This is a genomic window from Rhizobium etli CFN 42, from assembly GCF_000092045.1.
Lineage (GTDB): Bacteria > Pseudomonadota > Alphaproteobacteria > Rhizobiales > Rhizobiaceae > Rhizobium > Rhizobium etli.
The window spans coordinates 861559-917381 of sequence record NC_007761.1 but is presented as its reverse complement, the minus strand read 5'-3'; the positions used below and the strand labels follow the sequence as shown (position 1 = coordinate 917381).

55 protein-coding genes (2 of these 55 only partly in view) are annotated in these 55823 nt (G+C 62.8%); 21 read left to right on the top strand and 34 right to left on the bottom strand.

What is annotated here, in order from left to right; all coding sequences use genetic code 11:
* Positions 1–156, bottom strand: partial view of a putative signal transducing protein gene (locus RHE_RS04410; RefSeq protein ID WP_011424224.1) — the 5' portion only. Its footprint begins 72 nt before the window's first position; the window shows 156 of its 228 coding nt (coding positions 1–156); the start codon lies at positions 154–156; the stop codon falls past the left edge of the window.
* A gap of 108 nt (positions 157–264) precedes the next feature.
* Here RHE_RS04410 and RHE_RS04405 point away from each other — a divergent pair, with 108 nt between their 5' ends.
* The 4 genes from RHE_RS04405 to moaB all read left to right on the top strand — a co-directional run bounded on the left by RHE_RS04405 (position 265) and on the right by moaB (position 4693).
* Positions 265–1281: a polyprenyl synthetase family protein gene (locus tag RHE_RS04405; RefSeq protein ID WP_041678571.1), complete on the top strand. Its 1017-nt coding sequence runs from the start codon at positions 265–267 to the stop codon at positions 1279–1281.
* Between the two features lie 131 nt (positions 1282–1412).
* Positions 1413–3245, top strand: coding sequence for a tetratricopeptide repeat protein (locus tag RHE_RS04400; protein WP_011424222.1), 1833 nt, complete (start codon positions 1413–1415; stop codon positions 3243–3245).
* A gap of 12 nt (positions 3246–3257) precedes the next feature.
* Positions 3258–4142, top strand: coding sequence for a 4-(cytidine 5'-diphospho)-2-C-methyl-D-erythritol kinase (locus RHE_RS04395; protein WP_011424221.1), 885 nt, complete (start codon positions 3258–3260; stop codon positions 4140–4142).
* The gene (gene moaB / locus RHE_RS04390; protein ID WP_011424220.1) at positions 4142–4693 is read left to right on the top strand and encodes a molybdenum cofactor biosynthesis protein B; all 552 of its coding nucleotides are present in this window, start codon (positions 4142–4144) and stop codon (positions 4691–4693) included. Before RHE_RS04395 ends, moaB begins: the two co-directional genes overlap by 1 nt.
* 80 nt (positions 4694–4773) lie before the next feature.
* Here the strand turns inward: moaB and RHE_RS04385 are convergent, their stop codons facing one another.
* Complete coding sequence (locus RHE_RS04385; protein WP_011424219.1) at positions 4774–5109, bottom strand: hypothetical protein; 336 nt, start codon at positions 5107–5109, stop codon at positions 4774–4776.
* 399 nt (positions 5110–5508) lie between these two features.
* Positions 5509–6027, bottom strand: a complete 519-nt coding sequence (locus RHE_RS04380) for a glycosyl transferase (RefSeq protein WP_011424218.1) — start codon at positions 6025–6027, stop codon at positions 5509–5511.
* Between the two features lie 139 nt (positions 6028–6166).
* Between RHE_RS04380 and RHE_RS04375 the strand changes: the two genes are divergently transcribed.
* Complete coding sequence (locus tag RHE_RS04375; protein WP_011424217.1) at positions 6167–7324, top strand: PA0069 family radical SAM protein; 1158 nt, start codon at positions 6167–6169, stop codon at positions 7322–7324.
* 167 nt (positions 7325–7491) lie between these two features.
* Positions 7492–8181 carry a ribonuclease HII gene (locus RHE_RS04370; RefSeq protein ID WP_011424216.1) on the top strand — a complete coding sequence of 230 codons (690 nt, stop codon included), beginning with the start codon at positions 7492–7494 and terminating at the stop codon, positions 8179–8181.
* Positions 8182–8619: 438 nt separating this feature from the next.
* Here RHE_RS04370 and RHE_RS04365 read toward each other — a convergent pair whose 3' ends face one another.
* From RHE_RS04365 to RHE_RS04310, 11 genes are all read right to left on the bottom strand, one after another.
* Positions 8620–9111: a F0F1 ATP synthase subunit B gene (locus RHE_RS04365; protein ID WP_011424215.1), complete on the bottom strand. Its 492-nt coding sequence runs from the start codon at positions 9109–9111 to the stop codon at positions 8620–8622.
* 3 nt (positions 9112–9114) lie between these two features.
* Complete coding sequence (locus RHE_RS04360) at positions 9115–9738, bottom strand: F0F1 ATP synthase subunit B (RefSeq protein WP_011424214.1); 624 nt, start codon at positions 9736–9738, stop codon at positions 9115–9117.
* A 77-nt stretch (positions 9739–9815) separates the two neighbouring features.
* A complete protein-coding gene (locus tag RHE_RS04355) occupies positions 9816–10043 on the bottom strand; it encodes a F0F1 ATP synthase subunit C (protein ID WP_003588243.1) in 228 nt (75 codons plus the stop codon).
* A 68-nt stretch (positions 10044–10111) separates the two neighbouring features.
* Positions 10112–10864 (bottom strand): F0F1 ATP synthase subunit A, encoded by a 753-nt coding sequence (locus tag RHE_RS04350; RefSeq protein ID WP_011424213.1) that lies wholly within the window; start codon positions 10862–10864, stop codon positions 10112–10114.
* 62 nt (positions 10865–10926) lie between these two features.
* Entirely contained in the window at positions 10927–11265 is a 339-nt protein-coding gene (locus RHE_RS04345; RefSeq protein ID WP_011424212.1) for an AtpZ/AtpI family protein, read from the bottom strand.
* A gap of 270 nt (positions 11266–11535) precedes the next feature.
* On the bottom strand, positions 11536–12747 hold the full coding sequence (locus RHE_RS04340; protein ID WP_042117984.1) for a cell wall hydrolase: 1212 nt from the start codon (positions 12745–12747) through the stop codon (positions 11536–11538).
* 264 nt (positions 12748–13011) lie between these two features.
* Positions 13012–14910, bottom strand: a complete 1899-nt coding sequence (locus tag RHE_RS04335; RefSeq protein ID WP_011424210.1) for a potassium transporter Kup — start codon at positions 14908–14910, stop codon at positions 13012–13014.
* Positions 14911–14928: 18 nt separating this feature from the next.
* Entirely contained in the window at positions 14929–15906 is a 978-nt protein-coding gene (locus RHE_RS04330) for a magnesium transporter CorA family protein (RefSeq protein ID WP_041678828.1), read from the bottom strand.
* A 448-nt stretch (positions 15907–16354) separates the two neighbouring features.
* A complete protein-coding gene (locus tag RHE_RS04320) occupies positions 16355–17524 on the bottom strand; it encodes an Mrp/NBP35 family ATP-binding protein (RefSeq protein ID WP_011424208.1) in 1170 nt (389 codons plus the stop codon).
* A 614-nt stretch (positions 17525–18138) separates the two neighbouring features.
* Positions 18139–18873 carry a LuxR family transcriptional regulator gene (locus RHE_RS04315; protein ID WP_042117980.1) on the bottom strand — a complete coding sequence of 245 codons (735 nt, stop codon included), beginning with the start codon at positions 18871–18873 and terminating at the stop codon, positions 18139–18141.
* A 221-nt stretch (positions 18874–19094) separates the two neighbouring features.
* A complete protein-coding gene (locus tag RHE_RS04310) occupies positions 19095–19889 on the bottom strand; it encodes an IclR family transcriptional regulator (protein WP_011424205.1) in 795 nt (264 codons plus the stop codon).
* Positions 19890–19992: 103 nt separating this feature from the next.
* On the opposite strand from RHE_RS04310, the gene RHE_RS04305 reads away from it, so the two are divergent.
* The 5 genes from RHE_RS04305 (at position 19993) to RHE_RS04285 (ending at position 24071) form a co-directional block, all read left to right on the top strand.
* Positions 19993–20790 (top strand): SDR family NAD(P)-dependent oxidoreductase, encoded by a 798-nt coding sequence (locus tag RHE_RS04305; protein ID WP_187331716.1) that lies wholly within the window; start codon positions 19993–19995, stop codon positions 20788–20790.
* On the top strand, positions 20790–21707 hold the full coding sequence (locus RHE_RS04300) for a 2-dehydro-3-deoxygalactonokinase (protein WP_011424203.1): 918 nt from the start codon (positions 20790–20792) through the stop codon (positions 21705–21707). Before RHE_RS04305 ends, RHE_RS04300 begins: the two co-directional genes overlap by 1 nt.
* A 13-nt stretch (positions 21708–21720) precedes the next feature.
* The gene (locus RHE_RS04295) at positions 21721–22353 is read left to right on the top strand and encodes a 2-dehydro-3-deoxy-6-phosphogalactonate aldolase (protein ID WP_011424202.1); all 633 of its coding nucleotides are present in this window, start codon (positions 21721–21723) and stop codon (positions 22351–22353) included.
* 4 nt (positions 22354–22357) lie between these two features.
* Positions 22358–23245 (top strand): SMP-30/gluconolactonase/LRE family protein, encoded by an 888-nt coding sequence (locus tag RHE_RS04290; protein ID WP_011424201.1) that lies wholly within the window; start codon positions 22358–22360, stop codon positions 23243–23245.
* A 220-nt stretch (positions 23246–23465) separates the two neighbouring features.
* Positions 23466–24071, top strand: coding sequence for a PRC-barrel domain-containing protein (locus RHE_RS04285; RefSeq protein WP_011424200.1), 606 nt, complete (start codon positions 23466–23468; stop codon positions 24069–24071).
* A gap of 160 nt (positions 24072–24231) precedes the next feature.
* Here the strand turns inward: RHE_RS04285 and RHE_RS04280 are convergent, their stop codons facing one another.
* Positions 24232–25596 (bottom strand): putative bifunctional diguanylate cyclase/phosphodiesterase, encoded by a 1365-nt coding sequence (locus tag RHE_RS04280; protein ID WP_020920527.1) that lies wholly within the window; start codon positions 25594–25596, stop codon positions 24232–24234.
* 166 nt (positions 25597–25762) lie between these two features.
* Positions 25763–27493, bottom strand: coding sequence for a response regulator (locus RHE_RS04275; protein ID WP_011424198.1), 1731 nt, complete (start codon positions 27491–27493; stop codon positions 25763–25765).
* Positions 27494–27675: 182 nt separating this feature from the next.
* Between RHE_RS04275 and mutL the strand changes: the two genes are divergently transcribed.
* Together mutL and RHE_RS04265 are read left to right on the top strand one after the other, a co-directional pair.
* On the top strand, positions 27676–29508 hold the full coding sequence (mutL, locus tag RHE_RS04270) for a DNA mismatch repair endonuclease MutL (protein ID WP_011424197.1): 1833 nt from the start codon (positions 27676–27678) through the stop codon (positions 29506–29508).
* Positions 29509–29575: 67 nt separating this feature from the next.
* Positions 29576–29806: a DUF2093 domain-containing protein gene (locus tag RHE_RS04265; protein WP_011424196.1), complete on the top strand. Its 231-nt coding sequence runs from the start codon at positions 29576–29578 to the stop codon at positions 29804–29806.
* Here RHE_RS04265 and lpxK read toward each other — a convergent pair.
* The 6 genes from lpxK to RHE_RS04235 all read right to left on the bottom strand — a co-directional run bounded on the left by lpxK (position 29803) and on the right by RHE_RS04235 (position 35639).
* Positions 29803–30843: a tetraacyldisaccharide 4'-kinase gene (gene lpxK / locus RHE_RS04260; protein WP_011424195.1), complete on the bottom strand. Its 1041-nt coding sequence runs from the start codon at positions 30841–30843 to the stop codon at positions 29803–29805. The two genes, RHE_RS04265 and lpxK, sit on opposite strands and share 4 nt — an antisense overlap.
* Before the next feature lie 90 nt (positions 30844–30933).
* A complete protein-coding gene (locus RHE_RS04255) occupies positions 30934–31656 on the bottom strand; it encodes an HAD family hydrolase (RefSeq protein WP_011424194.1) in 723 nt (240 codons plus the stop codon).
* 9 nt (positions 31657–31665) lie between these two features.
* Positions 31666–32985 carry a lipid IV(A) 3-deoxy-D-manno-octulosonic acid transferase gene (gene waaA, locus RHE_RS04250; protein ID WP_011424193.1) on the bottom strand — a complete coding sequence of 440 codons (1320 nt, stop codon included), beginning with the start codon at positions 32983–32985 and terminating at the stop codon, positions 31666–31668.
* 157 nt (positions 32986–33142) lie between these two features.
* Positions 33143–33391 (bottom strand): DUF4170 domain-containing protein, encoded by a 249-nt coding sequence (locus tag RHE_RS04245; protein WP_011424192.1) that lies wholly within the window; start codon positions 33389–33391, stop codon positions 33143–33145.
* Between the two features lie 62 nt (positions 33392–33453).
* Positions 33454–34263, bottom strand: a complete 810-nt coding sequence (locus tag RHE_RS04240; RefSeq protein WP_011424191.1) for a 3'(2'),5'-bisphosphate nucleotidase CysQ — start codon at positions 34261–34263, stop codon at positions 33454–33456.
* Positions 34264–34292: 29 nt separating this feature from the next.
* The gene (locus RHE_RS04235) at positions 34293–35639 is read right to left on the bottom strand and encodes a TldD/PmbA family protein (RefSeq protein WP_011424190.1); all 1347 of its coding nucleotides are present in this window, start codon (positions 35637–35639) and stop codon (positions 34293–34295) included.
* Between the two features lie 119 nt (positions 35640–35758).
* Here RHE_RS04235 and RHE_RS04230 point away from each other — a divergent pair, with 119 nt between their 5' ends.
* The 3 genes from RHE_RS04230 to RHE_RS04220 all read left to right on the top strand — a co-directional run bounded on the left by RHE_RS04230 (position 35759) and on the right by RHE_RS04220 (position 38548).
* Complete coding sequence (locus RHE_RS04230; RefSeq protein ID WP_042117976.1) at positions 35759–37573, top strand: monovalent cation:proton antiporter-2 (CPA2) family protein; 1815 nt, start codon at positions 35759–35761, stop codon at positions 37571–37573.
* Positions 37574–37684: 111 nt separating this feature from the next.
* Positions 37685–38056, top strand: a complete 372-nt coding sequence (locus tag RHE_RS04225) for a VOC family protein (RefSeq protein ID WP_011424188.1) — start codon at positions 37685–37687, stop codon at positions 38054–38056.
* A 3-nt stretch (positions 38057–38059) separates the two neighbouring features.
* A complete protein-coding gene (locus tag RHE_RS04220; protein WP_011424187.1) occupies positions 38060–38548 on the top strand; it encodes an EVE domain-containing protein in 489 nt (162 codons plus the stop codon).
* On the opposite strand, the gene RHE_RS04215 is transcribed toward RHE_RS04220, so the two are convergent.
* The 3 genes from RHE_RS04215 to RHE_RS04205 are packed head-to-tail and all read right to left on the bottom strand — an operon-like array spanning position 38537 to position 41859.
* Positions 38537–39418 (bottom strand): patatin-like phospholipase family protein, encoded by an 882-nt coding sequence (locus RHE_RS04215; protein ID WP_011424186.1) that lies wholly within the window; start codon positions 39416–39418, stop codon positions 38537–38539. The two genes, RHE_RS04220 and RHE_RS04215, sit on opposite strands and share 12 nt — an antisense overlap.
* A gap of 13 nt (positions 39419–39431) precedes the next feature.
* Positions 39432–39992, bottom strand: a complete 561-nt coding sequence (gene rsmD, locus RHE_RS04210; RefSeq protein WP_011424185.1) for a 16S rRNA (guanine(966)-N(2))-methyltransferase RsmD — start codon at positions 39990–39992, stop codon at positions 39432–39434.
* Positions 39973–41859 carry a pseudouridine synthase gene (locus RHE_RS04205; protein ID WP_011424184.1) on the bottom strand — a complete coding sequence of 629 codons (1887 nt, stop codon included), beginning with the start codon at positions 41857–41859 and terminating at the stop codon, positions 39973–39975. Before RHE_RS04205 ends, rsmD begins: the two co-directional genes overlap by 20 nt.
* 90 nt (positions 41860–41949) lie before the next feature.
* Between RHE_RS04205 and RHE_RS04200 the strand changes: the two genes are divergently transcribed.
* Positions 41950–42387 (top strand): nucleoside deaminase, encoded by a 438-nt coding sequence (locus RHE_RS04200; RefSeq protein ID WP_042117973.1) that lies wholly within the window; start codon positions 41950–41952, stop codon positions 42385–42387.
* A gap of 109 nt (positions 42388–42496) precedes the next feature.
* On the opposite strand, the gene RHE_RS04195 is transcribed toward RHE_RS04200, so the two are convergent.
* The 4 genes from RHE_RS04195 to RHE_RS04180 form a co-directional block, all read right to left on the bottom strand.
* On the bottom strand, positions 42497–43126 hold the full coding sequence (locus tag RHE_RS04195) for a hypothetical protein (RefSeq protein ID WP_011424182.1): 630 nt from the start codon (positions 43124–43126) through the stop codon (positions 42497–42499).
* Positions 43127–43257: 131 nt separating this feature from the next.
* On the bottom strand, positions 43258–46164 hold the full coding sequence (gene ileS / locus RHE_RS04190) for an isoleucine--tRNA ligase (protein WP_011424181.1): 2907 nt from the start codon (positions 46162–46164) through the stop codon (positions 43258–43260).
* A gap of 283 nt (positions 46165–46447) precedes the next feature.
* A complete protein-coding gene (locus RHE_RS04185; protein WP_011424180.1) occupies positions 46448–47431 on the bottom strand; it encodes a bifunctional riboflavin kinase/FAD synthetase in 984 nt (327 codons plus the stop codon).
* Between the two features lie 14 nt (positions 47432–47445).
* On the bottom strand, positions 47446–48294 hold the full coding sequence (locus RHE_RS04180) for a TIGR01459 family HAD-type hydrolase (protein WP_011424179.1): 849 nt from the start codon (positions 48292–48294) through the stop codon (positions 47446–47448).
* A gap of 322 nt (positions 48295–48616) precedes the next feature.
* Here RHE_RS04180 and groES point away from each other — a divergent pair, with 322 nt between their 5' ends.
* Both groES and groL read left to right on the top strand, forming a co-directional pair.
* Complete coding sequence (groES, locus tag RHE_RS04175; protein ID WP_004675403.1) at positions 48617–48913, top strand: co-chaperone GroES; 297 nt, start codon at positions 48617–48619, stop codon at positions 48911–48913.
* 70 nt (positions 48914–48983) lie between these two features.
* On the top strand, positions 48984–50621 hold the full coding sequence (gene groL, locus RHE_RS04170) for a chaperonin GroEL (protein WP_011424178.1): 1638 nt from the start codon (positions 48984–48986) through the stop codon (positions 50619–50621).
* Between the two features lie 477 nt (positions 50622–51098).
* Here the strand turns inward: groL and RHE_RS04165 are convergent, their stop codons facing one another.
* Positions 51099–51293: a hypothetical protein gene (locus RHE_RS04165; protein WP_155249401.1), complete on the bottom strand. Its 195-nt coding sequence runs from the start codon at positions 51291–51293 to the stop codon at positions 51099–51101.
* A gap of 36 nt (positions 51294–51329) precedes the next feature.
* Here RHE_RS04165 and RHE_RS04160 point away from each other — a divergent pair, with 36 nt between their 5' ends.
* A complete protein-coding gene (locus tag RHE_RS04160; RefSeq protein ID WP_042117970.1) occupies positions 51330–51773 on the top strand; it encodes a hypothetical protein in 444 nt (147 codons plus the stop codon).
* 278 nt (positions 51774–52051) lie between these two features.
* Here RHE_RS04160 and RHE_RS04155 read toward each other — a convergent pair whose 3' ends face one another.
* A complete protein-coding gene (locus tag RHE_RS04155) occupies positions 52052–52762 on the bottom strand; it encodes a glutathione binding-like protein (protein WP_011424175.1) in 711 nt (236 codons plus the stop codon).
* 212 nt (positions 52763–52974) lie between these two features.
* On the opposite strand from RHE_RS04155, the gene RHE_RS04150 reads away from it, so the two are divergent.
* Positions 52975–53412 carry a DoxX family protein gene (locus RHE_RS04150; protein ID WP_011424174.1) on the top strand — a complete coding sequence of 146 codons (438 nt, stop codon included), beginning with the start codon at positions 52975–52977 and terminating at the stop codon, positions 53410–53412.
* A gap of 78 nt (positions 53413–53490) precedes the next feature.
* On the opposite strand, the gene hisG is transcribed toward RHE_RS04150, so the two are convergent.
* The 3 genes from hisG to hisS all read right to left on the bottom strand — a co-directional run.
* Positions 53491–54186, bottom strand: coding sequence for an ATP phosphoribosyltransferase (gene hisG, locus RHE_RS04145; protein WP_011424173.1), 696 nt, complete (start codon positions 54184–54186; stop codon positions 53491–53493).
* A complete protein-coding gene (locus tag RHE_RS04140) occupies positions 54183–55304 on the bottom strand; it encodes an ATP phosphoribosyltransferase regulatory subunit (protein WP_011424172.1) in 1122 nt (373 codons plus the stop codon). The genes hisG and RHE_RS04140 overlap by 4 nt, the downstream gene beginning before the upstream one ends.
* Before the next feature lie 231 nt (positions 55305–55535).
* Positions 55536–55823, bottom strand: the end of a protein-coding gene (gene hisS, locus RHE_RS04135; RefSeq protein ID WP_042117966.1) for a histidine--tRNA ligase. 1236 nt of this gene lie beyond the right edge of the window; 288 of the gene's 1524 nt are visible here — the last part of the coding sequence; the start codon falls outside the window, past its right edge — the gene reads right to left on this strand; it ends in the stop codon at positions 55536–55538.

Below are 55823 nucleotides of genomic sequence, written 5' to 3'. Positions count from 1 at the left end.
CTCATCCACCAGCAGACGGCGCGGCAGCATGCCGAGCGAGCCTTCCAGCACGCTCATGCCCTGATCGGCGATGAAGCAGTGAATGCCGGCATCCTTCATCAGGCTCTCGGCATAGGAGAGCAGAACGGGGTCGTTGGCGCGGATAAGCTCATGCATTTGCCGTCATTTTCCTTCCAATTTCGCCCTGCGCGACAATTCACCTCTTGCCGCGTCCATCGCCCCTTTCTATTGTCAGCTGCAATGAATGAACAGGAGTCCGGGTCGTTGGGCGTGGTCATACCGCTTGAAGAAAGCAAAAACAAACTGGCATCCATCAAGCCGTTGGTCGATCTCACCCGGGCTGACATGGAGCGGGTGAACCAGCTCATTCTGTCCAAGGCCGGCTCCGACGTGCAGATGATCCCCGAAGTGGCTAACCATCTGATCTCGTCCGGCGGCAAGCGGCTGCGGCCGATGCTGACGCTGGCGGCGGCCTCGCTGTTCGACTACCGCGGCGACAACCACATTAAGCTCGCGACCTCGGTCGAATTCATGCACACCGCGACACTGCTGCATGACGACGTCGTCGACGAAAGCGACCTGCGCCGCGGCAAATCGACGGCGCGGATGATCTGGGGCAACCAGGCAAGCGTGCTGGTCGGAGACTTCCTGCTCGGCCAGGCCTTCCGCATGATGGTCGACGTCGGCTCGCTCGACGCGCTCGACGTGCTGTCTTCCGCCGCCTGCGTGATCGCCGAGGGCGAGGTGCTGCAGCTTTCCGTCGCCAAGAACATGGAGACGACGGAGGACGATTACCTCTCCGTCATCCGCGCCAAGACGGCGGCTCTCTTTGCCGCCGCCGCCGAAGTCGGGCCGATCGTTGCCGAAGCCGGCCGGTCCGGCCGCAATGCCCTGAAATCCTATGGCATGAATCTCGGCCTCGCCTTCCAGCTCGTCGACGATGCGCTCGACTATGGCGGCAAGGCCGCCGATCTCGGCAAGAATGTCGGTGACGATTTCCGCGAAGGCAAGATCACGCTGCCCGTCATCCTAGCCTATCGCCGCGGCACCGAGGACGAGCGGGCCTTCTGGCGCGATGCGATCGAGGCCGGCAACAGCAGCGACGCCAATTTGGAAAAGGCCCTCGGGCTGATCACCAAATACGGCACGCTCGCCGACACGATCGGGCGCGCAATCCATTACGGCACGATCGCACGGGACGCGCTGGCGCCGCTTCCCGATACGGTATGGAAATCCGCCCTGATGGAAGTAATCGATTTCTGCATCGAGCGCGTCAACTGATCAAACGTTCTCGATCGCGGGCTGATTTTCTTGCGGCGCCGCTTCAAAAAAGCCATCCTGTTATGAATCAGTGATCGCAACTGATTTGCGACCGGCATCATGGCCGGACGCTCTCGAAGAAAGGTTTCCTCATGCGGCAGAGACTTGCCATCCGTCTTCTTACGAGCGCAGCATTGGCGGCTGTTCTTTCGCTCGGCGTCGTCGCCGGCGTGAACGCCGAGGATGCGGCCAAGACGGCGGCCGATGCCGGCAAGACCGACAGCTTCGATGCCGACAGCGTCACCACCTTCTCCGGCGCCTTCCTCGCCGCCCGCACCGCCGATGTCGATCATGATTACGAGACGGCGATCGAACTCTACAAGAAGGCGCTGCAGATCGAGCCCGGCAATCCGGAGATTCGCCAGCGGCTGATGATCTCGCTGCTGCTCAACGGCGACATCAAGGAGGGCGTCAAATATGCCAACGACCTGAAGGGCGATCCCTCGGTCGAGCGCATCACCACCATCGTGCGCGGCATGGATGCCGTGCGCCGCGATGACTACAAGGCCGCCGAATCGATCCTGAAATATACAGGGCCGAATGATCTCGACCGGATGATGAACGACCTGCTGCTCGCCTGGGCCCGGGTCGGCGCCGGCCGCGGCAAGGAAGCGCTTGCCATGGTCGAGAAGATGAAGGGGCCGGATTGGGTCCGCATCTTCCAGAATTACAATGCCGGCGCGATCGCCGTCGTCACAGGCGACGTGAAATCGGCCCGCCAGCATCTGAACGATGCCGTGCTCGACAAGGAAGGCGGTGCGACGGCGCCCGACACGTTCATGCGCGCGGTGATGGCGCTTGCCCGCCTGGAGGCGGCGCAGGGCAACAAGCAGAAGGCGCTCGACGCTGTTTCGGTCGGCGACAACCTGCTGCCGAATTACGCGCCGCTGAATGCGCTGCGCGACAGCATCGAGAAGGGCGAGAAGCAGGAACAGCAGGTCAAGACCGCCGAAGAAGGGGCCGCCGGCGTGCTGTTTTCGGTCGGCGGCGCGCTGAACCGCGACGGCGCCGAGGACATCGTCTCGCTCTACCTGCAGACCGCCAATGCACTGGATCCGAACAGTGCCGATACGCTGGTGCTGCTCGGCGGTATTGCCGAAAAGCAGAACCAGATGGACCGCGCCATCGCGCTCTATAAGAAGGTGCCGGAAAATTCGCCGATGCGGCGCATCTCCGAGCTGCAGCTCGGGCTAGCCCTTGCCCAGGGCGGCAAGGTCGACGAGGCGCGCAAGCATCTGCAGGCGCTGATCGCCTCCGACCCGAAGGACATCCGCAGCTACCTTGCCTATGGCAGCGTGCTCTCCGACGCCAAGGATTACGAGGCGATGGCCGCCAATTACGACAAGGCGGTCGAAGCGATCGGCCCGATCCCCGGCCGCGCCAACTGGAGCGTCTTCTTCCAGCGCGGCATCGCCTATGAGCGGCTGAAGAAGTGGGACCAGGCGGAGCCGAATTTCCGCAAGGCACTCGAACTCAATCCCGATCAGCCGCAGGTTCTGAACTATCTCGGCTATTCCTGGATCGACATGAATCGGAACCTCGACGAAGGCCTTGCCATGATCAAGAAGGCCGTCGATCTTCGCCCTGACGACGGTTACATCATCGATTCGCTCGGTTGGGCCTATTTCCGCCTCAACCGCTTCGACGACGCCGTCGACGAGCTGGAGCGGGCCGCACAGATCAAGGCCGGCGACGCGACGATCAACGACCATCTCGGCGATGCCTACTGGCGCGTCGGGCGCAAGCTCGAAGCCGTCTATCAGTGGAACCGGGCGCTCGCCTCCGAGCCTGAAGCGGCCGAAATTCCGAAGATCAAGGAAAAGGTCGCAAACGGCCTGCCCGCCGCCGATGATGCCAAGGCGGCCGACAAGAAGCAGCCGGATCCGGCGCCGGTCACGCCGCCGCCGGTCGACAAGAAGTCCTGACAGGCGCGACCGATGCCTGAGCAGGGCTTGGCCGACGCTTTCGGCGTTACCGAAGAGGCGCGCGCGAAGATCAATCTTGCCTTGCATGTGACTGGCCAGCGGCCGGACGGTTATCACCTGCTCGATATGCTGGTGACCTTCGCAGATTGCGGCGACCGGCTCGGTTTCCTGCCCGCGCAGGCCGACGCCTTCACCCTGTCGGGCCGCTTCGGCGAGACGCTTGCCGGCGACGGCGGCGCCAATCTGGTGATCAGAGCGCGCGATCTCCTGCGCGAGGCGGTCGGCACCCTTGCCTTCCCCGTTCACATCCACCTCCAGAAGAACCTGCCTGTTGCTTCCGGCATCGGCGGCGGCTCGGCCGATGCGGCCGCGGCCTTGCGGGGGCTAATGCGCCTCTGGGGCACGCGGTTGCCGGTCGCGGCGCTGGCAACGCTGGCGCTGAAGCTCGGCGCCGACGTGCCCATGTGCCTCGAGAGCCGGCCGCTGATTGCCCGCGGCATCGGCGAGGAGATCGAAGCCGTGCCCGATCTGCCGGCCTTTGCCATGGTGCTTGCCAACCCGCTGAAGGGCGTTTCGACGCCGGAGGTTTTCCGCCGGCTCAAGGCAAAAAACAATCCGCCCCTGACGCTCGCACAGACCGCCGGCTGGCTCGCGACGATTGGCGCGGCCCGCAACGACCTGGAGCCGCCGGCGCGCGAAGCCGTGCCCGAAATTGCGGCGATCTCGGCGATGCTGCAGGCTGAGGGCGCTCTTCTTGCTCGGATGTCGGGCTCCGGCGCCACCTGCTTCGGGATCTTTGCCGACATGGCCGCCGCGCGAGATGCGGCGGCGGCTCTTCACGAGGCGCGGCCCGACTGGTATTTCCAGGCGACGGAAACGGTTTCGGGAGGCATGTGATGGCAGGTTTGGACGAAAAACGGCCCTTCATCGCCGTCGGGATTGCGATTCTCACCGTCTCGGATACGCGCACGCCCGAGACGGACAAATCCGGCGATACGCTGGCGGCGCGGATCGCCGAGGCGGGCCATAGACTGGTCGAGCGGGCGATCGTGCCCGACGAACGGGAGAAAATCGCCGCTCAGGTCAAAGCCTGGACCGAGCGGGATGAGATCGATGTCGTCATCACCACAGGCGGCACCGGCTTTACCGGCCGAGACGTGACGCCCGAGGCGCTGGAACCGCTGTTCGAAAAGCGCATGGACGGCTTTTCCACCGTCTTCCACCGCATTTCCTACGATAAGATCGGCACGGCGACGATCCAGTCGCGCGCCACCGCGGGCGTTGCCAACTCCACCTTCATCTTCGCCCTGCCCGGCTCGCCCGGCGCCTGCCGGGACGCCTGGGACGGGATCCTGAAAGCACAGCTCGATTATCGCAGCGTACCGTGCAACTTCGTCGAGATCATGCCGCGCTTGGACGAGCATTTGAAACGCGGCGCGAAGAAATAGGACTGGCGCTGCCGTTACAGTGCCGCGGTCGCGCCGTCGACAATCCGATTCAGACTTTTGGGGGTCGACGCGCTGATTTGTTATGTGGCAATGCCAGGCAGAGCCGGCATCGAATCCCAGCTATCACCCGACAGCAGGATGCAGCTTATGCCGTGAACATCCGTGACGACGAGGGTCCAAGTGCCGCTCTTGGCGGCGTAGACCTCAAGAACGGCGTTCTGGTTGACCAGACCGACCGCGGTGAGCTTCTCACCGAAGTTCCTGTCGAGGAAACTGACGACGTCGGATCGGCCTGCGCAACTGAGCATCGTCTGCGATGCTGCCGAATGCGGATGCGCGATCACCAATGTCGGCAATATGACGGCCAGCAGGCCGTAGATCCTACCGCGTACGCCGTAGATCCTACCGAGTGGCATGACGCACCTCCTTTCGCCGGAAACCCGGCAGAAGAGGAGATTTTTCGCCGACCTGTTCTGCCGTTCACCGGCATTCCACGGCATCCGTTGCGAAGCGAGGCGCTTCGACGGCGCCATGGGCGAATTATAGCGCGAAACCCGATTGGGCGCCATCTTTGCGCGATAGCGGGATCGGCGACCGCCTATTATAGAAAACCCCTCCCCACATGGGACCCACAGGGGGAAGGGACTAAGCTGTGTGTCCGGCTGGGACAAAGGGAGAGATCTTTACTGGCTGTTATCTTCCGACGGATGGTCACGATGGAGGTTACGTGCGGCGGTGCGGTTGGGAAGGGGTTTCGGCGGGTCTGCACCGGACAGCCATGAACCACATCCAGATGTCATCAAGCGTAAAACGGCTCAGCGCGCAGCACGCGCCACCCAGGAGGGAATGAGTTCACTTGCGAGCTTTCGCGGTTTCTGGCCCTTGGCGAAGTCAGCAACAGGCATCCCGCTTCTGGCGGCGGCGAGTGCCTGGTTCTTCGACATCAACAGCCCGAGCTCCAGCGGCGGCCGGGCGCGAGCGACGCGCTGGAAGAAGGAGCGTCGATAGCCACGTGAGGCAGTAAAGCGGGCCGGCGTCTTGTTCAGAGCCACATATTCGGCGATCTCATCGATCCAGCCGGCCTGCGGCCTGGCGCCCGGCTCGACGAAGAGCAGCCATTCGCCGCGGGCGGAGCGGACGATGTCCTTGATATCCCATTGTGAATGGAAACGGCAGCCAGCGGCGTCGGCGACCCGCGAGGTGCCGTCGCGCGAGCCGTGATCGAGCACGATCACATCGCTGACGAGCCCTTCCACCGCGCCTGCCACGAGTATCGATAAGGTCTGCGCCAGTTCGGATTCCTGATCCTGGCATTCGAGAACAACAGTCAACATCGATTATTCATAATGCGCCGCACAATTATTTGCCAGCACCCTTTTCCGCATTTTGTTCTTGCATTGTTCTCATTTTGCCGATAGGAATTTAATCATCGAAACGGGCGGAGGCAAAGGCTTTTCGCCGCGGGAGAATCCGATGAGAGAGCAGTCCCTGGCAGGGCAGGCCGCATTCGCGCCTGCCAATACGGCAGATATTGCCGATGCGATGATCGTGTCCTCCGGTCTTAGGGTCGAGGTCGACCGACGGCGCGGGCGCGGGGCGGGACTGAACCCGACAGGGCGGTTCGAAGCGCTGCAGCGGGAGACCTTCGACGATGGCTGGCAGACGCTGGAAGAGCTGCCGCCGTTCAAGACCGAGGTGCAGATCGAAAAGCCGCGCACCGCGATCACCCGCAACGAATCGCCAGATACTTCCTTCGACCGCTCGATCAATCCCTATCGCGGCTGCGAGCACGGCTGCATCTATTGTTTCGCCCGGCCGACGCACGCCTATATGGGGCTTTCGGCAGGGCTCGATTTCGAGACGAAGCTCTTCGCCAAGCCCGATGCGGCGAAGCTGCTAGAGCGCGAGCTCGCCAAGCCGGGCTACAAGGTCCGGGTGATCGCGATCGGCACCAATACCGACCCCTATCAGCCGATCGAGAAGGAATGGCGCATCATGCGCGGCATCCTCGAGGTGCTGAACAAGGCGAACCATCCGGTGTCGATCGTCACCAAGTCGGCAATGATCCTGCGCGATCTCGACATTCTGCAGGAGATGGCCGGCAAGAACCTGGTGCGCGTCGGCATCTCGGTCACCACCCTCGACCGCAAACTTGCCCGGGCAATGGAGCCGCGTGCCGCCACGCCGCCGCGACGGCTGGAGACCATTCATGCGCTCTCGGAGGCAGGCATCCAGACTGCCGTCATGGCCGCTCCGCTCATTCCGGCGCTGAACGATCACGAGCTGGAGCGCATCCTCGAATCGGCAAAGGCCGCCGGCGCCGCCGAGGCGAGTTATGTCATTCTCAGGTTGCCGCTCGAAGTCAGCCCACTCTTTCGCGACTGGCTGCTGCAGCACTATCCCGATCGTTACCGGCACGTGATGTCGTTGGTGCGCTCGATGCGCGGCGGCAAGGATTACGACGCCGAATTCGGCAAGCGGATGAAGGGCGCCGGCCCCTATGCCTGGCAGATCGCCCGGCGCTTCGAAATGGCGGCGAGACGCTTCGAGCTGACGCGGCGCAGCGTGCCTCTGCGCGACGATCTGTTCGTGCCACCGGATGGCAGCGGCGTGCAGTTGTCGCTGCTCTGATTTTTTAAGCTTGCGCATCGGCTGCTCAGAAAAACCGCCCTGTTTTCGAGCCCCGAGCGCAATTCCCGCGGATGGCCCTGACCGCCACCATCCGCCGGACCGTCCCCGGCCGCCGCCCTGACCCGGGGACTTGCGGGAAATCGGGTTGGCGTGCGAGGTTCAGCCGCATGAAACGTCGCACGCCACCCGATTCTCCCCTGCTTTTCGACACGGTCCCCCTCGTGCCGGATTTCAAGCTCGAGCTCAAAGCCCGCAAGGCCGGTCACTGGCCGGTCGCCGGCGCCGACGAGGCAGGCCGCGGGCCGCTGGCGGGGCCTGTGGTGGCCGCTGCCGTCATCCTCGATCCGAAGCGCATCCCTGAAGGCCTCAACGATTCCAAGCAGCTCTCGGCGCAGCGGCGCGAGGAACTCTTCGTGCAAATCCTGGCGACCGCGACGGTTTCCATCGCCTCCTCCAGCTCGACCCGCATCGACGAGACTGACATTCGAAAGGCGAGCCTGGACGCGATGCGCCGCGCCATCTGCAGCCTCGCCATTCCCGCAAGTTACGTGCTGACGGATGGGCTCGACGTGCCTCCCGGCCTCGATTGCCCCGGACAGGCCGTGGTCAAGGGCGATGCCCGATCCGTCTCGATCGCCGCCGCCTCCATCGTCGCCAAGGTGACGCGCGACCGGATGATGGCAAGGGCCCATAATGTGTTCCCGGATTACGGGTTCGCCGCGCATGCGGGCTACGGCACGGCGCAGCACCGCGCCGGCATCGAGAAGCATGGGCCCTGCTCGCTGCACCGGATGAGCTTTAGACCGCTGCGCAAGGGCGAGGACGGTCCTGAGATGGACGAGTTGATACCCGAATAGGCCGGCTCGAAGAAAACCGGGCAATGAGAAGCCGGACGAGCACCGTAAGAGGCGCGTGAGGAAAAGAGAGACCACGGCATATACTCTTCTCCCCGCCGGGGAGAAGGTGGATGGGCCGCACGGCACACGCTCACGGAAAACCTATCCGCCACGCCAGCGGTAACGCCGCGCGCCACCGCCCTGAACACCGTCGATACCAGGCTGGAACGGTCGAAACCCGCATCGGCTTTATTTGGAAAGACCGGCTTCCCCGGCCCCCTCATCCGCCCTACGGGCGCCGACCTGGGTCGAGCCACGGGTCTCGACCCGTCCTTCGGACCCCCGAGGGGAGAAGAGGGAACCGAGAGGGAGCAGTATGCCCGCGACCCGAGATCGAGTATTCAACAACAGAAAAGGCCGGGACATGCCCGGCCTTTTCCTCATTCTATACGCTACCGCTCAGTTGAGCCTTGTCTTGACCTGGCCGACGGCGTTGCCGAAGAGCTCGGACTGGACCTTGCCGTCGGCCTTCTTGGCGAGCACCGTTTCGGCGGCCGCGATGGCCAGGTCGACTGCGGCGGAACGCACCGCCTTCATCGCATCGGCCTCGGCCTGCTTGATCTTCTGCTCGGAGAGCGCCGTGCGGTTGGCGACGAATTCTTCCGTCTTCTTCTTCGCCTCGGCGGTCAGCATCTCGGCTTCGCGCTCGGCAGCGGCAACGATATGGGCGGCTTCCGCTTCCGCTTCCTTGCGCTTGCGCTGGTATTCGGCGAGCAGATGCTGGGCTTCCTCGCGCAGGCGCTTGGCCTCAGCCAGTTCGTTGCGGATCTGGTCGGCGCGATCGTCGAGCGAGCGTGCCATCATCCCGGGAACCTTGAGGTAGACGACCAGTGCCAGGAAGAGGATGAGACCGACAAATGCGAAGAAAGTCGCGTCGAAATGAAATTCCATCGATCAAACCTCCTTCTTGGCGGCCGCGACGGCAGCGGCGACGTCTGCCTGCGCAGCGGTGCTGCCGATCAGTTGTTCGACGACCGCGGCCGCCGTTTCCTCGGCAATGGTGCCGACGTCGGCGAAAGCCTTGGCCTTGATGTCGGCGATCCGGGCTTCGGCAGCCTTGATCTTTTCCGACAGGCTGGCCTCAACGGTGCGGCGATCCTCTTCGGCCTTGACCTTGGCGGCGTCGCGGGCGGCGGAGCCGATCGCGTGGGATTTGGCGCGGGCAGCGGCCAGTTCGCCTTCATAGGTCTGGACGGCCGCGTCGGCTTCCGCCTTCAAGCGGCCTGCTTCTTCCAGGTCCTGGGAGATGCGCTTGTGCCGCTGGTCGAGAATCGCCCCGATGCGCGGCGCGATGACCTTTTGCATAAGGAGGTAGAAGACGCCAAACGTAATCACCAGCCAGAGCAGTTGGGACGCGTAGGTCGTCGAATCGAAAGGCGGGAACGGGCCGCGGGCGTGTTCGCCTTCGGCAACGCCGGTCTCCGTATGGACCTCGCCTGCGGCCGGAGCGGCATGCGCATCCGTGCCGGTCGCTGCCGCCGGTGCTTCTTCAGCGTAAGCCGGGGTCACAAAAAACATGCTCACCTCCAGGTGGACTGCAAATGCAAAGGATCACGGCTTGCGGTCGCAGGCCGTGATCCATCTATCCGCCGATATCAGACAGCGAAGAGGAGGAGGAGAGCGACGAGCAGCGAGAAGATGCCCAGAGCTTCCGTAACGGCGAAGCCGAATACCAGACGGCCGAACTGGCTGTCAGCGGCAGACGGATTGCGCAGAGCGCCGGAGAGGTAGCTGCCGAAGATATTGCCGAGGCCGAGAGCCGTACCGGCCATACCAAAGCAAGCCAGGCCTGCACCGATGAACTTTGCTGCTTCCGCTTCCATGTTGAACTCCTTTGAAATGGTTGTTGCGGCGAATGACTGACGCCCTGGAGACGTCGTTGTCGTTATCCTTAGTGCCCGCCCGGATGGATCGCGTCATTGAGGTACATGCAAGTCAGCACCGCAAAGACGTAAGCCTGGAGGAAGGCGACGAGGAACTCGAGACCGGTCAGGGCGACGGTCATGATGAGGGGAAGAACGGCTCCGCCGACACCGACGGCACCGAGGGCTCCAAGCGAGGCGACGAAGCCTGCGAACACCTTCAGCGTGATGTGACCGGCGAGCATGTTGGCGAAAAGACGAACGGAGAGCGAAATCGGACGGGACAGGAAGGAAATGATTTCGATCGCAACGACCAGAGGCAGCAATATGCCCGGCACGCCCGAGGGCACGAAAACATTCAGGAAGTGGAAACCGTGCTTATAGAAGCCATAGATCAGAACCGTGCTGATGACGAGGATCGCCAGCGCGAAAGTGACGATAATCTGGCTGGTGATCGTGAAAAAATAGGGGAACATGCCGAGCAGGTTCGCCGTCAGCACGAACATGAAGAGCGAGAAGACCAGCGGGAAGAACTTCAGCCCCTGCTTGCCCGCGCCTTCCTTCAGCATGTTGGCGATGAATTCATAGGACATTTCCGCGACCGACTGCGAGCGGCCGGGCACGATGGCGCGGTTCGAGGTCGAGAAATAAAGGAAGCCTGCGGCAACGGCAGCCGAAGCGGCCATGAAGAGCGATGCGTTGGTGAACGAAAAATCAATTCCGCCGATTTCGATCGGCACAATCTTCTGGATCAGGAACTGATGAGTCGGATCGTTAGACACCGCTTGTTCTCTCTCTTTGGCCCGCAGGACGCGGGGTCATTGCACTGGACCGGGACCGGCCCTTATTTTTTGTCATCCTTGTCGTCCAGCGGATGGGCAACCACCCCCGCGGAACGCAGCACGTTCAGAACGCCGGCACAGAATCCGAGAAGCAGAAGAACAATCAACCCCCAAGGCGCCGTGCCAACAGAATAGTCCAGGAACCAGCCAAGGAAAGCACCGACGAGGATTGCGGCAATGAACTCGCTGGAAAGCTTCATCGCCTGGGCATAACCTCTGCGGCTTACCTCGGCTTGGGCCTCGCTTGCATGTTCCACTCCCGCCTCAGCGCGCTTGGTCGCGAGTTCCGCTTCCAGCTGCGCACGGCGCTTCTCAAGACTTTCCTCGCGGTCGTCCGCCATGGGTCTCTCCTCGCCTGCCCGTCGCCCGCACTCCCGATACCCCGGTTATTCGGACCCCGGACGCGAAGGTTGAGACCCTTCCGGCCCGTTCTGAAGTCGCGCGCAACATAGTTTTAGGGATTGGTATAGTCAAGGCGTAGACAGCTTCTGTCCAGCCAGAAAATAAATTCGTGAAATCAATGAGATAAGTCGATTTCCAGCCGAGCGGGCAAATTCGACGGAAAGAATCCGCTTTTAGGGGCGGAAAATAGGCCCGGCCAGCGCTTTCTCTCAGCTCCAGCCGCCGCCATAGGTGCGGTAGAAGACGTGGAGACCGATGCGCCCGACCTTTTCCATGGTCTTTGCCCATTTCGGGCGGACATAAACGGCATGGTAGTGCGTTGCCGACCCCACCTGCGGCAGCCAGATCTTGCCTGATGTCACCGCCATGGCCACGTCACGGGCCACCCGCCAGTGATATTGCGAATTCACCCGGTCCTTGATGCTGTCACAGGCGAAGGAAAACTGGCAGCGGTTGCGCCAATCCTCGTTCTGGTAGACGACGCCGCAGATGCTCTTGGGATAGGCGGGGTTGCGAACGCGGTTGAGGATGACCTGGGCGACGGCCGCCTGGCCCTTCACCGATTCCCCACGCGCCTCGAAATAGATGCCAGAGGCAAGGCATTGCTGCTCGCGGGCGGAAAAGACGCTCGGCGGCAGCACGCTTGCAGCCCAGGCGTGGTCGCCCGGACCGATCTGGGGCACGAAGCGGCCGCTGTCCGGTTCGGTCAGGATCGAATCGAAGGGGGACTGGCGGGCATAATCCGGTGCTGCCGGCGCATAGGCGGTGGCAAGCACGTCGGCCTTGTTGCTGGTGACGAGGGTTGCGAGGATCGCCGGCACGCCGACCTCCGGCATCACCGGCTGTTTCTTATAAAAAGAGGTGGCGATCTCGATTTCCCTGCCCTGGATCTTCGGCTTGACGAAAGCCGACCGGTCCTTGAGATCGAAATTCGGGGTGAAGAGCATTTTGGTGCGCTCGAGAATCGATCCGGCGGAAAAATCCTTCGGCGGCTTCATCTTCTCGACCGCGACGACGCGGCCTTTCTTCGTGCCGCGAATGACACGGTCCTCGTCCGGCGTGTCCTCGTGCCCCTTTTCCTTGGCCGTAAAAGCCACCTTGCGGCCGTCGGGCAGCACCATGCCAGCGCCTGAGGCGATCGAGCCGGTCGCTGCCGGATCGGCGAAGGCGAGCTCGGCCTGATGGATGGAGCCGGCCGGCGAATTGGTCAGCACCATGCGCCAGCTCTCCCCCTCACGGTCGAGACCAGCAAGCATGGTGGCGAGATCGGCGTGGGAGGCAACGCTCGGGAAGATCAGCCAGCCGGCAAGCCCGAAGATGGCGGGCGACACCCAGTTCTCGGGGAGAAGACGCAGCTTGCTACGGGAAGGGCTCTTTCGACGCAACACGAACTCCGGGCATGGAACGCGGGAACATGCCATCGAAAATCTCTCATTAACCTTGACGTCCGGTTAACGAGGTGTGCCGGAATGTGGCTGTGGCGATTTGTATGTTCTAATGTAGCTGGTTTGACGGGACGCATCCCTTACAAAGTCCCCTCCCCAACTCCTCCCCACAAGGGGGAGGGGCTTGGAGAGGCACCGTCGCACTTACGCCCGAAACGCCGAGATATTTACGAAACGGTGCGGCAGGTTAAGCCCCTCCCCCTTGTGAGGAGGGGTTTGGGGCGGGGTCTTTATCCCCCCTCAAATGATCACATGCGATCCCAGTTCCACCACGCGGTTTGCCGGCAGGCGGAAGTAGTCCGAGGGGTTGGCGGCGGCGTTGGCCAGCGCAATGTAGAGCCGGTCCTGCCAGTAGGGCATGCCCGACTTGGCATCCGGCACCAGCTTGCGGCGGCCGAGATAGAAGGAGGTCGACATGATGTCGAACTTCAGTCCGGTCTTGCGCAGCGTTGCCAGCGCCTGCGAGACGTTCTGCGATTCCATGAAGCCGAAGAGCAGCTCGACGCGCGAGAAGCGTTCGGAAATCGGCTCGACCTTGTAGCGGTCGTGGCTCGGCACTCGCGGCTTGTTGACCGTGCGGATCGTCAGGATGACGTTGCGATCGTGAAGCACGTGGTTGTGCTTGAGATTGTGCAGCAGGGCGGCGGGGGCCGATTCCGGATCGCTGGTCAGGAAGATCGCCGTGCCCGGAACCTGCGCCGGCGAATGCTCGCTCTTGCGCTCAATGGAACTGACGAAGGAGGCGAGCGGAATATCGGTGTGCCGGGTCTTCTCCATCAGGATCGCGGTGCCGCGGCGCCAGGTCCACATGACGACGGTAAAGGCGGTGGCGATCAGGATCGGGATATAGCCGCCATCGTGGATCTTCAGAAGGTTGGCGCCGAGGAAGATCATTTCGAGGACGACGAGCGGCGCGAGCGCGATGACCGCGACCGGCAGCGACCAGTTCCAGCGGGCGCGGACGAATTCGAAAGCCATGATCGAGGTGACGACCATGGCGCCGGTGACGGAGATGCCGTAGGCGGTCGCCAAGGCGTCCGAAGTCTTGAAGCTCAGCACCAGGAAGATGACGCCGAAAAACAACACGGCGTTGACCGACGGCAAGAAGATCTGCCCCGTGTTGGTTTCCGAGGTGAAGAGGATTTCCATGCGCGGCAGGAAGCCGAGGTTGATGCCCTGGCGCACCAGCGAAAAGGCGCCCGTTATGACGGCCTGGCTGGCGATGATCGTCGCCGCGGTCGCCAGGATGACGACCGGCAGCAGCGCCCATTGCGGATACATCAGATAGAAGGGATCGGACATCGTCTCCGGCTTGCCGAGCACGAGTGCGCCCTGCCCGAGATAGTTCAGCGTCAGCGCCGGGAAGACCAGCAGGAACCAAGCCCACTGAATCGGGCGGCGGCCGAAATGGCCGAGATCGGCATAAAGCGCCTCGGCTCCCGTCACCGTCAGGAAGACCGCGCCGAGAACGACGACACCGTAAAAACCCTCATGCAGCAGGAAACTGACGGCATAATAGGGATTGAAGGCGGCGAGGATGCCGAAATCGTCCGAGATATGGGAGATGCCGGCGGCGGCCATGACGAGGAACCAGACGGCAGTGATCGGTCCGAAGAACTTGGCGACGGCGCCGGTGCCGCGCGATTGCACGACGAAGAGCAGCGCCAGGATCACCACCGAGATCGGCACGATATATTCCGCCAGGCTGGGCGTGACGAGCTTCAGACCCTCGACGGCCGACAGCACCGAAAGCGCTGGCGTGATCATCGCATCGCCGAGGAACAGGGCAGCGCCCATCAGTCCGAGCAGCATCAGCAGTGCGGTATGGCCGTTGGCGGTCTTCATCAGAAGGGCGAGCAGCGACAGCGTGCCGCCCTCCCCGTCATTGTCAGCGCGCAACAGGAAGAGAACGTATTTGATGGTGACGATGATGGTCAGTGCCCAGATCATCAGCGAAATCAGACTGATAACCTCGAAACGGGTGACGCCGTCATGGGCGACGGGCTTCAGCGCCTCGCGAAAAGCGTAGAGCGGGCTCGTGCCGATATCGCCGTAGACGACACCCACGGAACCGAGCGCGAGATAGAACAGCTTGCGCGGCGTCATGTGGCGTTCGTGCGGATGGCTCTCGTCGGACATCAAATTTCAACAAGCTCCTCAGAGCCAGCCTTTCCAGCGAAAAAAGAAAAAGGGGATGACGGCTGATATTACCATCAAAGCCAGCGAATAGGGATAACCCGCCGTCCAGGCCAGTTCCGGCATGACCTGAAAATTCATACCATAGACGGAGGCGACCAATGTCGGCGGCAGGAACACGACCGAGGCGATCGAGAAAATCTTGATGATCGAGTTCTGCTCGATGTTGATCAGACCGAGCGAGGCGTCGAGCAGGAAGGTGATGTTGGCGGCGATGAAGGACGCGTGTTCCGACAGCGACTGGATATCGCGCGAGACGGTGCGGCAGAGCTCCTTCGCCTCGCGGTCCTGCTGGATCGCCGGGATCGTGTGAAAGAAGGTCAGCAGCCGGGACAGCGAACCGAGACTGTCGCGCAGCTTGCTGATCATGCGGTGATGACCGGCAATATCGCGCAGCTTTTCCTCAAGGTAGTTCGACGGCTTGCGCACCTTTTTCGCCCGGTCGCCGAAGACATGCGTCGACAGGATGTCGATGCGCGAAACGGAGATTTCGAGGATTTCCGCGGTCCGGTCGACGATCGTCTCGAGCAGCTTGGCGAGAAGGGCCGCGCCGCTGCGCCAGTTTTCCGGCAGCCGGTGAAGGGCGGCGATGAACAGCGCGAAGGATTTCGGGTGGGCATAACGGATGGTGACCAGACGGTGTCCGGCCAGGATGAAAGCGACATCGGTCAGGGTCGGCGCGTCGGTATCGGCTTTCCAGACGAGCGAGGCGGTCATGAAGACGGCGTCGTTTTCGACATAGAGGCGGGCGGAAGGCTCGATATCCTTGAGGTCGTCGCGGGTCGGAACCTCGATGCCGAGAACCTTCTCGACATAAAGCTCCTCTTCGCGGGTCGGCTCGACCATGTCGATCCAGACTACATCCTGGGGAAAGGATGCCGGCTGCGCGAGATCGCGGATCTCGACCGACTTACAACTGGAACTGTAAGCGGTGATCACCGGCAGCATCTCCGATGCTCACGACACTTCGTGGTCATCGCCATCATCGAAAGCCTTTCCATGCGGCCGCCATTCGCGGCAATGCGAGGGCGGCTCGTCCCATGTCCAAACGGAAGCGGTTCAAGAAAGTTCATAAAACTCCGGCTGCATCCGGCCTCGAAAGCCAGCATGCCCATTGTGCTCCACCGCATCGCAGTACCCATCCTTCGACCTTGCAGGCGGGCCGGACCCTCGAAACGAAGACGGCCGTTATTGAGCATCTGCAGCAATGCCATCATGGCGCCGCGGCATATGAAGCAAAGCCGTGAAATAATCAAGACATCTTCCGTGAAGCGCGGCTTTTCACCACATTTCCCGCACAATTCGGGGTGATCGCAACGGTGATTCGGCGGCTCAGCGCTTTGCCGTCATACGCGCCCTGGCCCGGAAGTCCTGCCCATAACGGACGTCATTCAAAAACGATCGCCGGCGCCGGGCGCTGGGACTGGCCGGCGAGCTGCTCCCAGACCTTGGCGGCGATGCCGCGATAGATGCCAGCGACGACGCCGTTCGGATCGGAGGCGACGAGCGGCGTGCCGGCGTCGGACGTTTCGCGGATGTTCATCGTCAGCGGCACTTCGCCGAGGAAAGGCACGCCAATGCGCTCCGCCTCCTTGCGGGCGCCGCCGTGGCCGAAGATGTCGTAGCGGGTGCCGGTGTCGGGCGCGATGAAATAGCTCATGTTTTCGACGATGCCGAGCACCGGCACCTCGACCTTGCGGAACATGTTGAGGCCCTTGCGGGCATCGATCAGGGCGAGATCCTGCGGCGTGGAAACGATGACGGCGCCGGCAAGCGGCACCTGCTGGGCCATCGTCAATTGCGCATCGCCGGTGCCGGGTGGCATGTCGACGACGAGGACGTCGAGCTCGCCCCATGCGACTTCGCGCAGCATCTGCATCAAAGCAGACTGAACCATCGGCCCGCGCCAGATCATCGCCGTCTCCTCGTCAACGAGGAAACCCATCGACATGACCTTAAGGCCGTAATTCTCCATCGGATTGATGATGCGGCCATCGATCTGCGTCGGACGGCCGGCGATCTTCAAGAGCCGCGGCATCGAGGGGCCGTAAATATCAGCATCGAGAATGCCGACCCTGAGACCATTAGCGAGCAGGCCGAGCGCCAGGTTGACGGCGGTGGTGGACTTGCCGACCCCGCCCTTGCCGGAGGCGACGGCAATGATGGCGCCGATACCGGGGACACCGATCTTGCCGGCGCGGGGCGGCTGTTGCTGCGGCGCATGCGCGTGATGCCCATGATCATGACCGGCGTGACCGTGGGGCGGATTCGAGGCCGGGCGGGCAGCGGGCGCGGCGGCGGCGGCCTTCTTGTCCGCCGTCAGTGTCACGAGCGCACCCTTGACACCCGGCATCTCCTTGATGACGCGCTCGGCGGCGAGCCGCATCGGCTCCAGCTCCTTGGCGCGCTCGGCCGGAACGGTGATGGAGAAATAGACCTTGCCATCGGAGATGAAGACATCGGAGACCATGCCGAGCGCGACGATGTCGTGTTCGAGATCCGGTCCGCGCACGGTCTTCAGCGTTTCAAGAACCTGTTCCTTCGTCACGTCGGTCATTCCACCCTCATTGCTTCTTCTCGCAGACTTCGGCGCCGCGCGTCTTTCAAGACGCACACATGATTTTTAGCCTTGGCCGATTCCGACCAAGGCATGAAATCATGCGGTAGAGATAGTGGAGCCGCACGCCTTCGCCAAACAAAATCATCGGGAGGAAAATCAATCTGCCGGCCTCGAAAAACCCGGCGGGAATTCAGCGAATCCGTTGCGGCCATCAAGTCCGCCGGGCATTTCGCCCTGATGGCCGCAACGGTCTCTCTCCCCGAGAACCGGCGCAATGCGGGGCGAACTAGCGCAAGCCGAAAAAAAGGCCAGGGAAAAGTGACCGGGAAGAGGAATTCGTAAACAGCTGCGAAAGAAGCGGTGCCAAAAGGCAACAACCGCCACCGACGCCGAAGACCGGGAGAGAAGCGGCTTCGGCGTCGGGCAGCGGTGTGTCGGCCGCGCCATTTCCTGGCGCTGGTCATCAAAGTCCCCTCTGGACCTCTGGCAAAGGGGATGCAGAAAGCGTGCCAGATGAAAAAATCGGGAAAAGCGCGCAGAGGCGCCGGGGAACATCCAGGGCCTGCCTAAGCACTGAGCGGCCGGCCACAGAGCGCCGCAATTTTTGCGACTTATTTGATCAGGCCGATCCGCAGCGCCTTGGCGACCGCCTGAGTGCGATTGACCGTATCGAGCTTCTTGGTGGCGCGGTTGAGGTAATGATTGACCGTATGCTCGGACAGCGCCAGGATTTCCGCGATCTCGGCGCTGGTCTTGCCGGCGGCCGTCCAATTGAGGCAGTCGATCTCGCGGTCGGTCAGCGAGTCGGTCATGCGCGTATCGAGGTTTCTGATTTCGGCAAGCCTGTCGAAGACATGGATGGCGATATAGCAGAGCTCGCGCATCTCGGCGGCGCTGAACGGTTCGCGGTCGCCGGCGAAGGAGACGGCGCCGCGCAGGCCGGAGGCCTCATGTGTTGGGAAATAGGCCCCGCGCATCATCCTGAAACGCTCGAACAACCCCGTGACCAGAACGGACTTGCCGTCGTCGCGCGACCAGGTCTCGCGCGTCATGTCGTAAAAGAAAGGCCGCGTCGATGTTCTCAGCCGTCTCAGAACCGGGCTGTTCACCATCAGCGCTTCCTGGTCGTAGAGCGCCAGAAGCTCGGCCGGCCAACTGGTGATGACGGTGCTGCCCTGAAGGTCGAGAGAGGTGGTCGGCGGCAGGTTGAGAACCATGAAGGCGCGGCTGCGATAGGCTTCCGTGACGCGTTTCAAGAAACGGAAAATATCGAACTGCGTCTTCAGGCCGGCGATTTCGTTGATGTAATCGTCTTCTTCCGTGGATGTTTGCGACAAGGGTACCATCACAGTTTTCATCTTCGGCGCCGCGGCCGGTTCGGTTGCATCGAGGCGTGACGAGCGTGAATTGCATGACGTGAACCGGTCTCAGTAGACAGCCGTCGGCCGATGCCTGGTTGATTTCGCGGGCCATTCCACTTCGCGTGATTCGCCCGTAAATCTCAATATCGCGCTTATCATAAGCATGCTTAGCGAGCAGGTCCAAGCAAAGGGCGTAACGATGACCGTCAGCGGCGCGGGCCGAGGCGGACGCGCATGCCCTCCATAATCCTTGCAGCCGCCAGCTGCACTGGAACGGCCCACTGACGCAGAAGTTCCATCGACAGCCGATAGGCCGGGCCGGTGACCGAAATGCCGCCGATGAAGGTTCGATCCTCCGACCAGACGGGTGCGGCGACGCAGCGGATGCCCGCCTCGTGCTCCTCGCGGTCGAAAGCATAGCCCTGTTCGGCAATCTCGCGGATTTCGGCGGCAAGCGTCTCGGCCGAAGCATGTGTCGAGGCGGTAAAGCTGGTGAAGCTCAGGCCGGCGAGGAGATCGACAAGAGTTTCCGGCGGAAGCAGCGAAAGAGCGGCCTTGCCGACGCCGGTGCAGTAGCAGGGCGAAGCGTTGCCGATCTGCGAATACATGCGCACCGGCTGACGGCCTTCAACCTTGTCGAGATAAATGATCGACTGTCCCCGGAGAACGCCGAGATGCACCGTCTCGCCGGTCGCCTGCTGGAGCTCGCTCAGGTGCGGTTCGGCAACCTGGCGGAATTCGTTGCGCGCCCAGCTGCGTGCGGCAAAATCGAGCAGGCGCAGGCCCGGCGCATAACGGCCGTCGCCATCGAGCTCGAGCAGCCCCTCCTCCACCAGGTGGCTGAGCTGGCGATGCAGCGTGCCGCGCGGCTGGCCGGCGCGCGCCAGGATATCGGTGAAGCGCAATGGCGTATCCGCATGAGTGACGAGATCGAGGAGAACCATTAATTTGCCGAGAGTGCCGGTCTCGCGTGTCTGGGCCATGCCGTCGCTTGAAGTCATTGTCTATGTGCCATTAAATCGGTCCTCACTTGCAAGCGTGCGCCCTTGACAGAAGGGCCAGCATAGCCTGATAATTCCACATAGTCAAATTAAGTTCCAAATAATGGAACAGCTGGCGTCGGAGGAGACGGTGAGCGCAGTGGCAGCACAATTTCCCGAGTTCAAGGATCGCGCCGTGCTCGTGACCGGCGGCGGATCCGGCATCGGCGCGGCGATCGTCGAAGGTTTCGCACGCCAGGGCGCCAAGGTCTCCTTCATCGACATTGCCGAGACGGCCGGCAGGGAACTCGCCGAAAGACTGTCGCGGGAAACGGCGCATCCGGTGCTCTTCTACCATGCCGATCTGCGCGACATCGAGGCGATCCGGCGTACGGTCGATGCCGTCGTTGCGACGTCCGGGCCGATCCGCGTGCTTGTCAACAATGCCGCCTGGGATGACCGCCACGAATTCGACGCGGTGACCGAGGCCTATTGGGACAACAATCAGGCGGTCAATTTGCGGCACGTGTTCTTCACCTCGCAGGCGGCGGCGCCGTCTATGCGGTCGGCCGGCGGCGGCGCGATCGTCAATATGTCGTCGATCGCCTTCAAGCTGAACATGGGCGGATTTCCCGCCTATGCGGCAGCGAAGGCGGCGATCGTCGGACTGACGAAGAGCATGGCCGGCAGGCTCGGGCCGGAGAATATCCGGGTCAACTGCATCCTGCCGGGCATGGTCGTCACCGAACGGCAGAGGCAGCTGTGGCTCACCGAGGAAAGCATCGCACGCTCTGTCGAGCAGCAATGCCTGAAAGTAGCGCTCAAGGCCGATGCGATCGTCGGTCCCTGCCTGTTTCTTGCATCCGACTGCGCGGCGGCGATGACCGCCCAGTCCCTGATCGTCGATGGAGGCATTCTGTAATGGCTAATCCCGCTTATGTCGCGGTGGACTGGGGCACCAGCAGTTTCCGGCTCTGGCTGATCGACCGGGACGGCAGCATCCTTGCCGAACGCCGCAGCGGCGAAGGCATGACGAGCGCGGCAAAGATCGGCTTTTCCACCGTGCTGTCGGGCCATCTCACCGCCGTCGAAGCGCCGGAAGGCCTGCCTGTGATCGTCTGCGGCATGGCCGGCGCAAGGCAGGGCTGGGTCGAAGCCGGCTATATCGACGTGCCCGCGCCGCTCGCCTCGATCCTCACCGCGGCGGTCCGCGTGCCGGGGGAAAGCCGTGACATCCGTATCCTGCCGGGCCTTGCCCAGCGGGACGTGGCGAGGCCCGATGTCATGCGCGGCGAGGAAACCCAGCTTCTCGGCGCGCTCGGCCGCGCGAATTCCGCGGCGCAGGCGGTCTGCATGCCCGGTACGCATTCGAAATGGGTGCATGTCGGGGACGGCAAGGTCACCGGCTTTTCGACCTTCATGACCGGCGAACTTTTCGACGCGATCAGCAAAAACACGATCCTGTCGCATGCCGTGTCAGGTGCCGAACAACAGCCGGCGGATGCGGCTGCCTTCGAGGCGGCCGTATCGGCGGCCTTTGCGCATCCCGCACTTGCCTCCAATCTGCTGTTTACCGCCCGTTCGGGCCTGTTGCTGCACGGGATCTCCGCCGCGGCCGCGCAGGCGCGGCTTTCCGGCACGCTGATCGGCCTCGAAATTGCCGGCGCGCTGCAGGATGCCGCCAACGGCACTGGCATCACCCTCGTCGCCTCCGGACGCCTGCAGGCGCTCTACGAACAGGCCTTCAACACCCTCTCCCTTGCCTTTACCGCCATCGACGCCGATGCGGCCGTGCGCGGCGGGCTATCGGCAGCCGCCGAAGCCATTTGGCCGAATTGAGAAAGCTGACACCATGAACCGTATCCCCTTCCCCGACATGAAGCGTCCGCTGATTGCCATCCTGCGCGGTATCCGGCCGGACGAGACCGAGAGCGTCGTCGGCGCCTTGATCGAAAACGGCCTAACGGCGATCGAGATCCCGCTCAATTCGCCGGAGCCGTTCAAATCCATCGAGATTGCCGCGAAGATGGCGCCGGCCGAGGTGCTGATCGGCGCCGGCACGGTGCTGACGGTCGAGGCTGTCGACAACCTGAATGCGGCCGGCGGCAAGCTGCTGGTGACCCCGAATGTCGAGCCGGAAGTGATCATCCGGGCGCGCGAATATGGTATGGTGACGATGCCGGGCGTCTTCACGCCGACCGAGGCCTTGGCGGCAGCGCGCGCCGGCGCCACCGGTCTCAAATTCTTCCCGGCGAGCGTTCTTGGTCCTTCGGGCATCACGGCGATCCGGGCGATCCTGCCGCCGGAACTGACGATTGCCGCCGTCGGCGGCGTGTCGGACAAGAATTTCGCCGATTACACCAAGGCCGGGATCTTTGCCTTCGGCCTCGGCACCAGCCTCTACAAGCCCGGAATGACCGCGGCAGAGGTTGCCGAGCGCGCCAAGGCGACCATTTACGCCTATGATGCAGCCATGGGAGCGTGAACGGATGACCGAGATTTATGAGTTCGAAGGCAAGACCCTTTGCAACACCAATTCCGTTCTCGGCGAAGGTCCGACCTATGATCCGGACAGCGATACCGTCTGGTGGTTCAACATCCTCGGCAAGGAGCTGCACGAGCTCAACCTTTCGACACGCGCCAAAAAGGTCCATTCGCTGCCGGTCATGGCAAGCGTGCTGGCCCGCATCGACGCCGGACGGCAGCTCATCGCGACCGAAGAAGGGCTTTTCGTGCGCGACTTGGCCAGCGGCAACCTCACCTTCTACGCGGCGCTCGAAAACGACAGACCGGAGAACCGCTCGAACGACGGCCGCACCCATCCGTCGGGGGCGCTCTGGATCGGCACGATGAGCAAGCGGGCGGAGAACCAGGCCGGCGCCATCTATCATGTCGCCGGCGGCAAGGTGACAAAGATCTTCAGCGGCATCAGCATTCCGAATTCGATCTGCTTTTCCCCGGATGGCACGGTCGGCTACTACACGGATTCCCGCATCAATCGGCTGATGCGTGTCATGGTCGATCCGCAGACCGGCCTGCCCTCGGGCGAGCCGATCGTGCTCGTCGACAGCATGAACGAGCCCGGCGGTATCGACGGCTCGGTGGTCGATGCCGACGGCTATATCTGGAATGCCCGCTGGGGCGCCGGCGTCGTCGATCGCTACAATCCCGACGGCCTGCGCATCTCGCGCTACAAGGTTCCCGCCGTCCAGCCCTCCTGCCCGGCCTTCATCGGCGCCAATGCCGACCGGCTGGCGGTAACGACGGCCTGGGAAGGGCTTGACGAGGACGCCCGTTCGGCGCAGCCAAGCGCCGGCGCGCTTCTGGAACTCGGTATCGAAGTCAAGGGCGTGTTCGATCCCGTCTATGTGCTCTGACCGCGGCGTCGGCCAGCCGCCATTCAAGGCGCTCCCGAGCGGGGCGCCTTTTTCCGTTTGGGGCCGTTCGCCAATAAAAGTTCCGTGATAATCGAGAAATTTTCCGTGTTTTCAACCGGAACCAATCGGCGCACCACTCATTTTCCCTTCGAACCGGCGCGGCAAGGATGATGCATTGCCGAGTCAGCGATCACTCTAGGGAAATGAAAGTAGGTTCGAAATGACACGCAAACTTTTGACGACCGTTGCCGCTGGCGCGCTGTTTGCCACGGCTTTCGCACCGGCGGCATTCTCGCAGACGGCGCCGCAGCCTGCCGATCCCGCCGCTCCCAATCAGGCAGCGCCGGCCGATCCGGCTGCACCCAAGCCGGTCACCCCTGATGTCACCAAGCCCGCAGGGGACGCTGCACAGGCTCCGGTTACAAAACCGAGCACGGATGTAGCCCAAGGTACCTATCTGACGGAACAGGCTCCGGATCAGGTCAGCGCCAACACCTATATCGGTCAGTCGGTCTACAACGCCAACAATGAAAGCATCGGTAGCATCAACGACCTGATCATGAAGAAGGATGGCGGCATCGTTGCTGCGATCGTCGGCGTCGGCGGCTTCCTCGGCATCGGCGAAAAGAACGTCGCTGTCCCGATGGAAAAGATCACCATTGCCCAGAACACCCAGGACGGCAGCCTCAAGCTGACGACCAGTGAAACGTCTGAATCGCTGAAGGCTGCGCCCGAGTTCAAGACGCTGGCAATGCAGGCTGCAGAGAAGGCCCCGGCCGCAACCGGTACCGACACGACGGCAACCGGCTCGACCACGCCTAAGTAAACCGCGCGCGGTAGTATAGCGTAGGCGATGGCGCTCCTAGGGGCGCCATTGCTTTTTCTGACCGCACTTTCACGCAATTCACCCCGCAAAACCGCCGCGCACTTTTGCTGGGATTGGTTTTTTTTGCGCAAACCCGGACGCGCACTTTTGCTGGGATTGCTTATGCGCTGACGCGCTCGGCGGGCGCCATATCGTAATAGTTCTCGTGCAGGAAGCGCAGCGTGGCGATGCCATCGGCCGGGCGGCCGAAATGGTAGCCCTGGCCCATGCCGCAGCCGAGCGTGCGCAGCTTCACCGCCTCTGCATAATCCTCGATGCCTTCGGCCACGACTTCCAGCTCCAAGCCTTCGCACAGGGAAAGGATCGCCTTGATGATGTGTTCGGAGGCGCGGTCGGAATTGATGCGCGAGACGAAGGCGCGGTCGATCTTGATCTTGTCGAAGATGAAGTCACGCAGACGCCCGAGGCTCGACTGGCCGGTGCCGAAATCGTCGAGCGAGATGCGAACGCCGGCGGCGCGCAGATCGGCGATGATGCGGTGGGCGGTATCGGCCGACCCCATCACCGCCGTCTCGGTGATCTCTAGTTCCAGGCGGTGCGGATCGAAACCAACCCGGCCGAGAATCGACAGGATGCTGCCGCTCGTGCCGGGATCCATCAGCTGAGCCGAAGAGAGATTGAAGGACAGGAAGAGTTCACGCGGCCATGACAAGGCTGCTTCGGCGGCCTTGCGAAGCAGGGCCTCCGACAGGGCGTCGATGAAACCGCGCTCTTCGGCGAGCGGCACGAAGACGCCGGGGGACACGAAACCGAGATCGGGATCGTTCCAACGGGCGAGCGCTTCGAAACCGACAACCTGATTGTTGGCGAGCGAAACGATCGGCTGGAAATGAACGTCGATCGCGTCGGAAATGATGGCGTTTCTGAGCGCCTGCTCCAGCTGTGTGGCGCGCTTCATCTCCTGGGCGATCTCACGCGAGTAAACGGTGATCTGGCCGCGGCCGCGGCGCTTGGAACGATAGAGGGCGGTTTCGGCGCTCTTCAACAGTTCTTCGCAGTCCTCTCCGGCAAAGGGATAGATGGCGAAGCCGAAGGAGGCAGACAGACGGACATTGCGGTCGCCGAGGTCATAGGGCGCCGACAGCACCTCGCGGATCATCTGGCCGAATTTCTCAGCACTCGCCCGCTCGAAGATCAACGGCAGCACGAAGGCGAATTCGTCCCCATCGTGACGGGTGACCAGCGCCCCGTCCGGAATGCAGGCCCTGAGCCGATGGGCGACCTGGCAAAGGATCTCATCGCCGGCCGAGGAGCCAAAGAGATCGTTGATCGGCTTGAAGCTGTCGAGATTGGCGATGCCGATGGTGAAGGGAGCGGGATCGCTGGCGCGCTCGGCGGAGATCTGCAGCACCTTGTCGCGCATGCGATTGCGGTTTCCCAACCCGGTCAGAGGGTCGGTATAGGCCATCGCCTGAAGCTCATTGTGACTCACGGTCAAGGAAGCCGTTTCCGCCGATTTCATCATCAAACCCGAGCTTTCCTCCGCAGCCGGGCAAAGAATGACCGGCATTTCTTAACAATTCGCTAGTAAATCAGCCGCCTTCGCAGCCCGCCCTGCCCCAAAGTCTTGGGAGTTGGCGCTCTTGCAAGAAAACGACGCCGTCGCGACAGGACGGCCATATTTTGAAACATCATGCGCGCGTTCGAACCCGCGCGCCCTCTTCCAACAGGTATTTCTGAAAAATCGTCTCAAGCATATCAGGACTGACCGGTTTCATGATGACGTCATCCATGCCGGATTTGACGCATTCGGCCCGATCGCGCTCGAATGCCTGGGTGAGCACGCCGATGATCGGCGTGCGGGCGGCGGCACCCGCTTCCTCCATCTGCCGGATCAACCGCGCGGCCTCGAAGCCGTTGAAGCCCGGCAGGGAAATATCCATCAGCACCAGCTGCGGCCTATGTTCGGCCCAAAGACGTACGACCTCGTCGCCCGTCGCAGCAATCAGGTGGCGATAACCGAGGCCTTCGAGGATTTGCGAAAATACGATCTGGTTGATATCATTGTCTTCGGCGACGAGAACCTGCAGGCCGAGCGTTTCGTCGGAAATGCTGATTTCCCAATCCGTATCTGAGCCGGCGCCATTGTTGCGGCTGTTGCGATTGAAATGGCGGGCGATCTGGAAGGTGAGTTCGTTGGCAATCTGGAAGCCGTCCATGACGAGCGCCGGAATGCCGTATTGGTCGGCAAGCTCGAGGCAGCGCATGCCCATCTGGTTGTCGATGATCAAGAGATCGAGCGAAATGCCGGAGGAGGTGGCGATTTCCAGAAACCGCTCCTCTTCATCCTCGCCGCGCACCGAGCAGGATTCGAAACCATATTTCGTCAGCGTCCGCAGAGCGGCGGTCTCGGCGGCGAGGTCGGCGGTGACGACGAGAATCTTGCGGCCGGAGAAATTCTCCGGAACGATCGCCTCCATTGCCGCCGGCTCGCGGCGCTCCACAGCGCTCGGCACCGGCACATAGGCGCGGCGATAACTCTGGTTGGCGGAGGCGGTGATCGCCGAGGCACGGTCGAACTCCTCGAGATCGGCGCCGTCGCGCGGCAGGTCCTGCATGGTCGACACCAGGAAATAGCGGCCGGGCTTGCCGATGCGATGCTTGCGGCTGACAATGTCGCGCTCGATGCCGTCGCGGGAGATCTGCCGCTGGCGGGAGATCGACATCTCGCCGGTTTCCAGCACGTGACGATCGCTTTCTTCGAAGCGCTTGGCGATCTCGGGTGAGAAGAGATCGCCGCTCTTGCGCCCGAGCACCTCATCAGCGCTCCTCTGATATTTCTCACAAAAGGCGAGGTTCACCGCGACATAGGTGAGGTTTCGATCCTTGACGAAAAGCGGGAACGGCAGGTTATCGAGAATGTCTTCGGTGAGCTGCACCCGCTCCATGTCCGAGCGCCACTGTTCCTCGCGCTTCTTGTCCTCGGAGATGTCGGAGACGACGGTGACGCCGTAACCGCCCGGCAGCCTGCGCTTGACGAAGCGGACCCAGCTGTCGGCGCCATGGCGCTCAACGGATTCGAAGCGCTCACGCCAATGCGAGGCGATTTTCTGCGACAGCCAGTCCTCGCGGCTGAGCGGGCCGCTCTGCCTGATATCATATTGCTGGCGAACGCCGGTATCGTAGATCGCGCCCAGAAAATCGCGCAGCCGGATGCCCGGCTTCAGCATCTCGGCCGGCAAGGGAAAGAATTCGAGAATCTGGCGGCTTGTGAAGATCAGATGATCGTTCTTGTCGTAGATGATGAAAGCTGCCGAAAGGCTGTCGCACACCGCATCGAAGAGCGCCGTCTGCAGATCGGCCCCGGCGAGCGTCCCGTCGGTGTCTGATGATGTGTCCGCCTTTTCGAAGCCGGCACTCATTCCATTTCGTCCCACATCTGTTCGATTTCGCGGCTTCCGGAGGTGTGTGATTAGAAATGCCATTTTTCTGTTAAAACCGGCTTAACACTACCGATCCCCGAATTCGGGGAGCCGCGGATCACAGTTTCGCCAAGCGGTCGGAAAGCCCTTCCCTCCAAGCCGCGAATCCCCGAAAATAGCCCATGGCCATCAGACAGCTTTCCGAAACGCTCATCAACCAGATCGCCGCCGGCGAAGTCATCGAACGGCCGGCGAGCGCTGCCAAGGAATTGATCGAAAACGCGCTTGATGCGGGGGCGACGCGCATCGAGATCGCCACGGCAGGCGGCGGCAAGGCGCTGCTGCGGGTCAGCGACAACGGCTCCGGCATGGACGCCGCCGATCTGGAGCTGGCAATCAGGCGCCACTGCACCTCGAAGATCTCCGAGACGCTTGAGGATATTAGAACGCTCGGCTTCCGTGGCGAGGCGCTGCCTTCGATCGGGTCCGTGGCGAGGCTCAGCATCGCAAGCCGCAAGCGCGACAGCGCCGGCGGTCACGAGATCGCCGTTGCCGGCGGCAAGGTCCTGCATCTGAGGCCGGCTGGCGCCAATCCCGGCACGATCGTCGAAGTCCGCGACCTGTTCTTCGCCACGCCGGCGCGGCTCAAATTCCTGAAGACGGAGAAGGCCGAAGCCGGCGCCATTACCGAGATCGTCAAACGTATGGCGATCGCCTTTCCCGCCGTGCGCTTCGTGCTGTCCGGCTCGGACCGCGCGACGCTGGAATTTCCGGCAACGGGCGACGATCATCTGGCGCGCATGGCGCAGGTGCTCGGCAAGGACTTCAGCGACAACGCCATTGCGCTCGACGCCGTGCGCGAGGAGATTTCGTTGACCGGCTTTGCCGGCGTGCCGACCTTCAATCGCGGCAACTCCGCCCATCAATATGCCTTCGTCAACGGCCGACCGGTGCAGGACAAGCTGATCCTCTCGGCGATCCGCGGCGCCTATGCCGAGACGATCCCGTCCGGGCGCTATCCGGTGGCGGTGCTGTCGATCGCTCTCGATCCGGCCCTCGTCGACGTCAACGTGCATCCGGCCAAATCCGACGTGCGCTTCCGCGACCCAGGCCTGGTGCGCGGCCTGATCGTCGGCGCCATTCGCGAGGCGCTCGCGCGAGACGGCAGCCGGGCGGCAACGACCGGCGCGAGCGATATGCTGCGCGCCTTCCGCCCGGGTTTCCAGCCCTATGGGCAGCGGCCACAGGCGCCATGGTCGGCAGAGACCTCCCCTTCCCGCCCCTACCAGCCGGCACCGGCTTTTTCCGAACGGCCGCAGGCATCCTTCGACGGCCTATCGACGCCGACCGCACGGGCTGAGCCGCAATTTTCTCCCGACCCCGTGTCTCCCGGCCTGGCCTCCCCTAGGCCGGTCGCCCCGGAAACCGTTGGGCGTTATCCGCTCGGCGCGGCACGGGCGCAGATCCACGCCAACTATATCGTCGCCCAGACCGAGGACGGGCTCGTCATCGTCGACCAGCACGCGGCGCATGAGCGGCTGGTGTTCGAGGCGATGCGCAAGGCACTGCATTCGAAGCGGTTGGCCTCGCAGGTGCTGCTCATCCCCGAGATCGTCGACATTCCGGAAGAGGATTGCGACCGGCTGATGCTGCATGCGGCCGAGTTTGCCGAACTCGGTCTGGCGATCGAGCGCTTCGGTCCCGGGGCGATCGCCGTGCGCGAAACACCGGCCATGCTCGGCGAGGTCGACGCTCATGGCCTGATCCGCCAGCTTGCCGATGAGATCGCCGAATGGGATACGGCGTCGGGCCTGTCGGCCAAGCTCGAATATGTGGCGGCGACCATGGCCTGCCATGGATCGGTTCGCTCCGGCCGGCGGCTGCGGCCGGAGGAAATGAACGCCCTGCTGAGGGAAATGGAAGTGACGCCCGGTTCCGGCCAGTGCAATCACGGCCGGCCGACCTATATCGAGCTGAAGCTCAGCGATATCGAGCGGCTTTTCGGCAGAAGCTAAAAAAGCTGGCAAAGCCGCCTTTGCGGGAGTATGGCAGACGGATGACAGACTGCAGGGAACGGAGCGCATGAATTTGTTCGAAGGGCACGGAAACCGCGAGGCGAAGATCCGCTATCTCGACGGCGATTTCCAGATTCTCTCGCCCGGCTCCTATGTCGTCTGCGCGATGACCGGAAAAAACATTCCGCTCGACGAGCTGCGCTACTGGAGCGTCGCCCGCCAGGAGCCCTATGCCGACGTGATCTCGGCGATCGAAGCCGACAAACGCGCCGGCATGCTGCCGAACCAGCGGCGTTAACTCGTCTTCAGTTCCTTGAGGCGCCGATCACGGCAGGCAATGATTGCCCTATCGATGATCAGACCCGGGGCAAGATGATCCTCGAAGACTATGTCGACCTCGATCACCCGCGCCTTCTGCGCCAGTTGCTCCGCTTTTCCGTGATGACCGGACAGGCGCACGAAATCCTTTGACGTGGTGACGATCAGGAGATCCTGGCGCTCGGCAGTCGTCAGGATGTCGTCGATCTCCTCCTCGGTCAGGTGCTCGTGGTCGCCGAAGGTCTTGGCGACCGCGATTTCGGCACCGCGCGATTCGACGGTGCGGAAAAATTTGGCGGGGTCGGCAATACCGGCGAAGGCGAGCACCTTGATGCCGGAAAGCCGGTCGTCGCCGCGCACCTTGAGCGAGGCGGTGAAATAGGGCTTTGCCGCGCGTGCCGCCATGCGGACGATCCCGTCGGCAGCATTGCCGCCGCCGACCTTCAGCAGCGCCGTCGCCGAACGCAGCTGCTGGCGGATCGGCGCGCGGACCGGGCCGGCCGGCACGATATGGCCATTGCCAAGGCCGCGCGTCGCGTCGATGACGAGCAGCGCATAGTCGATCGCCAGCCGGGCGCTCTGAAACCCATCATCCATGATGATGAGATCGGCGCCTTCCGCGACCAGACGCCGAGCACCGTCGAGGCGCCGGCGGGAAATTACCGTCAGCGCCTCCTGGGCGAGTAAAAGCGGTTCATCGCCGACGGCGACCGCCCGGTGATGAAGGGGATCGACCACCGTCGTCACGTCGAGCGAGCCGCCGTAACCTCTGCTGAGAAAGCCGGGCTTCAGGCCTTTCGCCTTGGCGGCGCGGGCGAGCGTCAGCGCCGTCGGCGTCTTGCCGGCGCCGCCGACGGTGAAATTGCCGACACAGATGACGGGAACGGAAACCGAGGCGCGGCGCGCATGGGCCATGCGATGGCCGGCAATGCGGCCGTAAAGAAAGGACAGCGGCGCCAGCAGCCAGGCCCGCCAATCGGCTTTCCTCCACCAGAACGGCGGCGCTTCTGAAATCATTTTGCCGTCCCGCTCCCGCCCGGCTAGAGAATTTCGTTTTCCCGGCTGGATTGAGAGGTTAAAATCGATGAAAATGCAAGCCTTTACCGATCAGGCCGGCTGCAGATCGGGCAGCAGCGTCTCAAGGGCGGTGATATCGTCGAGCACATGATCGGCCGCCGCAGCAAGTGAAGCGCGCGAGCCGGTTCCCGTCAACACGGCGATCCTCAGTCCCGTACCGGCATTCAGGCCCATATGCAGATCGTGATTGTTGTCGCCGACCATTGCGACCTCTTCAGGCAAAAGACCGGTCGCAGCGCAGAAGCCGAGCACCATGCCCGGCTCCGGCTTGACGCCGAAGCCGCTGTCGTAGCCGGCGACATAATCGACATAGCGGGCGAAACCAAAGCGCTCCGCCGTCTGGCGGATGGAGCGCTCATTGTCGCTGGAGGCAACACCGAGCTTGAAACCGCGCCGATGCAGCCTTGCGAAAAAGCCGGCGAGGTCGGTCACCGGCACAGAAAATTCAGCGGCGCCAGAAAAGAGGTCGTCGAGACGGATCGTCAATTCCCCGACATCGACCATCGATCCGGCGGCGACGAGCCCCTCGGCGATCTGCCTTGTATTGCCGGCGGCCAGCAGGCTGTCGGGAACGATATGGCCGCTCACCGGATCCATGCCGCAGGCGGACAGCAGCCGGTCGGCCAGAAGCGGGTCGCCCTCAGCGGCGATGCGGGCAAGCTCGCGATTGACCGGCAGCCAGCTCTCATCATAGTCGAGCAGCGTGCCGTCCTTGTCGAAGAGGATGCCTTTGATATGCGCCGGACCCGACATCGTGTCTCCTCAGACCTGGGCCGCGGCCTTGGGCAACAAACGCGCCTTGACCGTCAGCGGATTGATATAGGGTTCGAGCCCCTTCACCGTCGCCGACAGTGCGCCGCGCATTTCGTGCACGGTGGCGACGCCGGCCTCGATCATGTTACGGCGGGCTTCATCGTTGGTCAGCAGGTAATGCACGCCCTTGGCCAGCATTTCGGTATCGCGCACCATGCGCGCGCTGCCGCTGCGGGCGAGCTTCTGATAGGCCTCGCGGAAATTCTGCACATTGCCGCCGGAGAGGATGGCGCAGCCGAGCATGGCAGGCTCCAGCGGGTTCTGACCACCCTCGGCAAAGAGCGAGCGGCCGACGAAAGCGATTTCGGTCAGACGGAGATAGAGCCCCATTTCGCCTATCGTATCGCCGAGAAAGATATCGACATCGGCGGAGAGGACATCGTCGCGAGTGCGGCGGGCAACTTTCAGCCCCTGCTTGACGAGCGCCGCCTCGATCTCGTCGCTGCGCTCGGGATGGCGGGGCACAATGATCGTCAGTTGACGATCGCGCTCCTTCAGGACGCGATGGACGATGCCGGCGGCATTCTCCTCGCCGTCAAAAGTGGAGATCGCCGCCCATGTTTTGCGATCGCCGATCTGCTTCTTATAGCGGGCGAAGACAGCGCTGTCATAAGGCGGCGCGTCGGTATCGACCTTCAGATTGCCCGAGGTGATGACGGGAACGGCACCGAGATCGCGGAACCGCTCGGCATCGACATCGGATTGGGCGATGACGAGGGCGAGGTTCTCGAACAAGGCCTCCGCAATCGACTGGCGGCGGCGCCAGCGGGCAAAGGAGCGGTCCGACATGCGGGCATTGACCAGGATCTGCGGGATGCGGCGACGGCCGAGCTCCAGCACGGTCGCCGGCCAGATCTCGGATTCGGCGATGATGGCGCAATCTGGCTGCCAATAATCGAGGAAGCGGCTGACGGATGGTTTCAGATCCAGCGGCACATATTGATGGATCGCTTCCTGGCCGAGACGCTCGGCGGCGAGCCTTGCGGAGGTGATGGTACCGGTGGTCAGGATGACATGGATGTCGCGGCGGCGAATTTCGCGGATCAGCGGAATCACGGCATTGGTTTCGCCGACACTTGCGGCATGGAACCAGACGAGCGGGCCTTGCGGCCGGTTGGCGCTTGGATAGCCGAAGCGCTCCAGGCGGCGCGCCCGGTCTTCCTTACCCTTGGCCGTGCGGTAGGTCAGATAGAGGCCGACGACCGGAGAGGCCACGGTTCCCGCCAGACGGTATGTGCTCAGACCGAGCCGCGCCATCCGGGAGCTCATCGCGCCAGCCTCCGACCCAAGACGATCGACATCAAACCCATTCCCTTATTATCGTTGCGGCCGGAATGACCGATCAATTTGTTCAGAATGCGTCAAACGATCCGGATCGACGGCGCCGATGCACGAGGGCCCGCTCGGCTGGCGGCGGCTGCCGAGGTCAGTTGCCGCTGGCCTTTTGCTGCGGATCGAGCAGACGGTGCATGTGGACGATGAAATAGCGCATATGCGCATTGTCGACCGTCTGTTGCGCCTTCGCCTTCCACGCCGTCAGCGCCGTGGCATAGTCGGGAAAGATGCCGACGATATCGAGGCCGCTCAGATCACGGAACTGCACATCGTCGAGGCTTTCCAATTCGCCGCCAAAAACGAGGTGCAAAAGCTGCTTCTTGTCACCGGAGTCAGTCATTTTCTTATTCTCTTTCTGCCTAGTTCCTCCGCCACCTCATCTGCGGGATTTTGACGGAAACGTCAACTGTCTCCTCGCCCGGCAAAGGCCGCGAGGAACTCATCGATGCGGGGCGCCGGGGCCGCACAGAGCACCTTATGGGTGACGTCCGCCCTGTTATAGACGATCGGCTTGCCGTCGAGATCGACGAGACCGCCGCCGGCGCAGGCCAGAACGAGATCGGCGGCGGCAAGGTCCCAGTCATGCGAATTGCCCTTGACGAAGGTGCCTTCGAGACGGCCGTCCGCCACCATGGCGATGCGATAGGCAAGCGAGGGGACATATTTCTCGCGTCTCACGCGGTCACGGAACGCCGGCGGAAATGTCTTCAACAGGTCTTCGCCGATCGCAAGCCGGCTCATCTCGTCCGGCCCGGCGGCGGAAACGGTGAAAGGCATGCCGTTCTTCAGCGCGACGCCGCCATCGACGGCCTCGTAGAACTCCTCGAGCGCCGGCGCATAGAGCACGCCGGCGACGGGGCGGCCGCGATGCACGACCGCGACGCTGACACACCAGACCTGCTGCCCGCCGAGGAAGGCGCGGGTGCCGTCGATCGGATCGACGATGAACAGTGTCTCGCGCGAGAGGCGGTCTTCATCGTCCTCGGTTTCCTCCGACAGCCAGCCATAATCCGGCCGCGCCTTGCGCAGGATCGTTTCAAGCGTCTTGTTGGCGGCGAAGTCGGCGGCGCTGACGGGAGAGCGGTCGCCGTTCTTCCACCAGACCTCGGGAGACTGGTTGAAAAAGCCGTAGGCGACCGCGCCGGCCTCCTTCGCAGCATCGGCGATCAAGGCGAGATCGCTCTGCCAGCGGAGCTTTTCCCTATCGCTCATCCTGTCATTCCATTCCTGCTGCCCGTTTTTTACTGCCCGGCGAGCGTCATGCCTTCGATGGCGAAGGTCGGAGCCGCGACGCCGAACTTGCGGTCGATGTCATTTGCCGGCGTCAGGCGCATGAACATGTCCTTGAGGTTCGAGGCGATCGTCACCTCGGACACCGGGAAAGTGAGTTCGCCGTTCTCGATCCAGAAGCCGGTGGCGCCACGGCTGTATTCGCCGGTGATCATGTTGACACCGTGGCCGATCAGTTCGGTGACGTAAAAACCGTTGCCGATGCTGCGGATCAGTTCCTCCGGCGAGATGTCGCCCGGCTCCAGGGCAAGATTGGTGGAAGACGGGGTGACGGCGCTGCCGCCGCGCACGCCGCGGCCATTGGTCTGCAGGCCGAGTTCGCGGGCCGTCGAGGTCGAGAGGAACCAGTGCTTCAGGACACCGTCTTCGATCATGACCAGCCGCTCGCCGGACACGCCCTCACCGTCGAAGGGACGCGAGGAAGGACCGCGCACGATCAGCGGGTCGTCGGTGATCGAAAGGCCCGACTTCAGCACCTGCTGACCCATCCTGTCACGCAGGAAGCTGGTCTTTCTAGCGACGGCGGCACCGTTGATCGCACCGGCAATATGGCCGACGAAACCGCGGGCGACGCGCGGATCGAAGACGACGGTGATGTTTTTGCCGGTCGGCACCTGGCGCGGATTGACGCGCTTGACCACCCGTTCGCCGGCGCGGCGGCCGATTTCGGAAGGATCGTCGAGTTCGGCATAATAAAGCCGGCTGTCGAAATCATAGTCGCGCTCCATGCCGGTGCCTTCGCCTGCAATGACGCTGACGGAATTGCCGAAACGGGAGGCCATGTAGCTGCCTTGGAAACCGTGCGAGGTGGCGAGAACGAGGCCGCCCATGCCGGCCGATGCACCAGCGCCGGAGGAATTGGTGACGCCGTTGACGGCAAGGGCGGCCGTCTCGGCGGCAAGAGCCGCCTCGCGCAGCATCTCGGAGGAAACGTCCGTGGTATCGAGCAATTGCAGGTCGGGATAGGAGCTGGCAAGGTTCAGCTCGTCCGCCAGGCACGCATACGGGTCTTCCGGGGAAACCTTGGCCATGGCGACGGCACGTTCGGCCAGCGCCTGGAGATCGAAGCCCGGATTGGCCGAAACGCTGGCGACACGCTTGCCGATGAAGACGCGGAGCGAAAAATCGTCGCTTTCCGACGATTCCGTTCCCTCGACCTTGCCAAGCCGGACGCTGACCGATTGCGAGCGGGAGCGAACGACCACGGCGTCGGCAGCATCGGCGCCAGCCTTCCTTGCCAGATCGATCAATTGACTTGCGCGGGAAAGAAGTGTCGAGGAATCGATTTCAGAGGACATGATTTGGCCTTTCCTTCGGCTTCCATTTATTGTGCACTCTCCCTGGCATCAAGGCCGCCGCCGCCGATTCTTTGTCAGGGCTGCCAGGATGTTTCCCGCCGTCGAAAGAAATTACCAGCATGTCAGCGCCCAATGACCTTTTCTCCGAAACGATCCTGCTGCTCGGCGGCGCGGTGGTCGCCGCTCCGATCTTCAAGAAGCTCGGGCTCGGCACGGTGCTCGGTTACCTCGCCGCCGGCATCGTCATCGGCCCGGTCTTCCACGGCATCACCGATGGCGAACAGATCCTTGCCGTCGCCGAGCTCGGCGTCGTCTTCCTGCTCTTCATCATCGGCCTGGAGCTAAAGCCAAGCCGCCTCTGGCAGATGCGACGCGATATCTTCGGCCTCGGCACGGCGCAGGTGGTGGTAACAGGGCTGGCGCTGACCGCGCTCGCCTGGTTTTCTGAAGTTCTCGATTGGCGCGGCAGCATCGTCGCCGGCTTCGGCCTGGCGCTGTCCTCGACGGCCTTCGCCATGCAGATCCTCGAAGGCGACGGTGACGTCAACACGAGATACGGGCAGCGTTCCTTCTCGATGCTGCTGTTCCAGGACCTGGCGATCGTGCCGCTCTTGGCGCTGATCACCGTGCTCGACGGCGGCGGCAAGGGCAGCAACGCGCCGCTCACCGATTTTGCCGTCGCAGTCGGCGCGGTGGCGGCGATGATCGTCATGGGCCGCTACCTGCTGACGCCGCTCTTCCAGATCATTGCCCGCACCGGCGCGCGCGAGGCGATGATCGCGGCGGCTCTCTTCGTCGTCATGGGATCGGCAAGCCTGATGCAGCTTGCCGGGCTGTCGATGGCGATGGGCGCCTTCCTGTCCGGCGTGATGCTGGCCGAATCCTCCTACCGGCACGAGCTCGAGGCCGATATCGAGCCCTTCCGCGGCGTGCTGCTCGCCATCTTCTTCATCGCCGTCGGCCTGTCGCTGGAGCTCGACGTCCTCGTCGACAACGCGCTCTTCGTGATCGTCGCCGTGCCGATCGTCATGGCCGTCAAGGCGATCATCATCTACGGGCTTTGCCGGATTTCTGGATCGCCGCACAATGATGCGATCCGCATTGCTTTCCTCTTGCCGCAAGGCGGCGAATTCGGCTTCGTGCTCTTCACCACGGCGGGCGTCGTCGGGTTGATGTCGACGAGCACGGCATCGCTGCTGGTGGCGATCGTCACGCTGTCCATGGCGCTGACGCCGATCGGCGCGGCGCTGTCGAAGCGGCTGCTCAACGGCGATGAACAGGAGGAGCTGGACGAGGATTTCGAAGGTGCGGGCGCCGACGTGCTGATGGTCGGCTTCTCCCGTTTCGGCCAGATCGCTGCGCAGATCCTGCTTGCCGGCGGACGCAGCGTCACGGTCATCGATTTTTCCGCCGACCGCATCCGCCAGGCCTCCTCTTTCGGTTTCCGCATCTATTTCGGCGACGGCACCCGCAAGGACGTGCTGCGCTCGGCCGGCATCGACCGGGCGAAAATCGTGCTCGTCTGCACGCAGAAGAAGGAAATCACCGACAAGGTGGTGGAGCTGGTGCAGGCCGACTATCCGCACACGCGCCTCTACGTACGCTCCTATGACCGCATCCATTCGATCGAATTGCGCAACAAGGGGATCGATTACGAGCTGCGCGAAACTTTGGAATCGGGCCTGCTATTCGGACGTCGGACGCTGGAGGCGCTCGGCGTCTCGGAGGCAGACGCCCATGAGATCGGTGAGGATATCCGCAAGCGCGACGAGGCGCGGCTCGCCCTGCAGGTCTCCGAAGGGCTGCAGGCCGGCCGCGACATGCTGTTTTCCCACCCGGTTCGCCCTGAACCGCTGGTCAAGCCGAAACGCGCCGCCGACCCTTTCGAGGACAATCCGCTGGCGGGAACCGCGGATGCGACGGCGGATGCGTAAGGAGACTCCGAAACGCGCCGCATCGGAGCAGATCGAAACGCGAACGCTACTGCCAGAATTTGTCAGCAGACGTCGGTAGAAGTCCTCCAGAGCGACAAAGGAGGCTTCACCATGATCGACGGCAACAGCATTCTGCTTTTCGTAACCGACGCGCCGAAGAGCGCCAGCTTTTATCAGCAACTGCTCGGGCAGGATCCCGTTGAAACCAGTCAGACCTTCGCCATGTTCATTCTGCCTTCGGGTCTGGCTCTTGGACTGTGGGGTAAGGCGGGCGTTGAGCCGGCGCCGACAGCGTCGGGCGGTGGCTGCGACGTCGGGTTCAAGGTTGCGACGGCAGAAATGGTCGACGCACTGTACGCCGAATGGCAGGGCAAGGGCGCGACCATTCTGGTCCCGCCGACCGACCTCGACTTCGGCCGCACCTTTGTCGCCGCCGATCCCGACGGACACCGCCTGCGCGTCTACAACGTGGCGGAGGGCTGAACCGTGTGCCGCAATTGGATCGCGGTGGCATCAGCGAACCATGTCCGCATCGGGCGCGAAGCCGGTTTCATGCAGGTCTGTCATGGCAAGGCTGCTCCCCTGAAGCGTAGCGCGCCCGGCGACCGCGTCATCTACTATTCGCCGACCGAGACGTTTGGCGGCAAGGATCGGCTGCAGGCGTTCACGGCAGTTGGCGTGGTCAAGGAAACCGAGGCATATCAGGTGGAGGTTCACCCGGGCTTTCATCCCTGGAGACGCGATGTCTTCTGGTGGCAGGCCATGGAAACACCCATACGGCCACTGCTCGACCGGCTGTCTTTCACCAGCGACCGGGCAAGCTGGGGCTATCGACTGCGCTTCGGCCTCTTCGAAATCACCGGTGACGATGCCGAGCTCATAGCCGAAGCGATGCTCGGCCGACCGCTCATGCATATCGACCGGGCGCATTCAGCGGTTCCAGCTCAATATAATCTAGATAATCTAGCGCTTTAGCCGTGCTTCGATCTCGCGGTCGAGGGCGAATTTCAGCTCGTCCTTGACGCCGACCGACATGGCGAGCACTTCCCTGGCCTTGAGGAAATCCATCACGCCGGTGCGGCCAACCGCCGGACGCAGGAAGATGTGCGGCCGGCAGAGCTTCAGCTTCAGCGAGATCGCCGTCTGCATCATCAACTGGCCGGAACCGAAGATGCTTTCCATGCGGTTCGGAATATGGGTGCCGTCGCCTTCCGGCGCGCCGACGACATCGATGCCGACGACGATGTCGGCAAGATCCATCAGGGGTTCATAGGGCACCGGATTGCTGATGCCGCCATCGATCATCACGCGGCCGCGCAGGCGCACCGGCATGAAGACGGCGGGGATGGCGGATGAGGCGGCGAGTGCCGGAAAAAGCTCGCCCTCTTCGATGATCACTTCGTTCTGACCGTAATAATCGGTGGTGATCACCTTCATCGGCACCAGCAGATCCTCGAAGCGGGCCGGCAGTTCTGACGGCAGGAAGGCCTTGAGGATCCGCTCCAGATTGAACTGGCCGATGCGGATGCCCTTGGCCACCGCATCGCGCACCGTTGTCGGCCTCATGCCCCAAATGCGGGCGACGACCGCCGTCTTATTGCCGACTGTCGTCAGCGCATGTTCGCGGATTTCGGCCCCGGACATGCCGGCGGCCATGCCGGCCCCCATGATCGCACCCATCGACGAGCCCGATATCGCCACCGGGCGGATGCCGAGCTCGTCGAGCGTCTCGATGATGTGGATATGGGCAAGTCCGCGCGCACCGCCGCCGCCGAAAGCAACCGCGACCGTCGGAAGATCGCTGATCGCAGGCAGTTTCGGACTGATGAATTCTGCCTGCTGCACGCCCCACTCCCGCTTATTGCGGCTGATATCGGAAGAAATGCACCCTCGTATCGCCAAAGATGCGGCTTTCGAGGAAGACATAGGAAGAATGGACGGAAACGACAATGTCGGCGCGTTCTTCAAGCACCGCTATCGCACCCGGTCTCAGCCAGCCGCCAACGGCGGCCGCCGCCATTGCCTTCTCGCCGAGACCTTTGCCATAGGGCGGATCGGCAAAGAGCACGTCGAAAGGCTCGAGGTTGCCGACGCTGCCGAGATCGGTGGCATCGCGGCGCAGGATGCGCGTGCGGCCGTGCAGGCCGAGCGCATCGATATTTTCCCAGAGCAGCGCCCTGCCTTCGACGCTGTTTTCCACGAACAGCGCATGCCGACAGCCGCGCGAGACCGCCTCGAGGCCGACGGCGCCGGTTCCAGCAAAAAGATCGAGGATCCGGGTGCCGTCGACGCATTCCGGATAGGCATGGCTCAAGATGTTGAACAGGCTCTCGCGCGTCCGGTCGGCAGTCGGCCGGATATCGTTGGATTTTGGCACGGCGAGAGGCCGTCCGCGAAACTCACCGCCGACGATCCGCACCGCGCGTCATTCCCTTTCCTCTCGCACCACCTCTGGACAGGCCGCCCGCAGGCCTGTCGCCGCCCGGCCTGTCACTGCCCGGCTTGCCCTTCGGCTTACCGGAGAAACTCTTGGATCCGCCCGGCTTTGCGCCGAATCCCTTGCCGCGAGGCTTGTCGCTGGAAGGCTTGCCGCCTGCGGACTTGCCCGCAAAAGATCGCTCGCCACGCGGGCGCTCGGAGCGCCCCTCGCCGGCAAAGCTTCTGGCTGCCCGCGGACGCTCATCACCCTCCTCGCGCGGCCGGCGATCACCGCGCGGCTTGTCGCCAAAAGGCCGATCTCCACGCGAGGGACGATCGCCGAACGGGCGGTCGCCGCGCGGGCGCTCCGAACGACCCTCGCCGGCGGAGGCCCTGGCGGCACGCGGACGCTCGTCGCCATCCGCACGCGGCCTGCGATCGCCACGTGGCTTGTCGCCGAAGGGCCGCTCGCCTCGCGAAGGACGATCGCCGAAAGAGCGCTTGCGGCTAAAGCCTTCGTCCTCATCCTTGCGGCGGGGCTGTTCGCTCGAGCGGATCCATTCGCCGTCCTCTTCGCGCACGCGATTGATCTGCGTGCGCGGACGATCCTCGATGCGATCGAAAGCATTGGTCTTTGCCGCTGGCTGCTCGCCGCGCCGGCGTGCGGCCTGCGCATTCTTGGCAGCCTTGGCCGCTGCCTTTTCGCCGAGCGGCCGTGCGCCCGGCGCCATCCAGACATTGGCGCTGCGCCGCTGGCCGGGCGGCTGGGAACGCTTCGGCTTGTCGTCATCCTTACGGCCGCCGTCGCGGCGATCGTCATCTCTGCGCCCCGCGCCGCGGCGATCGTCGCGCTTGGTGTCGAGGCGGCTCAGCGCTCGCTCGCGCTTGTCCTCGTCGCGGCGCGGCCGCTCACGCTTCTCCGGCGCCGCAGCCTCAGTCTCTTCCTCGGCGGCAACGGCCGGGGCGTTATAGATCGGCGCGTCGAAATTGGCCTTGGCTTCCTCGATGAGCCGTGGGCCGAGCTGGTCGCGCAGTGTGCGCCCGCGCACTTCGACGACATGGCCTTCAGGCAAGTCGCCGAGCTGGAACGGCCCATAGGAGATGCGGATCAGACGGTTGACGTCGAGGCCGAGAGCGCCGAGCACGTTCTTGATCTCACGGTTCTTGCCTTCGCGAAGACCCATGGTGATCCAGACATTCGAGCCCTGCGTGCGGTCGAGCGTTGCCTCGATCGAGCCGTAGAGCACGCCATCGACGGCGATGCCATCCTTCAGCTTGTCGAGCGCTTCCTGATCGATCTCGCCATGGGCGCGCACACGATAGCGCCTCAACCAGCCCGTCGCCGGCAGTTCGAGGGCGCGGGCAAGACCGCCGTCATTGGTCAGCAGCAGCAGGCCTTCGGTGTTGATGTCGAGGCGGCCGATCGACATGACACGCGGCAATTCTTCCGGCAGGTTGTCGAAAACGGTCGGCCGGCCTTCCGGATCGGCATTGGTGGTCACGAGACCGGCCGGCTTATGATAGAGCCAGAGCCTGGTGCGTTCGATGCCGCGGATCGGCACGCCGTCGACCTCGATCCGGTCGGCAAGCGTGACGTTGACGACGGGCGTGTCGAGAACCTTGCCGTTCAGCGTCACGCGGCCTTCCATGATCATGCGCTCGATGTCGCGGCGGGAGGCGACGCCTGCGCGCGCCATCACCTTGGAAATGCGTTCAGCCTTGGCCTCGCTCTCGGTTTCGGCCGCAGCCGGGGGCGCGGTTGCAGCCTTTGCCGGCTTGGCGTCTCCCGCTTTCAGGCCGGCCTTTGTCCCGCCGTCGCGTGAATAGGGCTTTGCGCCCGGGCGTTTTGGCTTGTCTTTGGATGTCATTTGTTGTTTGCCTGCCTTTTGGGCCTGTCTATCAGGTCACGCATCTGCGGTTAAGTGGAAATTCGTGCGATCGTGAAGACAAATCGTTTCATGGAGATGGCGCTCGAAGAGGCGCGCGCCGCCGGCGAACGCGGCGAAGTACCGATCGGCGCCGTCGTCGTCATCGACGGTATCGCCGTTTCGCGCTCGGGAAACCGCACGCGCGAGCGCAATGACGTGACCGCACATGCCGAAATCGCCGCGATCCGGCTCGCCTGCGAAGCGCTCGGCCAGGAGCGCCTTGCCGGGGCCGATCTCTACGTGACGCTTGAGCCTTGCACCATGTGCTCGGCAGCCATCTCGTTTGCGCGTATCCGCAGGCTCTATTACGGCGCCGAGGACCCGAAGGGCGGCGCCGTCGACAATGGCGTGCGATTCTATGCGCAGCCGACCTGCCACCACGCCCCGGAGGTCTATTCCGGCTTCAACGAGGTTCAGTCGGCTGAAATTCTGCGGACGTTCTTTTCGCAGAAGAGAGAGGCGCTGTAGCCCCGCGCGCACGGCTATCGGCTCTGCGCCGATTGCCCCTCACCCTAACCCTTGCCGGGGTCGAGCCACTGGTCTCGACCCGTCCTTCGGACCCCCGTCGAAGAAGCCGCTACTGCAGGAAGTTCCACCACTGCTTGCCGCTGTTGGCGATCGCAGCGTCCTTCTTGCGCTTCTTCTGCTTCTTGAGCTCCGGCTCGCCGACATCGTCGAGCTTTGCCGGGTCGTCGACGGTGCGGTACCCGGGCGGCGGGTCGGAAATATAGCGGCGCTGATCGACGTAGGAGCCCTTCTGCAGGGCGCGGGCTTCGCGATACGCCTGGGTCTGGGCTTCCGTGGTGCGCCGGCCGCCTTCGATGGCGGAGCTGGCAAGCGGCGAGCGATAGTTCGGATTGTCGGAGTTTGCGTCGGCCTCGGAAACGAGGCGGGCGCGGGTTTCCTCCGGCGACTCAAGCCACTGCGGATTGTCCTTCGTTGCAACCGTCTGCTGCGGGGCAACGAGGGTTTCTCTCTGCCCCTCAGCCGGCAGAACCAGCGTGGGACGCGGCGTGTACTTGACGCCCTTGTTCTTTGGATCCGGCCCGGTCAGCGATACAGACTGGCCGAGGTCATCCGTCAGCTGCTCCATGGCGGTCTTGTCGGTGCCGTAGGTCGGGCTGCTGGCGCAGCTGGACACCAGGGAGCATCCCGCCACCACAACAGACAGGCAGGCGCCCAAACGGAACCAATGCGTTGCGAACATGAAAACCCTTCCAGCCACCGGTGCAATCGTTGCCCAACCGGACAACCGTCCCCCTGACGCAAAAATCCGGCCATTTTCAGGCAGCTTTTACCGGATGAACACCACAAAGGCAATTCACCCGGCAAATATCTTCAGGCGCGGATGCCGAGTTCGCGCAGTGCCGCAGCGTCGCGCGCCGAGACATCAGGATAATCCGGATCGGAGCCGACATCGGTGGTGATGCGCCAGGAGCGCGCGCATTTGACACCTTCGGCGAGCTTCGGCACGACCGCGACATCAGGCACTTCGGCCAGGCGGAAGGCGTCGGCCGGACCGGCATCCGCCTGGATCGTTATGCCCGAGGTGATGCAAACTTCGCTGAAGTCCTGGCCCTCGAGCGCCTTGCGAAGCTCCGCATCGGCGATGTGGACGACCGGCGCCGCTTCCAGCGAGGAGCCGATGCGCTTGTCCTTGCGCTCGATCTCCAGCGCGCCTGTTACAACCGAACGCACGGCGCGGATCTTCTTCCACTTCTCGGCCAGGGCATCGTTGCGCCATTCCTTGGCAACCGGGGCGAACTGCTCCAGATGCACGGAAACGGCGGACGGATTGCGCGACAGCCATGCCTCCTCGGTGGTGAAGGGCAGCATCGGGGCAAGCCAGGTCACCATGCAATCGAAGATCTGGCGGATGACGTGCAGGCTGGCGCGCCGGCGCAGGCTCGACGGCGCGTCACAATAAAGCGCATCCTTGCGGACGTCGAAGTAGAAGGCCGAGAGTTCGACATTGGCGAAATCGATCAGAGCGCGGGCGATCTTCTTGAAGTCGAAAGCATCGTAGTTTTCGCGCACGAGCTGATCGAGTTCGGCCAGCCGGTGCAGCATCAGCTGCTCCAGTTCCGGCAGATCGGCAAGCGCGATTTCCTCGCCCTTGTCGTGGGCCAGCGTGCCGAGCATCCAGCGGATGGTGTTGCGCAGCTTGCGATAGGCGTCGACATTGGTCTGGATGATCGTCTTGCCGACGCGCAGATCGTCGGCATAGTCCGAGGTCATCACCCAGAGGCGCAGGATGTCGGCGCCGGCATCCTTCATCACCTCCTGCGGGGCGGTGACGTTGCCCTTCGACTTCGACATCTTCTCGCCCTTCTCGTCCATGGTGAAACCATGGGTGAGGACGGCGTTATAAGGGGCGCGGCCGCGGGTGGCGGCCGATTCCAAGAGTGAGGAATGGAACCAGCCGCGATGCTGGTCGGAGCCTTCCAGATAGAGATCGGCCGGCCATTTCAAGTCGGGACGATCTTCCAGCGTGAAGGTGTGGGTCGAGCCCGAGTCGAACCAGACGTCGAGAATATCCATGACCTGCGTCCACTTGGCCGGGTCATGCTCGTTGCCGAGGAACCGCTCCTTGGCGCCCTCGGCAAACCAGGCATCGGCGCCCTCGGCGTCGAAGGCATTCAAGATGCGCTGGTTGACGGCATCATCCTTCAGGACTTCGCCGTGCTCATCCACGAAGACGCAGATCGGCACGCCCCATGCCCTTTGACGAGAAAGGACCCAGTCCGGGCGCTGTTCGATCATGGCGCGCAGACGGTTCTGGCCGGCAGCCGGCACAAAACGCGTGTCGTCGATCGCGCTGAGCGCACGGGTGCGCAGCGTCGTGCCGTCAGTTAGCGTCTTGTCCATATAGACGAACCACTGCGGCGTGTTGCGGAAGATCACCGGCTTCTTCGAGCGCCAGGAATGAGGATACTGGTGCTTCAGACGGCCGCGGGCAAAGAGCGCATTACGCTCGATCAGCGCCTTGATGACGCGATCATTGGCATCGCCCTTCCTGCCGTTGTCGTCGATGACACGTCCGCCTTCGAGGCCCGGCGCATCCGATGTGTAGAAGCCGCCGTCGTCGACCGGGAACGGGATCTTGGTCTCGATGCCGCGCGCCTCGATCTCGCGGGCATGCGCGGTCCAGACGTCGAAGTCCTCGCGGCCGTGGCTTGGCGCGGTGTGAACAAAGCCCGTGCCGGCATCGTCGGTGACATGGTCGCCCTCGAGCAGCGGCACGGCGAATTCATAACCGTCGCCGAGCCCCTTCAGCGGATGGGCGCAGCTGATGGCAGCAAGATCGGCAGCCGTAACATCGGCAAGACGCTTGTACTGCAGCTTCGCCTTGACGAAGGACTCCTCGGCCAGCTTATCGGCAAAGATCAGCTTCTCGCCCGGACGGGGCCCGAAATCATTCTCGGCAGCCGTGACTTCATAGAGGCCGTAGGCAACGCGCGAGGAATAGGCGATCGCCCGGTTGCCGGGGATCGTCCAGGGCGTCGTCGTCCAGATGACGACGAAGGCATCCTTCACGCCATCGGGACCTTTCCCGACAGGGAATTTTACCCAGATCGTATCGCTCTCATAGTCGTGATATTCGACTTCGGCTTCGGCCAGCGCGGTGCGCTCGACCACCGACCACATGATCGGCTTGGAGCCGCGATAGAGCTGGCCGCTTGCGGCGATCTTCAAGAGCTCGCCGGCGATGCGGCTTTCCGCGTGGAAATTCATCGTCAGATACGGGTTGTCGAAATCGCCGACGATGCCGAGGCGCTGGAACTCGTCGCCCTGGACCTTGATCCATTTTTCGGCATAGGCGCGGCACTCGCGGCGGAACTCGATCATCGCCGCCGGCTCCTTGAGATCAGGCTTGGCCTTGCCCTTGGCGCGATAGTTCTCCTCCTCGATCTTCCATTCGATCGGCAGGCCGTGGCAATCCCAGCCGGGAACGTAGTTGGCGTCGTACCCGCGCATCTGGAACGAACGGTTGATGACGTCCTTGAGGATCTTGTTCAACGCATGGCCGATATGGATGTTGCCGTTGGCATAGGGCGGCCCGTCGTGCAGGACGAATTTTTCGCGGCCGGCGGCAGAGGCCCGCAGCTTCTTGTAGAGATCCATCTCCTGCCAGCGCTTGACGAGCTCCGGCTCCTTCTGCGGCAGGCCGGCGCGCATGGGGAAATCGGTTTCGGGCAAATAGAGGGTCTTCGAGTAATCGATCTTTTCGGCTGTGTCGGTCATATCGGGACAATCGTTTCTGGCGGCCCGGGAAAGGGGCGCAACGGCGTGAAAAAGCTGGTGACGGAAGCGCTCGTATCCAAGCGCCGAAAACCCGGACCTCCCGGCCGCTTAGCGCGCGCGGAAGGCCGGGCCGATAATTCGTATCGTGATCGCCAGCCGAAATTTTCTCATCGGGCCGGTTCATAGGCGTTTTTGCCGGGAAAAGGAAGAGAAGAATTCTGTGCGATGCGATCCCCCGGCGCCCGCGGTTTTTGCGCTCGAAAGAGGCCGCGCTGACCATGGCTCAGGAAAAGCAAAGCTTCCGGTCGAGTTCGCCGAGCGGCTTGACACCCGCCAGCAGCGCCCTCGCCTCTTCCTCGTCGCGTCTGATCTGGGCGACGAGCGGATCCAGACCATCGAATTTCAGTTCGGGTCGGAGAAAACCGAAGAAGGAGACGGCGCAGAGCTGGCCGTAGAGATCGCCGCTGAAATCGAACAGAAAGGTTTCGAGCAGCGGCGCGCCGTTTTCCGTCACCGTCGGGCGGCGGCCGTAGCTTGCGACCGCATCGTGGAGCGTTCCGTCCTGGCGGCGGAAGCGGACGGCGTAGATGCCGGCCGCAAGCTCGGCCTCCGGCGGCAGGCGCATGTTGGCGGTGGGGAAGCCAAGCTGCCGGCCGAGTTTTTCGCCGTCGATTACCTCGGCCTCGACCGTATAGTGGTAACCGAGCATGCCGGCGACTTCGCTGACCTCACCCTCCTTCAGCAACGCGCGGATATGGCTCGACGAGACGACGTCGGCGTTTTCGTCGCGGAACGCATCGATCAGGGTGACGCCGAAGCCGTAGGTCTGGCCGGCATTCATCAGGAAGGCGGGGCCGCCTTCGCGGTTGCGGCCGAAATGAAAATCGAAACCGGTGACGACTTCGGAGGCGCCGAGCCAGTCCTTCAGGATCGAATGAATGAAATCATCGGCGGAGCGCTGCGAGAATTCATAGTCGAAGGGATATTCGATGACGGCGTTGAATCCCAGCGTTTCCAGGATGCGGGCCTTGAGCGGCGCGGGTGTGAGGCGAAACACCGGCGTCTGCGGTCGGAAGACTGTGCGCGGATGCGGCTCGAAGGTCAGCACGAGAGCGGGAATGCTGCGCGCCCTTGCGATCTCAAGCGCTCGGTTCAGTACCGATCGATGGCCGCGATGCACACCGTCGAAATTGCCGATGGCGATCACCCCGCCTCTGAGATGGGCGGGCAAGGGATCTCGGGTTTCATTGCGGTGGAAGACGGTCATCGGCTGGCTTCTTTTCATGCAAGGCGCGGCATCCACCACTTCGGCGCCGCCTTTTCCCGTTCGAGATAGGCATTGAGGATCGCCTCGTCGGTCTCGCCGTTGAGGGTATATTCCTTGGCGTGGATGCCACCGCTGATGTAGAGGAGGTCGAGGCCGAAATTCAAGGCGCCACGCACATCGGTCGGCATGCCATCGCCGATCGCCAGCACGCGCTCGGTGGGGACATCGCCGCGAAGCTCTCGGGCAGCCGCCAGCGTCGCCTCGTAGATCGGCCTGTGCGGCTTGCCGGCGATGCGGGTCTTGCCGCCGAGCTGCTCGTAATAGGCGGCCATGGCGCCGGCGCAGGGGATGATGCGATGGCCGCGCTCGACGACGAGGTCGGGATTGGCGCAGATCATCGGCACGTCGCGTGCCTGGAAATCCAGAAGCATGTCGGTGTAGTCCTCGGGCTTCTCGGTTTCGTCGTCGAAAAAGCCGGTGCAGACGAGCGACTGCGCCTCGCCGGCCGGCCGGCGCTCAACGCCGATGCCTTCGAGGAGCGCCTTGTCGCGCTCGGGGCCGAGCAGGAAGACCGTCTTCGGTCCTTCGGAAATCAGCCCGCGGGTGACGTCGCCCGAGGTGACGATCCTGTCATAGGCGCCGTCGGGAACGCCGATATGGCGTAGTTGCTCCACCACCTGCCAGGAAAGGCGCGGCGAATTGGTGATCAGCACGACGGCAAGACCGCTCTCGCGCGCCGCCTGAAGGGCGGCAGCCGCCTTCGGAAACGGATCGACGCCGTTGTGAACGACGCCCCAGACATCGCAGAGCACCACATCGTAACGATCTGTTATCTGCGAGAACTTTTCTATCCGCTTGGCCATTCCGATTTCCCGATTGCTTCAGTCCCGGTGACATTGCAAAGGCGCAGGGCGATGGCAAGGCATTTTCTTCGCCGACGCCAATCCTGCACCGACATCAGGAGAGCGCGGATCGTCAAAGCGGGCGGCGGGATGGTTGGTCGATTTTCCGACAAATCTTCGCCCTCTTCACAATTCGGGCACAAAAATTCGTGACTGCTCTCATTGACTCCTTTCGGAGCCATCCCTAAATGCACGTCGCTAGCACTCACCGCAAGGGAGTGCTAACACTCATCCATGTGGGCCGCCCCGGCCCGCGAATGTCATTCGATCGAGGGATTAGACAATGGCAAGCACCAATTTCCGTCCGCTTCACGACCGCGTCGTCGTTCGTCGCGTCGAGTCCGAAGAGAAGACCAAGGGCGGGATCATCATTCCCGACACCGCTAAGGAAAAGCCGCAGGAAGGCGAAATCGTCGCCGTCGGTTCCGGCGCGCGTGACGAGTCCGGCAAGGTCGTCGCACTCGACGTCAAGGCTGGCGACCGCGTTCTGTTCGGCAAGTGGTCCGGCACCGAAGTCAAGATCAACGGCGAAGACCTTCTGATCATGAAGGAAGCCGACATCATGGGCATCATCGGCTGATTGCCGATCCGCTTTCCCGAAATGACTGACGGGCCTTTGCCCGAACAAATCGAATTCAGGAGTCACAAACATGGCAGCTAAAGAAATCAAGTTTGGCCGCACCGCGCGCGAAAAGATGCTGCGCGGCGTCGACATTCTCGCCGATGCAGTCAAGGTCACGCTCGGCCCGAAGGGTCGTAACGTCATCATCGACAAGTCCTTCGGCGCGCCGCGCATCACCAAGGACGGCGTTTCGGTCGCCAAGGAAATCGAACTCGAAGACAAGTTCGAAAACATGGGCGCCCAGATGGTCCGCGAAGTTGCTTCGAAGACCAACGACATCGCCGGCGACGGCACCACGACTGCAACCGTTCTTGCCCAGGCGATCGTTCGCGAAGGCGCCAAGGCCGTTGCCGCCGGCATGAACCCGATGGACCTGAAGCGCGGCATCGATCTCGCCGTCGCCGAAGTCGTCAAGGATCTCCAGGCCAAGGCCAAGAAGATCAACACCTCGGAAGAAGTCGCCCAGGTCGGCACGATCTCGGCAAACGGCGAGCGTCAGGTCGGTCTCGACATCGCTGAAGCCATGCAGAAGGTCGGCAACGAAGGCGTCATCACCGTTGAAGAAGCCAAGACCGCCGAGACCGAACTCGAAGTCGTCGAAGGCATGCAGTTCGACCGCGGCTACCTCAGCCCCTACTTCGTCACCAACCCGGAAAAGATGATCGCCGACCTCGAAGACGTCTTCATTCTCCTCCACGAGAAGAAGCTCTCGAACCTGCAGTCTATGCTCCCGGTTCTCGAAGCCGTCGTCCAGACCGGCAAGCCGCTCCTCATCATCGCTGAAGACGTCGAAGGCGAAGCGCTTGCAACGCTCGTCGTCAACAAGCTGCGCGGCGGCCTCAAGATCGCTGCCGTCAAGGCTCCTGGCTTCGGCGACCGCCGCAAGGCCATGCTTGAAGACATCGCCATCCTGACGGGCGGCACTGTCATCTCCGAAGACCTCGGCATCAAGCTCGAGAGCGTCACGCTCGACATGCTCGGCCGTGCCAAGAAGGTTTCGATCTCCAAGGAAAACACCACGATCGTCGACGGTTCGGGCGCCAAGTCCGACATCGAAGGCCGTGTTGCCCAGATCAAGGCCCAGATTGAAGAAACCACCTCCGACTACGACCGCGAGAAGCTGCAGGAACGCCTTGCCAAGCTCGCCGGCGGCGTTGCCGTCATCCGCGTCGGCGGCTCGACGGAAGTCGAAGTGAAGGAAAAGAAGGACCGCATCGACGACGCCCTCAACGCGACGCGCGCTGCCGTTCAGGAAGGCATCGTACCGGGCGGCGGCGTTGCCCTGCTCCGTTCTTCCGTCAAGATCTCGGCCAAGGGCGTCAACGACGACCAGGAAGCCGGCATCAACATCGTTCGCCGCGCTCTGCAGGCTCCGGCCCGCCAGATCGCTGAGAACGCTGGCGACGAAGCCTCGATCGTTGTCGGCAAGATCCTCGACAAGGATCAGGACAACTACGGCTACAACGCTCAGACCGGCGAATATGGCGACATGATCGGCATGGGCATCATCGACCCGGTCAAGGTCGTTCGCACCGCCCTGCAGGATGCCGCTTCCGTTGCATCGCTGCTGATCACCACCGAAGCCATGATCGCCGAGCTGCCGAAGAAGGACGCTCCGGCTATGCCGGGCGGCATGGGCGGCATGGGCGGTATGGACATGATGTGATAGGCCAAAGGCCTTTCACAGCATCGTCCATGAAACCGCCCATCATTTAAGATGGTTCAGCGCGTCAAGCGCGCTGAACTGGCGGTATGGACATGATGTGATAGGCGAAGCCTGCACTCCTTCCGGCATCCGGAACAGGAAGGGCGGCCCTCGGGTCGCCCTTTTTCTTTGCCGTCGGCTTCGCTCGAAATGATTCGATCCGTTGCGCTCGATTTTGTGCCGGGCATCGCATTTGTCGGCGGACCAAGCTTTCCCGAGGCTTGCGCCCCCGCTCGTTTTTCTCTGACGCAACATGCGGGAGATCGTCGTCTTGCGGCGGATGTATCTCGCGCCAAGTGGGATGAAACGGAGGAAAAGCGGCGAAAATTGAGCTCCCGGCCTCCATTCTCGCCATGCAGCGCGGGGATGCCGACATTTCCCAAACGGATCTCGATCCGAACACCCCTTAAAAAGCCGTTGCCGTTTGCGGAAAAGTTCCTATAAATCCGCACTGCAATTGAAGCGCGCCGGCGATGATTTCGCTGTCAGACGAGCGCGGAAGGCGATGCCAGAATAGTCGGTTTCGAAGGGCTCCTGTTCGGAGACCGGGGTGGCCGCGGCAATGATCGCCGGCATGGGCGCGGGCATTAGGCCCGCCGCCGCATAAGCCTGTTTCTTGTGTTTGCCGAGCATGTGGCGGAGGAGCCGCATGCGTACGAGGGAACGTCCGTGTTCAAGATTGCCAAAGCCAATGCAGCCGTACCATTCATGCCCGGCTCGATGAACGACAATAATCACCGCGAGATGCTGGCGCAGTTTTCCGTTTCCGAGAGCTGGACTGGAGATCTGTCGAGCGGCGTGCTCCGGCTCGGTAAATGGAGCGCGATGCTGCACGGCCTCTCGGCCGAAGAATGTGGGCTGCTGAACCTGATACGCTGCTACAACACCAAAGATCGCAGCCATGTGCTGGAACTGTTCGAGCAGGCGGCGACGCACTGCTCTTCCTTCTGCTTCTCGACGACGATCATCATGCCGAACGGCTTGCGCCAGCCACTCTTCTGCATGGGCGAGTCGAACGGGCTTGAGGAGAAATACAGCGGCAGCATGGCCGGCGTCTTCGTCTTTCCGCGCTTCAAGCTGGAAGGTGCAAGGCAGATCGCCAACCGGCAATAGTATAGGCAGCAGGGCGGGAAAACGCCTACTGCGCCGCCCATCGCCGTAGTTACTCCGGGAGCCCCTCGATCCTCCTTCACCCAACGCCCCTCACCCTAACCCTCTCCCCGTTTTGACGGGGAGAGGGGACGTGCCACCCGAGAGGCCTGTGGGGGACAGAGAGGTCGCGGCACATCCCCTTCTCCCCGCAGGCGGGGGTCCGAAGGACGGGTCGAGACCTGGCTCGACCCCGGTTGGGTTCCGGCAGGCGGATGAGGCAGGCGATCTCTCGCCGTCGGCTATTCCGGCTTGACCGGAATATTGAGCCCCCTGGCGCTGGCCGGACGGGTGATGCAGCGCTCCAGCCAATCGGAGACGGCGGGGAATTTCGCATATTCGAGAATCTCACGGCCGCCATAGAAGATGTCGGCGCCGCGAACCCAGGTGAAAGTGGTGATGTCGGCGATCGTATATTGATCGCCCATGATCCATTGACGACCCTTCAGGCGGCCTTCGAGCACGCCGAGCAGCCGTTTGGATTCGTCGCGGTAGCGCTCCACCGGATAGGAATTGTTGGCAACCTTGTCGGCGGCGGATTTGTAGAAATGGCCGAACTGACCGAGCATCGGGCCGATGCCCGCCATCTGGAAAAACACCCATTGAATGCATTCATAGCGGCCGGCGGCATCGGCGGGGATGAGCCTCCCGATCTTTTCCGCGAGATAGAGCAGGATGGCGCCGGATTCGAACAGGCCGATCGGTTTACCATCCGGCCCGTTCGGATCAATGATCGCCGGAATACGGCCGTTCGGATTGAGGGATTCGAATTCCGGCGACTTCTGTTCGTTGGCGGCGAAGGAAATATAATGCGGCTCATAGGCGAGTCCGAGCTCTTCGAGGGCGACGGATACCTTGACCCCGTTCGGCGTCTGCAGCGAATAGAGTTGGATGATGTCGGGATTTTTCGCCGGCCAGCGCTTCGTGATCGGGAAAGCGGAAAGATCTGCCATCGGAGTCTCCATGTTAAGCGCCGACCATAAAAGACGGGGATCGGCAAAGGCAAGCGGCGGCAGCCAAGGACATTGTTCAACATTGTTGAACGAAGTGTCCCCCTCCGTTTATCTTTTCATAAGTAAAGAAAAAGGCGACATAGACGACACCGAGGTCCAAACGGTGCCGGGGCACCAAGATCTCCACAGCCATTTAAACGGAGACAACGTCCATGTCGAACAACGTCCTCATCCTGATTGCCCGCGTCCTGCTTTCCTTCATGTTTATCTTCGCCGGCTTCGGCAAGATCACCGATCCGGCTTCCACCGCCGGCATGATCGCCGGCGCCGGCCTTCCGGCCGCTACCGCGCTCACCTATCTTGCCGGCCTCTTCGAACTTGCAGCCGGCCTTGCCGTTCTCGTCGGCTTCCAGGTGCGCATCGTCGGCTGGCTGCTTGCCGTCTTCTGCGTCTTCACCGGCTTCGTCTTCCACTTCTCGGCGATCAACGTTCCGGATTTCCCGGCTGCCGCCAACGCCTGGCTCAGCGGCCTGAACTTCGTCAACTTCCTGAAAAACATCACGCTGGCCGGCGCCTATATCATGCTCGCCACCATTGGCGCAGGCGCCTACTCGCTCGACGCCCGCCGTGGTGCCTACGCTGCCGCCTGATAGAACAGACATCCTCCCAAACATACAAAACCCGCCGTCATCCGACGGCGGGTTTTGCTTGTGGCCTGATGGCCGAAATCAGAGAGCGGCGCGCACCGCGTCGATAATCGCCTGCACGACGGGTTCATCGGCATGGCTTTCCTTGCGGGCGCGCACAAGGCAGGCCTGCGAATGCAGGATGACGCCGTCCTGAAGCACCTTCAGATGGTTGGCGCGCAGCGTCGAGCCGGTAGAGGTGATATCAACAATGATATCGGCCGAGCCGGCGGCCGGCGCGCCCTCGGTGGCACCGAGGCTTTCGACAATGCGATAAAGCTGGATGCCGTGCTGGCTCGAAAAGAACTGCTGGGTCAGGCGCCAATATTTGGTGGCGATGGCTAAGCGCCTGGAGTGGCGGGCGCGGAAATCGGCGGCGACATCGCCGAGATCGGCCATGGTGTCGACATCGAGCCAGATCTCGGGCACCGCGACGACGACATCGGCATGGCCGAAGCCGAGACGGGCACAGAATTCGACGCGCTTGTCGACCTCGGCAAAGCCTTCCCGCATCAGATCCTCGCCGGTGACGCCGAAATCGACGGTGCCGTTGCCGAGTTCACGGGAGATTTCGGAGGCCGAAAGGAAGGCCACCTCGACATCGTCCCAGCCTTCGACGCGGCCGCGATAGGAGCGGTCGTTGCCGACGGCCGTTATCGTCATGCCCGCCCGCTCGAAGATCGCCGAAGCGTCATCCTTCATCCGGCCCTTGGAGGGAAGCGCAATGGTGATGGTCATGCGGCTGCCCTTTCGGTTTCGATGCGGTCGAGCCAGAAGGAGAAGCCGACAGCCGGAATGCGGTCCATGGCGCCAAGGAAGGTCAACAGCCGGTCGAAGCGGCCGCCGCCGGCCAGAACCGCGCTCGAGCCTTCCACCGTCACCTCGAAGACGAGGCCGGTGTAATAATCGAGCGGACGCCCGAAAGCGGCGCGATAATCAAGGCAGGACAGATCGACGCCGGCATCGGCGAGGGCGCCGACGCGACCATTGAAACGCGACAGCGCATTGCCGAGCTTCAAGCCGGCAGCATCGGCAAAACCGGCGAGCGCCGCCGACGCATTGACGAGCGGCACGTGCAGCGACAGGAACTCTTCCAGTACATGGAAGGCCGCATCGTCGAGACGCGTTTCGGACAGGATGAGCTTTTCCTTGAGCCGCCGGGCGATCTCCAGCGGCGAGCGGCTGGCATTGGTCGAATAGCCGGTCGCCTGCATTTCCTGCTCGATATGGGCGATCAGCGCCTGTTCGTCGCCTGATGCGATAAGCCTGGCGATATCGTCATCCAGCCCGGTGACGAATTGCGGACTGACGAGACCGGCCAGCAGCGCTTCCAGCTGCGTCATATTGCCGAAGGCATGGATCAGCCGCTTCTGCCAGCCGAGCGGCAGGCCGAGCGCCTGGACGACCGCCTCGAACACCGCCTGGTCGCCCAACGTCACCGACAGGCGCCGGCCCGGCAGCAGGCGGGCGAGAATGCCGGTGGCATCGCCGATTGCGCGGGCGTCGGCGCTTGGTATGTTGATATCGCCGAGATCCTCGATGCCGGCCTGATAAAATTCATTGGCCCCGTCGCGGCGCTGGCGGAAGACCTCGCCGAGATAGGCGTAACGCTTGGGCGTGCCGGTCGCGGTTTCGATGTGGCGCAGACAGACGGGGATGGTGAATTCGGGACGCAGGCAGAGGCTGGCCCCGGTTTCGCTCTCGGTCATGAAGATACGCCGACGCAGATCCTCGCCGGCAATATCGAGGAAGGGCTCGGCCGGCTGAATGACAGGCGTATCGATGCGCTCGGCGTTGCGGGCGTCGAATTCGGAAAGCAGCTCAGTAGCAAATTCGGGGAGGTTGATCAGGGGCATGCCGCACTCCAAACGGTAGGCGAAGAGCTTGTCGCAACGTACACCCCTCTGCCCTGCCGGGCATCTCCCCCACAAGGGGGGAGATCGGCAAGACGCGCCTGCTTTCCGAAATACTGAGCATTGGCCAAGCGGCTTCGGCCACTTAAGAGGTTTGATGAGGGCAAGAGCCCGCTGCTATCCGATCTCCCCCCTTGTGGGGGAGATGCCCGGCAGGGCAGAGGGGGGTATGCCTCAGACATCGCCGCCCGCCCTCTTCCGATCGCCCGCGTGCGCGGCAAGGATCTCCCTCACCTTGGCGACGAGGTCGGCTTCCGGCACGGTTTCCTGCGCCACGCGGGCTTCGCGCCAGCTGGCATTGTCCTCGATCTCGCCGGCAAGCCGCTTGCCCTCGATCAGGTCCTTGATCTGCACGACGCCCTCAGCGCGCTCGTCGCCGCCCTGGATGATAGCGACGGGGCAGCCGCGGCGATCGGCGTATTTCAGCTGGTTGCCGAACTTCTTCCAGTTGCCCTGGAACAT

Excerpts from the sequence above, each read along its gene's own strand:
- RHE_RS04285 (WP_011424200.1), top strand. The coding sequence starts at position 23,466 with ATGACACGCAAACTTTTGACGACCGTTGCCGCTGGCGCGCTGTTTGCC.
- RHE_RS04345 (WP_011424212.1), bottom strand. The coding sequence starts at position 11,265 with ATGGCGGACGACCGCGAGGAAAGTCTTGAGAAGCGCCGTGCGCAGCTG.
- RHE_RS04360 (WP_011424214.1), bottom strand. The coding sequence starts at position 9,738 with ATGTTTTTTGTGACCCCGGCTTACGCTGAAGAAGCACCGGCGGCAGCG.
- RHE_RS04290 (WP_011424201.1), top strand. The coding sequence starts at position 22,358 with ATGACCGAGATTTATGAGTTCGAAGGCAAGACCCTTTGCAACACCAAT.
- RHE_RS04255 (WP_011424194.1), bottom strand. The coding sequence starts at position 31,656 with ATGTCGGGTCCGGCGCATATCAAAGGCATCCTCTTCGACAAGGACGGC.
- RHE_RS04335 (WP_011424210.1), bottom strand. The coding sequence starts at position 14,910 with ATGTCCGACGAGAGCCATCCGCACGAACGCCACATGACGCCGCGCAAG.
- RHE_RS04200 (WP_042117973.1), top strand. The coding sequence starts at position 41,950 with ATGGAGATGGCGCTCGAAGAGGCGCGCGCCGCCGGCGAACGCGGCGAA.
- waaA (WP_011424193.1), bottom strand. The coding sequence starts at position 32,985 with ATGAGCTCCCGGATGGCGCGGCTCGGTCTGAGCACATACCGTCTGGCG.
- RHE_RS04400 (WP_011424222.1), top strand. The coding sequence starts at position 1,413 with ATGCGGCAGAGACTTGCCATCCGTCTTCTTACGAGCGCAGCATTGGCG.
- ileS (WP_011424181.1), bottom strand. The coding sequence starts at position 46,164 with ATGACCGACACAGCCGAAAAGATCGATTACTCGAAGACCCTCTATTTG.
- RHE_RS04150 (WP_011424174.1), top strand. The coding sequence starts at position 52,975 with ATGTCGAACAACGTCCTCATCCTGATTGCCCGCGTCCTGCTTTCCTTC.
- RHE_RS04310 (WP_011424205.1), bottom strand. The coding sequence starts at position 19,889 with ATGACTTCAAGCGACGGCATGGCCCAGACACGCGAGACCGGCACTCTC.
- RHE_RS04235 (WP_011424190.1), bottom strand. The coding sequence starts at position 35,639 with ATGTCCTCTGAAATCGATTCCTCGACACTTCTTTCCCGCGCAAGTCAA.
- hisG (WP_011424173.1), bottom strand. The coding sequence starts at position 54,186 with ATGACCATCACCATTGCGCTTCCCTCCAAGGGCCGGATGAAGGATGAC.
- RHE_RS04180 (WP_011424179.1), bottom strand. The coding sequence starts at position 48,294 with ATGGCCAAGCGGATAGAAAAGTTCTCGCAGATAACAGATCGTTACGAT.
- groL (WP_011424178.1), top strand. The coding sequence starts at position 48,984 with ATGGCAGCTAAAGAAATCAAGTTTGGCCGCACCGCGCGCGAAAAGATG.
- RHE_RS04380 (WP_011424218.1), bottom strand. The coding sequence starts at position 6,027 with ATGTTGACTGTTGTTCTCGAATGCCAGGATCAGGAATCCGAACTGGCG.
- RHE_RS04355 (WP_003588243.1), bottom strand. The coding sequence starts at position 10,043 with ATGGAAGCGGAAGCAGCAAAGTTCATCGGTGCAGGCCTGGCTTGCTTT.
- lpxK (WP_011424195.1), bottom strand. The coding sequence starts at position 30,843 with ATGATTTCAGAAGCGCCGCCGTTCTGGTGGAGGAAAGCCGATTGGCGG.
- mutL (WP_011424197.1), top strand. The coding sequence starts at position 27,676 with ATGGCCATCAGACAGCTTTCCGAAACGCTCATCAACCAGATCGCCGCC.
- RHE_RS04265 (WP_011424196.1), top strand. The coding sequence starts at position 29,576 with ATGAATTTGTTCGAAGGGCACGGAAACCGCGAGGCGAAGATCCGCTAT.
- RHE_RS04370 (WP_011424216.1), top strand. The coding sequence starts at position 7,492 with ATGAAACGTCGCACGCCACCCGATTCTCCCCTGCTTTTCGACACGGTC.
- RHE_RS04305 (WP_187331716.1), top strand. The coding sequence starts at position 19,993 with ATGGAACAGCTGGCGTCGGAGGAGACGGTGAGCGCAGTGGCAGCACAA.
- RHE_RS04275 (WP_011424198.1), bottom strand. The coding sequence starts at position 27,493 with ATGAGTGCCGGCTTCGAAAAGGCGGACACATCATCAGACACCGACGGG.
- RHE_RS04140 (WP_011424172.1), bottom strand. The coding sequence starts at position 55,304 with ATGCCCCTGATCAACCTCCCCGAATTTGCTACTGAGCTGCTTTCCGAA.
- RHE_RS04195 (WP_011424182.1), bottom strand. The coding sequence starts at position 43,126 with ATGTTCGCAACGCATTGGTTCCGTTTGGGCGCCTGCCTGTCTGTTGTG.
- RHE_RS04155 (WP_011424175.1), bottom strand. The coding sequence starts at position 52,762 with ATGGCAGATCTTTCCGCTTTCCCGATCACGAAGCGCTGGCCGGCGAAA.
- RHE_RS04230 (WP_042117976.1), top strand. The coding sequence starts at position 35,759 with ATGTCAGCGCCCAATGACCTTTTCTCCGAAACGATCCTGCTGCTCGGC.
- RHE_RS04205 (WP_011424184.1), bottom strand. The coding sequence starts at position 41,859 with ATGACATCCAAAGACAAGCCAAAACGCCCGGGCGCAAAGCCCTATTCA.
- RHE_RS04280 (WP_020920527.1), bottom strand. The coding sequence starts at position 25,596 with ATGATGAAATCGGCGGAAACGGCTTCCTTGACCGTGAGTCACAATGAG.
- RHE_RS04375 (WP_011424217.1), top strand. The coding sequence starts at position 6,167 with ATGAGAGAGCAGTCCCTGGCAGGGCAGGCCGCATTCGCGCCTGCCAAT.
- RHE_RS04365 (WP_011424215.1), bottom strand. The coding sequence starts at position 9,111 with ATGGAATTTCATTTCGACGCGACTTTCTTCGCATTTGTCGGTCTCATC.
- RHE_RS04295 (WP_011424202.1), top strand. The coding sequence starts at position 21,721 with ATGAACCGTATCCCCTTCCCCGACATGAAGCGTCCGCTGATTGCCATC.
- RHE_RS04340 (WP_042117984.1), bottom strand. The coding sequence starts at position 12,747 with ATGGCATGTTCCCGCGTTCCATGCCCGGAGTTCGTGTTGCGTCGAAAG.
- RHE_RS04315 (WP_042117980.1), bottom strand. The coding sequence starts at position 18,873 with ATGGTACCCTTGTCGCAAACATCCACGGAAGAAGACGATTACATCAAC.
- groES (WP_004675403.1), top strand. The coding sequence starts at position 48,617 with ATGGCAAGCACCAATTTCCGTCCGCTTCACGACCGCGTCGTCGTTCGT.
- RHE_RS04245 (WP_011424192.1), bottom strand. The coding sequence starts at position 33,391 with ATGACTGACTCCGGTGACAAGAAGCAGCTTTTGCACCTCGTTTTTGGC.
- RHE_RS04165 (WP_155249401.1), bottom strand. The coding sequence starts at position 51,293 with ATGCTCGGCAAACACAAGAAACAGGCTTATGCGGCGGCGGGCCTAATG.
- RHE_RS04385 (WP_011424219.1), bottom strand. The coding sequence starts at position 5,109 with ATGCCACTCGGTAGGATCTACGGCGTACGCGGTAGGATCTACGGCCTG.
- RHE_RS04225 (WP_011424188.1), top strand. The coding sequence starts at position 37,685 with ATGATCGACGGCAACAGCATTCTGCTTTTCGTAACCGACGCGCCGAAG.
- RHE_RS04320 (WP_011424208.1), bottom strand. The coding sequence starts at position 17,524 with ATGACCGACGTGACGAAGGAACAGGTTCTTGAAACGCTGAAGACCGTG.
- RHE_RS04395 (WP_011424221.1), top strand. The coding sequence starts at position 3,258 with ATGCCTGAGCAGGGCTTGGCCGACGCTTTCGGCGTTACCGAAGAGGCG.
- RHE_RS04300 (WP_011424203.1), top strand. The coding sequence starts at position 20,790 with ATGGCTAATCCCGCTTATGTCGCGGTGGACTGGGGCACCAGCAGTTTC.
- moaB (WP_011424220.1), top strand. The coding sequence starts at position 4,142 with ATGGCAGGTTTGGACGAAAAACGGCCCTTCATCGCCGTCGGGATTGCG.
- RHE_RS04240 (WP_011424191.1), bottom strand. The coding sequence starts at position 34,263 with ATGAGCGATAGGGAAAAGCTCCGCTGGCAGAGCGATCTCGCCTTGATC.
- RHE_RS04185 (WP_011424180.1), bottom strand. The coding sequence starts at position 47,431 with ATGACCGTCTTCCACCGCAATGAAACCCGAGATCCCTTGCCCGCCCAT.